Origin of the sequence: Xanthomonas sp. 3498, from assembly GCF_014199795.1 — a bacterium.
Classification (GTDB): domain Bacteria; phylum Pseudomonadota; class Gammaproteobacteria; order Xanthomonadales; family Xanthomonadaceae; genus Xanthomonas_A; species Xanthomonas_A rydalmerensis.
This window is the reverse complement of sequence record NZ_JACHOH010000006.1, coordinates 170745-227781: the sequence shown is the minus strand read 5'-3', so window position 1 is coordinate 227781 and position 57037 is coordinate 170745. Positions and strand designations below refer to the sequence as shown.

51 protein-coding genes (1 of these 51 running past the window's edge) are annotated in these 57037 nt (G+C 70.3%); 24 read left to right on the top strand and 27 right to left on the bottom strand.

All coding sequences use genetic code 11. The features are described from left to right. The 6 genes from GGR66_RS16970 to GGR66_RS16945 all read right to left on the bottom strand — a co-directional run. On the bottom strand, window positions 1-614 hold the 5' portion of the coding sequence (locus tag GGR66_RS16970; RefSeq protein WP_160968345.1) for a rhomboid family intramembrane serine protease. 43 nt of this gene lie to the left of the window's left edge; only the first 614 of its 657 coding nucleotides appear in the window; the start codon lies at window positions 612-614; the stop codon falls past the left edge of the window. Window positions 615-1064: 450 nt separating this feature from the next. Continuing rightward, a complete protein-coding gene (locus tag GGR66_RS16965; protein WP_184449269.1) occupies window positions 1065-1451 on the bottom strand; it encodes an MGMT family protein in 387 nt (128 codons plus the stop codon). Beyond that, complete coding sequence (locus tag GGR66_RS16960) at window positions 1448-2383, bottom strand: DMT family transporter (RefSeq protein ID WP_184449267.1); 936 nt, start codon at window positions 2381-2383, stop codon at window positions 1448-1450. Before GGR66_RS16960 ends, GGR66_RS16965 begins: the two co-directional genes overlap by 4 nt. A gap of 96 nt (window positions 2384-2479) precedes the next feature. Next, window positions 2480-3841, bottom strand: coding sequence for a glutathione-disulfide reductase (gorA, locus tag GGR66_RS16955; RefSeq protein ID WP_184449265.1), 1362 nt, complete (start codon window positions 3839-3841; stop codon window positions 2480-2482). A 154-nt stretch (window positions 3842-3995) separates the two neighbouring features. Continuing rightward, entirely contained in the window at window positions 3996-5216 is a 1221-nt protein-coding gene (locus GGR66_RS16950; protein ID WP_184449383.1) for a DUF418 domain-containing protein, read from the bottom strand. A gap of 157 nt (window positions 5217-5373) precedes the next feature. After that, complete coding sequence (locus tag GGR66_RS16945; protein ID WP_184449263.1) at window positions 5374-5853, bottom strand: peptidylprolyl isomerase; 480 nt, start codon at window positions 5851-5853, stop codon at window positions 5374-5376. Window positions 5854-5962: 109 nt separating this feature from the next. On the opposite strand from GGR66_RS16945, the gene GGR66_RS16940 reads away from it, so the two are divergent. The 4 genes from GGR66_RS16940 (at window position 5963) to GGR66_RS21265 (ending at window position 8465) form a co-directional block, all read left to right on the top strand. After that, window positions 5963-6505, top strand: a complete 543-nt coding sequence (locus GGR66_RS16940; protein ID WP_167087536.1) for a C40 family peptidase — start codon at window positions 5963-5965, stop codon at window positions 6503-6505. A gap of 284 nt (window positions 6506-6789) precedes the next feature. Then, window positions 6790-7443, top strand: a complete 654-nt coding sequence (locus tag GGR66_RS16935) for a C40 family peptidase (protein WP_326521048.1) — start codon at window positions 6790-6792, stop codon at window positions 7441-7443. A gap of 273 nt (window positions 7444-7716) precedes the next feature. Next, entirely contained in the window at window positions 7717-8016 is a 300-nt protein-coding gene (locus tag GGR66_RS21270) for a nucleotidyltransferase domain-containing protein (RefSeq protein WP_255421750.1), read from the top strand. Then, window positions 8013-8465, top strand: a complete 453-nt coding sequence (locus GGR66_RS21265; protein ID WP_255421749.1) for a hypothetical protein — start codon at window positions 8013-8015, stop codon at window positions 8463-8465. The genes GGR66_RS21270 and GGR66_RS21265 overlap by 4 nt, the downstream gene beginning before the upstream one ends. A 22-nt stretch (window positions 8466-8487) precedes the next feature. On the opposite strand, the gene GGR66_RS16925 is transcribed toward GGR66_RS21265, so the two are convergent. The 3 genes from GGR66_RS16925 to GGR66_RS16915 form a co-directional block, all read right to left on the bottom strand. Next, on the bottom strand, window positions 8488-8967 hold the full coding sequence (locus GGR66_RS16925) for an acyl-CoA thioesterase (protein ID WP_010341292.1): 480 nt from the start codon (window positions 8965-8967) through the stop codon (window positions 8488-8490). Between the two features lie 115 nt (window positions 8968-9082). Then, window positions 9083-9919 carry a class I SAM-dependent methyltransferase gene (locus tag GGR66_RS16920; RefSeq protein WP_184449259.1) on the bottom strand — a complete coding sequence of 279 codons (837 nt, stop codon included), beginning with the start codon at window positions 9917-9919 and terminating at the stop codon, window positions 9083-9085. A 7-nt stretch (window positions 9920-9926) separates the two neighbouring features. Beyond that, window positions 9927-11267, bottom strand: coding sequence for a dicarboxylate/amino acid:cation symporter (locus tag GGR66_RS16915; protein ID WP_184449257.1), 1341 nt, complete (start codon window positions 11265-11267; stop codon window positions 9927-9929). Window positions 11268-11418: 151 nt separating this feature from the next. On the opposite strand from GGR66_RS16915, the gene GGR66_RS16910 reads away from it, so the two are divergent. The 6 genes from GGR66_RS16910 (at window position 11419) to GGR66_RS16885 (ending at window position 18490) form a co-directional block, all read left to right on the top strand. Next, window positions 11419-13125 carry an alkaline phosphatase gene (locus GGR66_RS16910; protein WP_184449255.1) on the top strand — a complete coding sequence of 569 codons (1707 nt, stop codon included), beginning with the start codon at window positions 11419-11421 and terminating at the stop codon, window positions 13123-13125. Then, complete coding sequence (locus tag GGR66_RS16905; protein WP_255421747.1) at window positions 13122-13688, top strand: WG repeat-containing protein; 567 nt, start codon at window positions 13122-13124, stop codon at window positions 13686-13688. The genes GGR66_RS16910 and GGR66_RS16905 overlap by 4 nt, the downstream gene beginning before the upstream one ends. 462 nt (window positions 13689-14150) lie before the next feature. Then, complete coding sequence (gene tilS / locus GGR66_RS16900; RefSeq protein ID WP_255421746.1) at window positions 14151-15467, top strand: tRNA lysidine(34) synthetase TilS; 1317 nt, start codon at window positions 14151-14153, stop codon at window positions 15465-15467. Window positions 15468-15498: 31 nt separating this feature from the next. Continuing rightward, window positions 15499-15762: an exodeoxyribonuclease VII small subunit gene (locus GGR66_RS16895; RefSeq protein WP_160968322.1), complete on the top strand. Its 264-nt coding sequence runs from the start codon at window positions 15499-15501 to the stop codon at window positions 15760-15762. Continuing rightward, window positions 15752-16630 (top strand): polyprenyl synthetase family protein, encoded by an 879-nt coding sequence (locus GGR66_RS16890; RefSeq protein ID WP_184449251.1) that lies wholly within the window; start codon window positions 15752-15754, stop codon window positions 16628-16630. Before GGR66_RS16895 ends, GGR66_RS16890 begins: the two co-directional genes overlap by 11 nt. Before the next feature lie 765 nt (window positions 16631-17395). Continuing rightward, window positions 17396-18490, top strand: a complete 1095-nt coding sequence (locus GGR66_RS16885; RefSeq protein WP_184449249.1) for a M35 family metallo-endopeptidase — start codon at window positions 17396-17398, stop codon at window positions 18488-18490. An 80-nt stretch (window positions 18491-18570) separates the two neighbouring features. Here the strand turns inward: GGR66_RS16885 and GGR66_RS16880 are convergent, their stop codons facing one another. The 5 genes from GGR66_RS16880 to pmbA form a co-directional block, all read right to left on the bottom strand. After that, window positions 18571-19704, bottom strand: coding sequence for a DUF1501 domain-containing protein (locus GGR66_RS16880; protein WP_184449247.1), 1134 nt, complete (start codon window positions 19702-19704; stop codon window positions 18571-18573). 37 nt (window positions 19705-19741) lie between these two features. Beyond that, window positions 19742-21169 carry a DUF1800 domain-containing protein gene (locus GGR66_RS16875; RefSeq protein WP_184449245.1) on the bottom strand — a complete coding sequence of 476 codons (1428 nt, stop codon included), beginning with the start codon at window positions 21167-21169 and terminating at the stop codon, window positions 19742-19744. 171 nt (window positions 21170-21340) lie between these two features. Beyond that, the gene (locus tag GGR66_RS16870; RefSeq protein WP_019797965.1) at window positions 21341-21718 is read right to left on the bottom strand and encodes a DUF4870 domain-containing protein; all 378 of its coding nucleotides are present in this window, start codon (window positions 21716-21718) and stop codon (window positions 21341-21343) included. 175 nt (window positions 21719-21893) lie between these two features. Continuing rightward, window positions 21894-22292 (bottom strand): DUF4870 domain-containing protein, encoded by a 399-nt coding sequence (locus tag GGR66_RS16865; RefSeq protein ID WP_184449243.1) that lies wholly within the window; start codon window positions 22290-22292, stop codon window positions 21894-21896. A gap of 37 nt (window positions 22293-22329) precedes the next feature. Then, window positions 22330-23694, bottom strand: coding sequence for a metalloprotease PmbA (pmbA, locus tag GGR66_RS16860; protein ID WP_160968308.1), 1365 nt, complete (start codon window positions 23692-23694; stop codon window positions 22330-22332). Window positions 23695-23789: 95 nt separating this feature from the next. Between pmbA and yjgA the strand changes: the two genes are divergently transcribed. Beyond that, complete coding sequence (gene yjgA / locus GGR66_RS16855; RefSeq protein WP_184449241.1) at window positions 23790-24386, top strand: ribosome biogenesis factor YjgA; 597 nt, start codon at window positions 23790-23792, stop codon at window positions 24384-24386. Window positions 24387-24545: 159 nt separating this feature from the next. On the opposite strand, the gene tldD is transcribed toward yjgA, so the two are convergent. The 4 genes from tldD to GGR66_RS16835 form a co-directional block, all read right to left on the bottom strand. Next, complete coding sequence (gene tldD, locus GGR66_RS16850; protein ID WP_160968304.1) at window positions 24546-25988, bottom strand: metalloprotease TldD; 1443 nt, start codon at window positions 25986-25988, stop codon at window positions 24546-24548. 126 nt (window positions 25989-26114) lie between these two features. After that, entirely contained in the window at window positions 26115-30008 is a 3894-nt protein-coding gene (locus GGR66_RS16845; protein ID WP_184449239.1) for a YhdP family protein, read from the bottom strand. Window positions 30009-30165: 157 nt separating this feature from the next. Next, window positions 30166-31656, bottom strand: a complete 1491-nt coding sequence (gene rng, locus GGR66_RS16840) for a ribonuclease G (RefSeq protein ID WP_160968300.1) — start codon at window positions 31654-31656, stop codon at window positions 30166-30168. Further along, entirely contained in the window at window positions 31656-32222 is a 567-nt protein-coding gene (locus GGR66_RS16835; protein WP_184449237.1) for a Maf family nucleotide pyrophosphatase, read from the bottom strand. Before GGR66_RS16835 ends, rng begins: the two co-directional genes overlap by 1 nt. A 133-nt stretch (window positions 32223-32355) precedes the next feature. Here GGR66_RS16835 and GGR66_RS16830 point away from each other — a divergent pair, with 133 nt between their 5' ends. The 3 genes from GGR66_RS16830 (at window position 32356) to GGR66_RS16820 (ending at window position 37019) form a co-directional block, all read left to right on the top strand. Continuing rightward, complete coding sequence (locus GGR66_RS16830; RefSeq protein WP_184449235.1) at window positions 32356-33093, top strand: SIMPL domain-containing protein; 738 nt, start codon at window positions 32356-32358, stop codon at window positions 33091-33093. A 326-nt stretch (window positions 33094-33419) separates the two neighbouring features. Continuing rightward, window positions 33420-34091: an energy transducer TonB gene (locus GGR66_RS16825; RefSeq protein ID WP_184449232.1), complete on the top strand. Its 672-nt coding sequence runs from the start codon at window positions 33420-33422 to the stop codon at window positions 34089-34091. A gap of 162 nt (window positions 34092-34253) precedes the next feature. Next, entirely contained in the window at window positions 34254-37019 is a 2766-nt protein-coding gene (locus tag GGR66_RS16820; RefSeq protein WP_160968292.1) for a TonB-dependent receptor, read from the top strand. A 148-nt stretch (window positions 37020-37167) separates the two neighbouring features. Here the strand turns inward: GGR66_RS16820 and rlmH are convergent, their stop codons facing one another. From rlmH to GGR66_RS16780, 8 genes are all read right to left on the bottom strand, one after another. Next, window positions 37168-37638 carry a 23S rRNA (pseudouridine(1915)-N(3))-methyltransferase RlmH gene (gene rlmH / locus GGR66_RS16815; protein WP_010340439.1) on the bottom strand — a complete coding sequence of 157 codons (471 nt, stop codon included), beginning with the start codon at window positions 37636-37638 and terminating at the stop codon, window positions 37168-37170. 22 nt (window positions 37639-37660) lie between these two features. After that, window positions 37661-38824 (bottom strand): J domain-containing protein, encoded by a 1164-nt coding sequence (locus GGR66_RS16810; RefSeq protein ID WP_255421745.1) that lies wholly within the window; start codon window positions 38822-38824, stop codon window positions 37661-37663. Beyond that, window positions 38817-39233 carry a ribosome silencing factor gene (gene rsfS / locus GGR66_RS16805; RefSeq protein WP_184449230.1) on the bottom strand — a complete coding sequence of 139 codons (417 nt, stop codon included), beginning with the start codon at window positions 39231-39233 and terminating at the stop codon, window positions 38817-38819. Before rsfS ends, GGR66_RS16810 begins: the two co-directional genes overlap by 8 nt. A 56-nt stretch (window positions 39234-39289) precedes the next feature. Continuing rightward, complete coding sequence (nadD, locus tag GGR66_RS16800) at window positions 39290-40033, bottom strand: nicotinate-nucleotide adenylyltransferase (RefSeq protein WP_202394842.1); 744 nt, start codon at window positions 40031-40033, stop codon at window positions 39290-39292. A 23-nt stretch (window positions 40034-40056) separates the two neighbouring features. After that, entirely contained in the window at window positions 40057-41091 is a 1035-nt protein-coding gene (gene holA / locus GGR66_RS16795) for a DNA polymerase III subunit delta (RefSeq protein ID WP_160968288.1), read from the bottom strand. Between the two features lie 83 nt (window positions 41092-41174). Continuing rightward, window positions 41175-41774, bottom strand: a complete 600-nt coding sequence (gene lptE / locus GGR66_RS16790; RefSeq protein WP_160968286.1) for an LPS assembly lipoprotein LptE — start codon at window positions 41772-41774, stop codon at window positions 41175-41177. 124 nt (window positions 41775-41898) lie between these two features. Further along, window positions 41899-44541, bottom strand: a complete 2643-nt coding sequence (gene leuS, locus GGR66_RS16785; protein ID WP_184449229.1) for a leucine--tRNA ligase — start codon at window positions 44539-44541, stop codon at window positions 41899-41901. Between the two features lie 221 nt (window positions 44542-44762). Continuing rightward, window positions 44763-45386: a DUF998 domain-containing protein gene (locus tag GGR66_RS16780; protein WP_184449227.1), complete on the bottom strand. Its 624-nt coding sequence runs from the start codon at window positions 45384-45386 to the stop codon at window positions 44763-44765. A 154-nt stretch (window positions 45387-45540) separates the two neighbouring features. Here GGR66_RS16780 and trxA point away from each other — a divergent pair, with 154 nt between their 5' ends. From trxA to GGR66_RS16745, 7 genes are all read left to right on the top strand, one after another. Next, window positions 45541-46401 carry a thioredoxin gene (gene trxA / locus GGR66_RS16775; RefSeq protein ID WP_184449225.1) on the top strand — a complete coding sequence of 287 codons (861 nt, stop codon included), beginning with the start codon at window positions 45541-45543 and terminating at the stop codon, window positions 46399-46401. Between the two features lie 155 nt (window positions 46402-46556). Continuing rightward, the gene (locus GGR66_RS16770; RefSeq protein ID WP_326521045.1) at window positions 46557-48233 is read left to right on the top strand and encodes a FecR domain-containing protein; all 1677 of its coding nucleotides are present in this window, start codon (window positions 46557-46559) and stop codon (window positions 48231-48233) included. Next, on the top strand, window positions 48230-49900 hold the full coding sequence (locus GGR66_RS16765) for a CHASE2 domain-containing protein (RefSeq protein ID WP_184449223.1): 1671 nt from the start codon (window positions 48230-48232) through the stop codon (window positions 49898-49900). Before GGR66_RS16770 ends, GGR66_RS16765 begins: the two co-directional genes overlap by 4 nt. Further along, complete coding sequence (locus tag GGR66_RS16760; RefSeq protein WP_184449221.1) at window positions 49897-50346, top strand: DUF4442 domain-containing protein; 450 nt, start codon at window positions 49897-49899, stop codon at window positions 50344-50346. Before GGR66_RS16765 ends, GGR66_RS16760 begins: the two co-directional genes overlap by 4 nt. 212 nt (window positions 50347-50558) lie before the next feature. After that, window positions 50559-51236, top strand: coding sequence for a DUF502 domain-containing protein (locus GGR66_RS16755; protein ID WP_184449219.1), 678 nt, complete (start codon window positions 50559-50561; stop codon window positions 51234-51236). After that, window positions 51233-52015 (top strand): queuosine precursor transporter, encoded by a 783-nt coding sequence (locus tag GGR66_RS16750; RefSeq protein ID WP_184449375.1) that lies wholly within the window; start codon window positions 51233-51235, stop codon window positions 52013-52015. The genes GGR66_RS16755 and GGR66_RS16750 overlap by 4 nt, the downstream gene beginning before the upstream one ends. Window positions 52016-52215: 200 nt before the next feature. Further along, window positions 52216-54090 (top strand): DUF885 family protein, encoded by a 1875-nt coding sequence (locus tag GGR66_RS16745; RefSeq protein WP_184449217.1) that lies wholly within the window; start codon window positions 52216-52218, stop codon window positions 54088-54090. Between the two features lie 476 nt (window positions 54091-54566). Here GGR66_RS16745 and mmuM read toward each other — a convergent pair whose 3' ends face one another. Further along, complete coding sequence (gene mmuM, locus GGR66_RS16740) at window positions 54567-55505, bottom strand: homocysteine S-methyltransferase (RefSeq protein WP_184449215.1); 939 nt, start codon at window positions 55503-55505, stop codon at window positions 54567-54569. Between the two features lie 115 nt (window positions 55506-55620). On the opposite strand from mmuM, the gene GGR66_RS16735 reads away from it, so the two are divergent. From GGR66_RS16735 to GGR66_RS16725, 3 genes are all read left to right on the top strand, one after another. Beyond that, window positions 55621-55986 carry a VOC family protein gene (locus GGR66_RS16735; protein ID WP_184449213.1) on the top strand — a complete coding sequence of 122 codons (366 nt, stop codon included), beginning with the start codon at window positions 55621-55623 and terminating at the stop codon, window positions 55984-55986. Next, window positions 55983-56378 (top strand): VOC family protein, encoded by a 396-nt coding sequence (locus tag GGR66_RS16730; RefSeq protein ID WP_184449211.1) that lies wholly within the window; start codon window positions 55983-55985, stop codon window positions 56376-56378. The genes GGR66_RS16735 and GGR66_RS16730 overlap by 4 nt, the downstream gene beginning before the upstream one ends. Window positions 56379-56505: 127 nt before the next feature. Continuing rightward, a complete protein-coding gene (locus GGR66_RS16725) occupies window positions 56506-56958 on the top strand; it encodes a DUF2147 domain-containing protein (RefSeq protein ID WP_017910211.1) in 453 nt (150 codons plus the stop codon). The last annotated feature ends 79 nt before the right edge of the window (window positions 56959-57037 follow it).

The window sequence follows — 57037 nt, the reverse complement described above, 5'->3', positions numbered from 1 at the left end:
GGCGGCTGGCCGCGCCAATAGCGGATCATCAGCCAGCCGAACAGCATGCCGCCCAGATGCGCGAAATGCGCCACGCCCGGCTGCCAGCCGGTGAAGCCCAGCAGCAGTTCCAGCGCACCGAACACGATGACGAAGGTCCGTGCCTTCATCGGGATCGGCGGGAACAGCAGCACCACCCGCTGGTTCGGGAACAGCATGCCGAAGGCCAGCAGCAGGCCGAAGATGCCGCCGGAAGCGCCCAGGGTCGGATACGGCTCGCTGCCGTTGCTGAGCATCCACCAGCCGACCAGCAACTGGCACAGGCCGGCGCCGACCACGCAGACCAGGTAATAAGTCAGGAAGCGCTTGTTGCCCCAGGTCTGCTCCAGCGGCCCGCCGAACATGTACAGCGCCAGCATGTTGAACAGCAGGTGCGAGAAACTGCCATGCAGGAAGCCGTAGGTCAGCAACTGCCAGAGCTGGAAGTTCTCCCCCGGCGAGAACGCATCGAAGGCACCGATCGGCCACAGCATGAAGGGCGAGAACGTGTCCGTGCCGAGCAGCATCTGCAGCAGGAACACCACGACGTTGCCGATCAGCAGCGCTTGGGTGACGGGCGGAAGTCTGGGAAACATGGTCGGGTCCGTGGCAACTGTCCCCATCATAGCCGCTCGCCGGAGACTCCTTGCCGAAACATCGCCTGCGCTTCGCACCCCGACGCTCACCCCAACTCCTCGCCCGGAGGGAAAGGGGCTTGTACTCCCTTCTCCCGTAGGGAGAAGGTGCCCCGAAGGGGCGGATGAGGGTACGGGCGCAGCCTCGTGCAGTTGAAACACCGCATGCGCTTCGCGCCCGACCCTCACCCCAACCCCTCTCCCGCAGGGAGAGGGGCTTGTACGTCCCTTCTCCCTCCGGGAGAAGGTGCCCCGAAGGGGCGGATGAGGGTACGGGCGCAGCCTCGTGCAGTTGAAACACCGCATGCGCTTCGCGCTCCGATCCTCACCCCAACCCCTCTCCCGCAGGGAGAGGGACTTAGTGCTTCCTTTTCCCTTGGAGGCCGGCCGCCGCAGTTCTCCTGGATGTCGCTACCGCGGCCCCCACACCTCGGCATCGAGATCGCGCACCGGCGCCGGCGCACGCTTCACCCGTCCACTCTGCACCACCACGCCTTCGGCGCGCAGGCGCTGGCATTGTTCGCGGTAGCCAGGCGAGCCTTCCGGAAAGGCGATGCGGCCGTCGCTGCGCAGCACCCGGTGCCAGGGCAGCGTGGCGTCGGCGTTGCCGCCGAGCAGGCGTGCGACCAGGCGTGCGCGTCCCGGCAAGCCGGCCAGCATCGCCACTTCGCCATAGCCGCGCACTTGCCCCGGTGGAATCGCCCGGATCGTTACCAGGATCCGCGCATGCGCCTCGGCCGCCGTCATCGTCGCGACCGGCGCCGACGCATCCGCTGCGGGCAACCGCCGTGCACTCATGCCGGCTGCGCCCGCACGGGACGAGACACCAGCAGCACTCCGACCAGCACCAGCACGGTGCCGGCGATCTGCCACGGCCCCATCGCCTCGCCCAGCAGCAACACGCTGAGCACGATGGTCGAGACCGGGCCGAGCATGCCGATCTGCGACGCCAGCGCCGAGCCGATGCGCTGCACCGCCAGCATCGTCGCCAGCACCGGCACCGCCGTGCACAGCGTGCCGTTGAGCAGCGACAGCGCATAGACCGGCGCCGGCAAGGCCAGCGCGTGCAGCGGCCGCAGCAGCAGGAACTGGGCGATGCACAGCGCGCAGGCAACCAGGCTGGCATAGGCGGTCAGTCGCACCGCGCCGACCCGCGCCACCAGTTGGCCGCTGCCGACCAGATACGCCGCATCGGCCAGTGCGCTGCCGAACACCAGCAGGCTGCCCCAGGCGGTGCGCGCGCCGCCGATGCGCAGGTCGTGGCCGAACGCCAGCAGCACGCCCAGATAACTCAGCGCCAGCGCCCACAACTGGCGCCGGTGCGGCCGTCGCCGCCACAGCAGCACACCGATCAGCAGGACCAGGGTCGGAGTGAGGTACAGGATCAGCCGCTCCAGGGTCGCGGTGATGTAGGCCAGGCCGAGGAAGTCCAGGAAACTGGCCAGGTAATAGCCGAGCACGCCCAGCGCGACGATCCGCCAGCGATCACCCGGCTGCAGCGGTGGCGCACGCCGCGCCGCCCACAGCGCCATCGCCGCGAAGCACGGCAGCGCCACCAGCATGCGCAAGGCCAGCAGGGTTACCGCATCGACGCCGTAGCGGTAACCGAGCTTGACGATGATGGCCTTGCCGGAAAACGCGATCGCGCCGCCGGCGGCGAGCAACACGCCGCCCAGGCTGGCCTGCGTGGCGGTGGGGGCGACGGCAGTGGGCGCGCCGGGCGCGCTCATCGCGCAGCGCCACGGCAAGGAGAAGAGGACACGTGCATGCCGCCATTCTACGGCGCTGCGGTCGGCCAGCCGTCGGATCGCCGCGGCCTCAGCGCCTCAACGCATCAGCACCACTTCCTCGGCCGAGGTCGGATGGATCGCCACGGTGTCTTCCAGTTGCTGCTTGGTCACGCCCAGCTTCAACGCGACCGCGAAGCCCTGCAGGATCTCGTCGGCGCCATCGCCGAGCAGGTGGATGCCGACCACGCGCTCCTCCGCGCCGACGCACACCAGCTTGAACAGGCTGCGCTGCGGCGAGTCGGCCAGCGCCTGCAGCATCGGCCGGAAGTTGCTGCGGTACACGGTGACCGCGTCGGCGCCATAGCGCTCGCGCGCCTGCTCCTCGCCCAGCCCCACCTGGCCGAGCGGCGGGTGCGAGAACACCACGCTGGGCACGTTCTCGTAGTCCAGCCGCGCCTGCGGCCGGTCGCCGAACACGCGGTCCATCAGCTTGCGCCCGGCGGCGATCGCCACCGGGGTCAGGCCGACCTTGCCGGCCACGTCGCCGATCGCGTACAGCCCCGGCACGTCGGTGTTCTGGTACGCGTCCACCACGATCTCGTGCTTGTCGCCCAGACGCACACCCAGCGCTTCCAGACCGAGGTCGCGCGTGTTGGGACGGCGGCCGATCGCGAAGAACACACGATCGACGCGCTCACCTGGCTGTCCCTGCGCATCGACCACGCACAGGTCCTCGCCGTTGCGACGCAGGGCGCTGGCGCGGTAGCCGAAATGCAGGCGCACGCCCTGGTGGCGCAGATTGTCGGCGAGCTGCCGCGCCAGTTCCGCGTCGAACCGCTCCAGCAGACGCTCGCCCTGCACGTACAACTCCACGCGACTGCCCAGCGCCTGCAGCAGTCCGGCCAGTTCCACCGCAATGTAGCCACCACCGACGATGGCCACGCGCGGTGGTGCCTCGCACAGATTGAAGAAATCGTCGGAGATCAGGCCCAGTTCGGCGCCTTCGATATTCGGCCGCGCCGCATGCGCGCCCGTGGCGATCACCACGTGATTGGCGCTGACCCGCACGCCATCGTCGCATTCGACGGTGTGCGCATCGATCAGTCGCCCGCGCCGCGGGATCAGCACCACGCCATCGGCATCCAGGCGCCGCCGGTAGCTGGCGTGGATGTTGCCGATGTAGCCCTGGCGATGCGCCACCAGTTCCGCCCACGACAGCGTGGCCTCGGGAATGGCGAACCCGACCGCGCGCGCCAGGTCGATGCGTTCGACCAGGTCCGCCGCCAGCCACATCGCCTTCTTCGGCACGCAGCCGACGTTGACGCAGGTGCCGCCGAGCGCACTCGGCTCCAGGATCGCCACCCGCGCGCCATGGCTGGCGGCGCGGAACGCGGTGGCCAGGCCGCCGGAACCGCCGCCCAGCACCAGCAGGTCGTAATCGCGGATCGGCGCGCTCATGGCGCACGCTCGGCGCGCGGCGGGGTGGCATCGCTGGCGGGCATGCGTCCGCCTCTGACATCGTCCATCGGTGGTCCTGTCGCTCACATCGGTCGCCGCGGAGCATGCCATGGCCAGCCGCGCGGCAGATGTGAGGACGCCGCCGCGCCTGCGCTCAGACCGCGTGGCGGCGCATGGGCTGCCAGCGCAGATAGCTGGCCGAACGCCACAGCCACTCCACCGGACCGAAGCGGAACCGCTGCAGCCACCAGTGCGACAGCGCCACCTGCAGTGCGAACAGCACGACCGCGAACGGGATCTGCCAGGCACGCGGCAATTGCTCGAAATAGCCGAAGCCATAGCCGTAGAACAGCGTCGTGCACACCAGCGACTGCAGCAGATAGTTGCTCAGCGCCATGCGCCCGGCCGGCGCCAGCCATTGCAGCGCGGGCGCGGCGCGCACCAGCCAGGCCGCATAGCCCAGCGCCATCAGCCCACTGGCGATGCTGGCCAGGGCATAAGCGCAGGTCAGGCGCAGATCCAGCCGCGCCGGGTCCATCCACGGCTCCAGCCGGAAGCTCAGCAGCATCAGCGCCAGGCCCAGCGGCAGCACGCCCCAGCGCAGCACGGCGAGCAACCGCGGGAAGCGCTGCGGCTGCGCAGCCAGGCCGCTGCGCACGCACCAGGCGCCGAGCAGGAACATGCCGAAGATGGTCGGCGCATTGAACAGCAATGCACTCAGCGATTCGACCAGGTCGCGCGCGCGCTGCGCGGTGGCCTGGACATAGCTGCCGTGGCCGAACACCTCACGCTGCTGCGCCAGCGCCGCAGCGCTGTGCTGCGCCTGCTCGGCCATGTCGCGGTGCCACTGCGCCGCACCGTGCGGGTCGGCCTGCGCGGCCGTGGCGGCAGCGCCGATCAACAGCCACAGCGCCGGCGCGAACAGGTAGACCACCAGCGCCATGCCGGGCAGCCAGCGCGTGGGCGCCTCGCGGAACGCCAGCAGCATGAACGCCAGCAGCGCGTAGCTGACCAGGATGTCGCCGGACCACAGCAGCAGCGCATGCAGCAGGCCGATCAGCAACAGCCCCGCACTGCGGCGCAGGAAGAAACCGCCGAACGGCCGCCGCGCGGTCTCGGCGCGCTGCGCCATCACCGCGAAGCCCATGCCGAACAGCAGCGAGAACAAGGTGTAGAACTTGCCCTGCACCAGGATGTAGACCAGCGCGTCGGCGATGCGGTCGGCGCCGCGCAGCGCCGGATCCAGGCCGGTCATCGCCGCGTCCAGCGGACCGACGAAGCCCTCGATGTTCATCAGCAGGATGCCCAGCAGGGCGAAGCCGCGCAGCACGTCCAGGGTGGCGATGCGCTCGGCGGGCGCGACGGGCTGCAACACGGGGGCGGAAGTGGCCAAGGCGGCACCGGACGGAAGGCCGGCGATGTCCCTCGCCGCGATCAAGAGGGCCGCCGGCGTCCGCGGCGGCGCGACGGCACCGCTGCGCGCGGCGCCAGGGCCGACGGCACCGGCGCGACCGGTGCCGCGGCCAGGACCATCAGTGCTGGTGGCCGCCGTCGCCGTGCACGTGGCCGTGCTCGATCTCTTCGGCGCTGGCCTCGCGCACGTCGACGATCTCCACGTCGAAGTGCAGGTCCTTGCCGGCCATCGGATGGTTGAGGTCGACGTCGACCACGCTCATGCCGACCTTCTGCACGGTCACCGCGCGCGGGCCGAAGTTGGTCTGCAGCACCACCTGGCTCCCCGGCTGCAGCTTGGCCGCGCCGAAATGCTTCTTCGGCACGCGCTGGCTCAGGCCCTCGCGGTATTCGCCGTAGGCGTCCTTGGCGGCCACGTCGACGCCGAAGCTGTCGCCGGCCGCCTTGTCCATCATCGCGTTCTCCAGGCCCGGGATGATGTTGCCGTGGCCGACCAGGATCACCAGCGGATCGCGGTCCTTGGAGCTTTCGATCGGTTCTTGACCGACCCCCGAAACGGTGTAGTGGAAACGGACGACGCGGTCTTTTTCGATCTTCATGTGCACTCTGCGCTGTGGCTGCCGGGGGCAGACGGGATGGGCGGCTTGTCGGCCGCCGGGAGCGCCGCCATGATGGCGGCCTTCTGAGGTCGCGCATTATCCCGGCTCCATGCACAACACGCCAGTTTCACCGCGCGGCCGCCGCGCGTTTCCGTGGTGGCTTCCGCTGCTGTGCGCCGCCGCGCTGGCGGCCTGTGGACGCCACGAGGTCCGCCACACCCGGCCGGCGCCGGTGGCGGTGCGCGAGTGGCCGCAGGTGCAACCGGCCGACCCGGGCGCGGCAAACGCGGTGCTGATGCGCGCGCTGGGCCTGGTCGGCACCCCCTATCGCTACGGCGGCAATACCCCCGAGTCCGGATTCGACTGCAGCGGCCTGGTCGCCTACGTCTATCGCGACATGCTCGACCTGCGGCTGCCGCGCACCTCGCGCGAGCTGGCCGCGGTGCAGGGGCCGAAGATCGACCCGCAGCGCCTGAGCACCGGCGACCTGGTGTTCTTCGGCAGCGCAGGAAATGTGACGCACGTCGGAATTTATGTCGGCGAAGGCCGTTTCGTTCACGCCCCCAGCACGGGCGGGACGGTGCGCCTGGATTCGTTGGATGGCGCCTACTGGCGGGACCATTACACCGGCGCAAAGCGGGTTTTGCGCTGATGTGTGATTTCGCCCACATTCATAATTACGAAAATTTAACCTTATTTGAACTTCCTATTTCTGTCTACAAGGCATGATCCCCCATCGTTTTATTTTGTGATCCAAGCGTGACGACCGAAGCCCAGACCTCTCCAGGCAAGACCGCCGTTCCCCGCCGGACCGCTTTCCGCCTCTTTTGCACCGCCTCGCTCTGTTTCACGGCCCTCCCGGCCCTGGCCCAGTCCGCTCCCGCCGACACCGTCGTCCCGGAAGCGATCGCGACCGTCGCCCCTGCTCCCGCACCGGTGAGCACCGTGGCGAACACCGCTGCAGCGAGCACGCCGACCGCCACCGCCTCGGCCAAGCCGGCCGCCGCCGCACAGGCCCCTGCGCCGTCGCGCAGCAAGGCCGACGCCGCCGCCACCGCCACGCTGGCCGCCCTGCTGCCGCACCTGGCGGCCAACGACACCATTCCGCTGATGGACCGCTCGGCCATGTTCGCCGGCGACATCAGCCGCCTGCTGGCCAACTACGACGTGTCCCAGCCGGTCCCGCGCGAAGGCGTGGTGCCGGGCGGCGACAAGGTGCAGTCGGTGCTCAAGCGCGCCATGGCGCTGCTGGGCACCCCGTACCGCTGGGGCGGCGAGGACACCGAGGGCTTCGACTGCAGCGGCCTGGTCGGCTACGTGTTCCGCACCGCGCTGGGCATCGAGCTGCCGCGCGTGTCGCGCGAGATGGCCCGCGAGGCCAACGCCCAGCTGATCAAGGACCGCGACGCGCTGGCCCCGGGCGATCTGGTGTTCTTCGGCCGCAAGGGCCGCGTCGACCACGTCGGCCTGTACGTCGGCGAGGGGCGCTTCCTGCATGCTCCCAGCCGCGGCAAGGACGTGCGCGTGGACACGCTGACCTCCGGCTACTGGGGCGAGAAGTTCGTGCAGGCGCGCCGCGTGGCGATGTAAGCCACTTCGGCTGCAGGCACCAAGAAAGGCCGCTGGCGACAGCGGCCTTTTTTTATGCGGCCGAGTGTCGCCGCTGCCGCTGCGGTTCGCGCCGCCCGGCTGGAGCGTCATCGCGACCGTCCGCAGTGCCCGCCGGCACGCTACGCTGGCCCGCCTCGATCGCGTCACCGGGACTTCGATGACACCATGCCCCTCGCCTGCCCCGCGGTCCTGCCGTGCCGATGAGCACCGCGGCCGGGCCGCGTCCTGGCCGCGCCGACAGGTGCTGCGCTGATGCCGCCCGCGCCCACCCTGCCCACGCCCGCCCAGGCGCTGGCGATCGCGCGCTCGCTGCTGTCCACGCGCTACGCCGATGCCGCCTTCGGTTTCGCCGCCGGCTCGATCCTGCGCGGCGAAGGCACGCATCTGTCCGACATCGATCTGGTGGTGGTCTACGACAGCCTGCCGGCCGCACGCCGCGAATCGTTCCTGGCCGAGGGCGTGCCGGTCGAAGCCTTCGTGCACGATCCGGGCACGCTGGCCTGGTTCGTCGATGAAGATGCGGCCCGCGGCCGCCCAGCCTGCTGCACATGATCGCCGAGGGCACCCTCGTCGGCACCGCGACCGAGTCCGCACGCACCCTGCAAGGCCAGATCGCCGCGCAGCTGCATGCCGGGCCGCCGCCGCTGACGCAGGCGCAACGGGACGCGCTGCGCTACGAGATCACCGACCTGGTCGACGACCTGTGCGGCGAGCGCAGCGCCGCCGAGATCGTCGCGATCAGCGCCCTGCTGCATCCGCGCCTGGCGGAACTGGCGCTGCGCGGACGCGGCCACTGGTACGGCAGCGGCAAGTGGGTCCCGCGCCTGCTGGCACGCATGGACCCTGCCCTGGGCGGGCGCTTCGACCAGGCCTTCGCCGCACTGTTCGCCAGCGCCGACCGCGCGCCGGTGCTGGCGCTGGCACAACAGGAACTGGCCGTGCACGGCGGCCGCCTGTTCGACGGCGATTGCCGCACCGCGCCTGCGGACTGGCGCGCCTGAGCCAGCGCGCGGGCGCGCGCCCTCAGCCGTGGTAGTGGGCGATGGTGTCCTCGATGCCCTTGCTCAGCTCCATCACCTTCTGCGCGTACTCGGCCAGGCGATGGTCTTCCGGCGTGTCCGGATGCCAGGCCGGCACCGCGGTCGGGCGGCCTTCGACGCCGTCCAGGGCCACGAACACGATGATGCAATGGGTGCACAGGCGCGGTTCGCCGCCCATCGGGTCGCGGGCGCGCACTTCGATGGCGAAATGCATGCTGCTGGTGCCGGTGTGGACCAGCTTGGCGCTGACCGTGACCATGTCGCTGATGCGGATCGGCGAGACGAAGCGAATGCCGCCCACCGCCACGGTCACGCTGTAGTGGCCGCTCCAGCCCACCGCGGCGGCGTAGCCGACCTGGTCGATCCACTTCATCACCACGCCGCCGTGGACCTTGCCGCCGTAGTTGACGTCGATCGGCTCGGCCAGGAAGCGGAAGGTCAGTTCGCGTTGGGTGCCGCTCATCGGGAGTCCATGCAGGGGAAGGAGGCGGCAGTCTGCCATGCGCCGACGCCGCCAATCGCAACGGCGCCGCAATGGCCTGCCGCCACGGCCGCACTGGGGCGGCCGGCGGCGTCGGCTACGCCGCGGTCAGCGCCAGGTTGTCGCGCTTGCGGATGCACAGCCACGGGAAATGCGGCTGGCGCCAGCGCAACGCGCGCAGGCAGCGCGCGGACAGGCGGCGTGGGTCGAACAGCCGGCGCAGCACGATGCCGTCCAGCGCCGCGTCGGTGTGCTGGTGGTATTGCTGCGCCAGCTCGGCGCAACCCAGGTCGCTGAAGTAACGCAGGCTGCGCGCGGCGCTGGCCCGGGCCTGGTCGGCGTCGGCGTAGAACGGGCTGTCGAGGATGTGCAGTTCGCCATCGTGCTGCAGCAGCTCCAGCAGACGCGCGATCAGCGCACGCGGATCGGCGAAGTACTGGAGGCAGGCCGGCACCACCACCACATCGAACCGCTGCGCCGGCAGCGGCAGGCGCAGGATATCGCCGGCGACGAAGCTCAACCGCGGCGCGTCGGCGAACACCCGCGCCGCCTGCGCCAGTTCGGTGCGGTTGACGTCCACGCCGCAGACCTCGCGCTGCAGGCCGCTGGCCAGGCGATGCGACAGCCAACCGTTGCCGCAGCCCAGCTCCAGCAGCGGACCGTCGCCACCGCGCGCGCGCAGATGGCGCAACAGGCGCCGGCAGGATTCGGCGCGCACCCGCCATTCGTGGCTGGCGCCCAGCACACCGGGCGGCTGCGGCAGCGTGCGCACCTGCGCGTCGCTGTAGAGCCGGCCTTCGCGGCGGCGCACGTCCAGGTAGCGCTGCTCGAACGGGTCGTCCGGCAACGCGTCGTGCACCAGCACGCCCTCTTGGAGCGTCAGCCCGGGCAACCGCAACAACTGCGCGCGCAGGCTGTCGGCAGGCGTGCTCACGGGAGCATCAACGCACCTGGCCGGAACTATCGACCGGCGGATCTTCCAGGCCGACATTGCTCGGCGCCGCCTCGTACACGCTGCGGTCGAGCAGGCCGGTTTCCTTGGCCACCAGCACCGGCACCAGCATCTGCCCGGTCACGTTGGTCATGGTCCGCATCATGTCCAGCACGCGGTCGATGGCGTACAGGTAGCCGATCACCTCCAGCGGCAGGTTGGCCGCGCTCAGCACCACGGTGGCCATCACCACCGCGGTGCCGGGCACGCCGGCGGTGCCGAAACTGCCCAGCACCGAGGCGATCAACACCACGAAGTACTGATTGGCGGTCAGCGGCACGCCGGTGTATTGGGCGATGAACACCGCGCACAGCGCCGGGAAGATCGCGCCGCAGCCGTCCATCTTGATGCTGGCGCCCAGCGGCACCGCGAACGCGGCGTAGTCCTTGTTGACGCCGAGGTTGTGGGTGATCGAGCGCAGCGCCACCGGCATCGCGGCGAAGCTGGAGGAACTGACGAAGGCCACCTGCATGCCCGGCGCGGCACCGCGGAAGAACTTCCACGGGTTCAGCCCGTGCACCAGCAACAGGCCGCTGTACACCACCACGATGTGGATCGCGCAGGCCAGGTACAGCGCCAGCACGAAGTTGCCGAACGGCAGCAGCTTGCCGAAGCCGTAGCCGCCGACCAGCGCGGCGATCAGGCCAAAGGTGCCGAGCGGGGTCATTTCCAGCACGAAGCGGGTGACCTGGATCATGATCTCGCTCATCTGCGTGGTGAGCTTGCGCGCCTCGGCCACGCGCTCGCCGAGCTTGACCATGGCAAAGCCCAGCAGCGCGGCGAAGAAGATCACCGGCAGGATCGAACCGCGCCCGGCCGCCAGCACGGTCTCGCCGGCGGCATTGGTCTTGGTGCCGATGCCGGTGAGCGCATAGAACGGATTGGACGGCACCACGTCCAGCAGCACCTGCACCGGGCTGGGCACGTCGCGTGGGGTCCAGCCGCTGTCCACGCGCAGGCCCAGGTGGCCGGCGCCCGGCTGCAGCACGGTGCCCACGGCCAGGCCGACGCCGACCGCCAGCGCCGCGGTGACCACGAACCACAGGAACGTGCGCCCGCCCAGCTTGGCCACCGACTGTTGCCCGTGCAGCGACGAGATCGCGTTGATGACCGCGAAGAACACCAGCGGCACCGCGATCATCTTGATCAGGGTGACGTACAGGTCGCCCAGCGGCTTGAACCAGGTTTCCGCGGTCGGCCCCAGCGCCCAGCCGGCCAGCGCGCCCAGCACGAAGCCGGCGACCACGCGCTGCCAGAACGGAATGCGTAACCAGGCCGTCACCAGTTTCATCGACGCTGTCCAGAAATCTCGGGGGTTTCGCACGATAGCGCACCCCGGCGGCAACGACGACGCCATGGCTGGAAAGGCACGGTGTCATGGGCGTGCCTTGTCGTAGCCGGCATAATGCGGGGGACTTCGTTGTTCAGGACCCGTTCCGCATATGCGCCTTCCCGTTTCCGCGCTCGCCGCCGCCTCCACCCTGCTGCTGGCCGCCTGCGCCAGCACGCCGCACGCGCCGGCCGCCAGCGCCAACGTCGCGCCGATCGTCGTTCCCGCCGTGGCCCACCCGGCCGGCGAGACCCCGGCCTGGTGGTACCGCAGCGGCGCCGCCAAGGCCGCCAACAACGGCGCGATGCGCGGCAAGGCCAAGAACGTCATCCTGTTCCTGGGCGACGGCATGAGCCTGACCACGGTCGCCGCCGCACGCATCCTCGACGGCCAGCGCAAGGGCGCCTCCGGCGAGGAGAACCAGCTGTCTTGGGAGGCGTTCCCGGCCACCGCGCTGAGCAAGACCTACAACACCGATTCGCAGACGCCGGACTCGGCCGGCACCATGACCTCGATCACCACCGGAGTGAAGACGCACATGGGCGCGATCGGCGTGTCCGCCGGCAAGCGCGACGCCTGCGCCGACAGCCTCGGCAAGCAGTTGCTGAGCTGGCTGGAGCTGGCCGACAGCGCCGGCATGGGCACCGGCATCGTCACCACCACCCGGCTGACCCACGCCACCCCGGCCGCGACCTATGCGCACGTGCCGGAGCGCAACTGGGAGAGCGATGCCGACCTGCCGGAGAAGGCGGTGGCCGAGGGCTGCCGCGACATCGCCCAGCAGATGGTCGGCGCACGCTTCGGGCGCGGCCCGCAGGTGATGCTGGCCGGCGGCCGCGGCCAGTTCACCACCGTCGAGCAGCGCGACCCCGAGTACGACGACAAGGTGGGCCTGCGCCTGGACGGCCGCGACCTGGTCGGCGAATGGCGCCAGCGCCACCCGCAGGGCGCCTACGTGTGGACCCGCGGGCAACTGGAAGCGGCGCAGAACGCACCGGCGCTGCTGGGCCTGTTCGAGCCGGACCACATGCAGTTCGATCACGACCGCGACCGCAGCGCCAAGGGCGACCCGAGCCTGGCCGAGATGACCCGCGCCGCGATCCGCACCCTGTCGCAGGACAAGAACGGCTACGTGCTGATGGTCGAAGGCGGACGCATCGACCACGCGCACCACGCCGGCAACGCCTACCGCGCGCTGGACGAGACCATCGCCCTGTCGCAGGCGGTGCAGGCCGCGGCGGACGCGACCTCGGCCGAGGACACGCTGATCATCGTCACCGCCGACCACTCGCACACGCTGAACTTCGTCGGCTACCCGCAGCGCGGCAACCCGATCCTCGGCAAGGTGCGCGGCACCAGCGGCGAGGACGCCAACACCGGCGACCTGGCGCTGGACGGCAACGGCCAGCCCTATGCCACGCTCAGCTACGCCAACGGTCCCGGCTACACCGGCGCCAGCAACCAGCAGCCGGCGGGGGTCAAGACCTTCCCGCATGCGCCGAGCAACTTCGAGCCGGCCAACGGCCGTCCGGACCTGACCCACGTCGACACCGAAAGCCCGGACTTCATGCAGGAAGCGCTGGTGCCGACCAAGGCCGAGACCCATGGCGGCGACGACGTCGGCATTTGGGCGCGCGGCCCCGGCAGCAACGCCTTCCGCGGCAGCCTGGAAGAGAACGTGATCTACCACGTGATCGTGCAGGCCACGCCGACGCTGCGTGCGCGGCTGTGCCAGGCCGGTACCTGCAACGGCGACGGCGTGCCGGTGGAGCTGCCCAAGCCGGCGGCGTTCATGACCAGCGCCGCGACCGCGCAATGAGGCGGCTTCGGCCGCACGGCGGCCGCCTGCGCGCGGCCGTTGCACTATTCGCTGCGCTGGCCGCGCTCGGTACCGTGCCAGCGATCGCGGCGCAACCGGCCGCCGACGCCTGCCGGCTGGGCGACCCGAACACCGATCGGCCGGTGGTGCCGGGCTGCCGGCTCGGTGCCGACGAACGCCTGGTCCTGACGCCGCAGGCGCTGCGGCGCCTGCACTTCGATCGCGACGGCCTGGCGCTGCTGAGCGTCGGCGCACGGTTCTACTACGTGCGCGCCGATGGCCGCAGCCTGCCGGTGATCACCTGGGACAACGGCGCGGATGGTTTCACTGAAGGCCTGACCCGCGGCATCGTGCACGGCCGCATCGGCTTCTACGATCGGCAACTGCGCGAGGTGATCGCGCCGGTCCACGACTTCGCTTGGCCGTTCGAGCACGGCGTCTCCGAGGTCTGCGACGGCTGCAGCGCGGGTACGCCCGATGGCGACGGGCACACGCCGATGCAGGGCGGCCGCTGGTACTCCATCGATCGCCACAACCGCGAAGTGCCGGCGCCGAAGCGCTGAGCAGATGACCGTATGCGGCATGGCGGCGTTGCTACGGAGAACGCCGCCAAGGCCGGTCTTCTGCAACGCATTTCTTGCTGCAACGCCCGCGATGTCGGGGGAAGCGCATCGTCCGCGAGGTGAGAATCCCCGTGTCGGGACTGAAGTCCCTCCCACAGGGGGGCTAACCAACGTTTGCGCCGCCTAAGGCGCCGTAGCGCGCTGGCCGCAGGCCGGGCTTGGCGTGCCGGCGGCCGACACCGAACAGGCGCCCTGCTGAGCAGGCCATCGGAATAGTCCCAAGTGCCGAGAACTGCTCTTGTGGGAGGGACTTCAGTCCCGACGCATTGAACTGAAAGGTGTCGGAACTGCAGTCCTCCCACAACGCTGTTCGGACTCAAAGACGTCGCCATGCCACGCTTCGCGCTGACGTGCGCTTGCGTCTACAGTGACGCGATGCCGCCGCATGCCTCTCCGTCCCCGTTGTCCGCACTCGCCGTCGCACTGCCCGATCCGGCGCCGGCGCCGCTGTTGCTCGGCCTCAGCGGCGGTCTGGATTCGACCGTGTTGCTGCACCTGCTGGCGCAGCAGGCGTCGTACCGTCGCGCCGGCCTGCGTGCGCTGCACGTGCACCACGGCCTGCATCCCGACGCCGACGTCTGGGCCGCGCAGTGCGCGCAGCTGTGCGCGGCGCTGGCGGTGCCGCTGCAGGTGGTGCGGGTCCAGGTACCGCGCGACAGCGGCAATGGCCTTGAAGCAGCGGCGCGGCAGGCGCGGCGCCACGCCTTTGCGCAGGCGCTGCAGCCCGGCGAATGGCTTGCGCTGGCCCAACACCGTGACGACCAGGCCGAGACCTTCCTGCTGCGTGCGTTGCGCGCATCCGGCCCGGATGGCCTGGCGGCGATGCAGGCGCTGTCCGACTTCGCCGGCAGCCGCCTGTGGCGGCCGCTGCTGGCGCAACCACGCAGCGTGCTGCACGCCTATGCACAGCAGCACGGCCTGCAGTGGATCGACGACCCCAGCAATGCCGATCCCGGCTTCGATCGCAATTTCCTGCGCCTACAGGTGCTGCCGCTGCTGCGCCAGCGCTGGCCGCATGCCGACGCCGCCCTCGCCCGCAGCGCGCAACTGTGCGCCGACGCCGGCGCACTGCTGGACGCGGACGACCGCACGGCGCTCGACGCGCTGCAGGACGCCCCAGGCGCCCCGCTTCCGCTCGCCCCGCTCCGCGGCCTGCCCGCCGCGCGGCGCGCGCGCGTGCTGCGACGCTGGGTCGCGCAGGCCGGGCTGCCGCCATTGCCGGCGGCCGGCCTGGCCGCGATCGAACGCGATCTACTGAACGCGCGTGCCGATGCCGCGGCGCAGTTCGCATGGCATGGCGCCTGCGTGCGCAGTTGGCGCGACAGGCTCCATGCCGAGCGCGACCTCGCGCCATGGCCTGCGGACTGGCAGGCGCAGTGGGACGGCCGCGCACCGCTGACGCTGCCCGATGGCCGCCGCCTGCACCTGCTCGCCGAGACCACACTGGTCTTCGACACGCCGCTGCTGGTGCGCGCACGCCGCGGCGGCGAACGCCTGCGCCTGCCCGGGCGGACGCAGTCGCAGGCCCTGAAGCACCTGCTGCAGACGCAGGCGCTGCCGCCCTGGCAGCGCGCACGGCTGCCGCTGCTGTTCGACGCCACGCAGCTACTGGCCGCCGGTCCGGTCCTGCTGGCCGCGCCATTGCACAGCTGGCTGCAGGCGCACGCCGCACGCCTGGCGCTGGATCCGCTGCCAGCGCCGGCACGCGCGTCGCATTGACCCTGCTGCCGCCGCCGCGCACACTTTCGCCATGCCCAAGAAGTCCCAAGACGATACCTCCCCGGTCGCCCGCTTCGAGCAATCGCTCGAGGAGCTGGAAGTACTGGTGGAGAAGATGGAAGCCGGCGACCTGAGCCTGGAACAGTCGCTGAGCGCCTACGAGCGCGGCGTGGGCCTGTACCGGCAATGCCAGCAGGCGCTGGAGCAGGCCGAACTGCGCGTGCGCCTGCTCAGCGATCCCGAGCAGCCCGACAGCGCCGAACCCTTCGATCCCGTACCGCCCCATGGCGGCTGACGCGGCGTTCGCGCACTGGCGCGAACGGGTGGAAGCCGGCCTGCAGGCGCAGTTGCCGGCGGCGACGCTGGCGCCGCAACGCCTGCACGCGGCGATGCGCCACGCCACCCTGGGCGGCGGCAAGCGCATGCGCCCGCTGCTGGTCTACGCCAGCGGCGCGCTGTTCGGCGCCGACGATGCGCAGCTGGATGCACCGGCGCTGGCGGTGGAACTGATCCATGCGTATTCGCTGGTCCACGACGACCTGCCGGCGATGGACGACGACGCCCTGCGCCGCGGCCAGCCGACCGTGCACATCGCCTTCGACGAAGCCACCGCGATCCTCGCCGGCGACGCGCTGCAGAGCCTGGCGTTCGCGCTGCTGGCCAATGCCGAGGCGGCGGCGACGCTGCGCGTGCAGTGGCTGCAGACCCTGGCCGAAGCCGCCGGCGCGGCCGGCATGTGCGGCGGCCAGGCATTGGACATCGACGCCACCGGCCGCGTACAGGCGCTGCCCGACCTGCAACGCATGCATGCGCTCAAGACCGGTGCGCTGATCCGCGCCAGCGTGCGTCTGGGCGCGCTCGGCGGCGGCGCCGACGCCGACGCGCTCGCGCAGCTGGACACCTTCGCCACCGCGCTGGGCCTGGCCTTCCAGGTGCGCGACGACATCCTCGACGTGGAAGCCAGCTCCGAACAGCTCGGCAAGACCGCCGGCAAGGACGCGGCGCAGGCCAAATCCACCTACCCTGCCCTGCTGGGCATGGACGGCGCCAAGGCCAAGCTGGCCGAACTGGCGCAGGCGATGCAGGACAGCCTGCACGGCTACGGCACCGCCGCCGATGCGCTGGCGGCGCTGGCACGGCTCGCGGTCGATCGCGCGCACTGATCGCAGCGCTCAACGCATGCGATTGCCGCGACCCGGCCGCATGCGTCGTTGCCGCGCAGGCGATGCGCCGCATCCGCGAAACCAGGGATTGATGATGCCGCTGGCAGCATGCAGCCCTTGATGACCAGAAGCGCTGTCGTAGGAGCGGCTTCAGCCGCGACACACGTCATCGGTAGCGCCTGTCGCGGCTGAAGCCGCTCCTACAGGGGCTTGAGGTGAGGTGTCTGGGGGCAATGTGGGAGGGACTTCAGTCCCGACTGCTTTCACTGTCCGATCGTCCGCTACTCCGGTCGTCGCGGATGCATGACAGTTGACTCCCACACCAGGCAACCAGGCGCATCTCACGCCATGGCAACCCGCGTTGTCGCAAAAATCCCGAAGCCGCTCGCACCGCTGCAGATCGCGCTGATGCCAGCGGCAGCGAAAGGAAATCCCCGAAATCCTCATCACCTTCCGCAAACGTCGCCGCCAGCGCAATCTTCACGCACTGCACGTGCAGCGCGCAGCGCGCAGCGCGAGCGTCATTGCCGCATGGCCAATCGCAGCGCCGCCCTCGATCGAGCGCATACGACTGCAGCGATGCCGCTGCAGCGCGCCAGTCACGCGCCGTGATGTGCGATCGCAGTGCCCATACTGAGACCTGGCGCGCGCTTCGCTGGACGAAATCGGAGACAAACGCACCGGCGCCGCGCACACGCGCATCACCGGGCTAGTTTGCTTCGGCCCCTGTCCATGGGGCGCCCACTTTCGACGGAGAGAGACTGCATGAAACACGCATCCCGGATCTCGGCAGCGATCGGCTTCAGCCTGGTCGGCATCATCTCGGCGGCTACCGCGCAATCGCAACTCACGCGCGCACCTGCGTCACTGCAGGTCGAACTGACGCCGGTCGCCGACGCCGACGGCCAGCAGCGCGGCCAGATGGCGGTGACCGTCCGCAACACCGGCGAGCAGGTCGCGCGCGTGCCCAAGTGGGAACTGCCGCTGGGCGATCTCGACAACGCGCTGTTCCAGGTCCAGCGCGACGGCAAGCCGGTCGATTACGTCGGACGCCTGGTCAAGCGCGCCGCGCCGCGCGCCGAGGACATGGTGGTGCTGCAGCCGGGCGAAGTGAAGCAGGCGCAGATCGACTTGAGCCGCGCCTACGACCTGACCCGCAGCGGCAACTACAGCATCCGCCTCGACGCACCGCTGCAGGGCGCCGCGTTCGCCGATGGCGCGCGCATGTTGCGCGCCGACGGCGCGCCGCAGACCTTGTCCAGCGCGCCGCTGACGGTGTGGCTGGACGGCGGCCGCGGCCATGCGGTGCGCAACGATCTGCTGGTCGGCCCGCAGGCGGTGGTCAACGGCGTCAACTACGCCTCGTGCAGCACCAGCCAGATCAGCACCATCGGCAGCGCGGTGAACGCAGCGCGCACCTACTCGCAGAACGCCAAGACCTACCTCAACGGCGGCAGCACCGGCGCGCGCTACACCACCTGGTTCGGCGCCTACAACGCCAGCCGCTACAGCACGGCCACCTCCAACTTCGTCAACATCGATTCGGCGATCGACCAGAACAACGGGCAGATCACCATCAACTGCGGCTGCAGCGACAGCTCCTACGCCTACGTGTATCCGAATCAGCCGTACCAGATCTACGTCTGCAATGCGTTCTGGAGCGCGCCGCTGACCGGCACCGACTCCAAGGCCGGCACCCTGATCCACGAAATGAGCCACTTCAGCGTGGTCGCTGGCACCCAGGACACCGCGTACGGGCAGAGCGCGGCCAAGAGCCTGGCCCAGAGCGATCCGGCGCGCGCGGTGAAGAACGCCGACAGCCACGAGTACTTCGCCGAGAACAATCCGTCGCAGAACTGAGTCCGGCACGCCGGTGATGTCCCGGGCGCCGACCTGCCGTCGGCGCCCGGTTCGCGTGCGGCATGCCGCTCGCTTGTTTGCTAGGCCACCAATCCCTCCAACCTGGACAGCCCCGCACTGCCGGGAAACACCTGGGTTTCCAGCGCGCGCTCGGACACGCCCAGATGCGCGCCGAGCACATGCCGGAACAGGCTGCGCAGGTCGCTGGTGGCGCGCAGGTCGCGGCCCTCGTTCAAGGCACGCGGCGACAGGCCGGGCCAGTCCCCGGCAATGCGCCCGCCGCGCACTGCGCCGCCGGCCAGGAAGGCCACGCCGCCGGTGCCATGGTCGGTGCCGCCGGTGCCGTTCACCGCCGCGGTACGGCCGAACTCGGTCACCACCGCGACCACGCTGCGCGACCAGCAGGCCTGCGCACCATCGTGGAACGCGCGCAGCCCCGCATCCAGTTCGCCCAGCTTGCGCTGCAGCACCGCGGCCTGGTTGCCGTGGGTATCCCAGCCGGCATCCTCGACGAACCCGATCCGCGGCCCGTCGGGCTTGGCCATGAAGCTGGCCGCCGCGCTCATCGCCTGCGGCAGTTGCCCGCCCTTGACGCTGTCAACCTGCATGCCCTGCTCGCGCAACGCGCGCGCGAAGCCGCCGGCCAGTTGCGGATCGGCGGCGTACAGCGGCTGCAGGCGCTGCAGCAGGATCGGGTTGACCGCGCTCGGCAGCGGCGGCGACCAGCTGTTCACCGCGCCCGGGCCGCGCATGATCAGCGGCGTCACCGCGCTCACCGACACCGCCTCGGCGCCATGCAGGGCCAGCGCGCAGCGGTTGAGCCAGCCGCTGGAGGCGCCGCTGGGCCGCGCGGTGCCGTTCTCCAGGCAATCCTGCGCCTCGAAGTGCGAGCGCTGGCGGTACGGCGGCGCCACCGCCACCACCGGCAACCATTGCTTGCGCGCATACAGTTCGTGCGCGAACGCCAGCGCCGGATGCAACGCGAAGCCGCCATCCAGGGCCAGGGTCTGCGGCGGCGCCAGCGCGCCGCGCAGGCGCGCGTAGTCGGGGTCGGCGGTCGGCACCAGCGCGTGCAGTCCATCCAGCGCACCGCGCAGCAGCACCACCAGCAGGCGTGTGTCGGCACCCGGCGCAGCCAGGCCGCTGCTGGACCACAGGCTCAACACGGTGGCCGCACCGCTGGCGGCGAGGAAACGGCGGCGAGTCAGTTGCATCGGAGGTTCTCCCATTGCGGATCGGACCGCGCGCCGCTCAGACGCGCCATTGGAAGGCCGGACTGGCCAACAGCACCGCCACGCCTTCGCGCGGCGACTCGGCGCGGCGCACCGCGGTCAGCGTGTCCGCATCCGGCCCGTCGCCGAACGCGGACGCGGCCAGCGCCAGCGGATCGCCCGGTGCCAGCCCGGCCAGCGCCTCGGCGGCCTGCACGCGCTTCCACAGCGCGTCGGCGCCGTTCCATTCCGCCGCCACGTCGGCGTAGCCGGCCGGCGAGCGCGGAGTGAACGGCGGCTGCCCCATCCGCGCCAGCAGGGTCAGCACCGTCTTCTGCGACTGCGGCGCCGCCGGCCAGTCGCCGCCGGCGCGCAGCGCCGACACCACGAAATCCTGCGGCGGCTTGAACTTGCGCGCCTGCGCGTCCCACGCCTCCGGGCTGTCGATCAGGGCGCGATAGACGTGGCGCAGGTCGCCGTCGCTGCGCAACCAGGCGTCGGTCATGCGCTGCACCAGCGCCGGCGGCGGATCGTCGCGGACGAAATGGCGGGCCAGCTTCAGAGAGACGTGCTGTGCCGTGGCCGGGTGCCGCGCCAGCGCCGCCAGGATCGCCTCGCCCTGCGCCATGCCGTCCTCGGCATAGCGCCGGCCCAGCACCAGCCGGCTGCCGGCGGCGTGTGCCGGCGCGCGGAACACGAAGGCACGGTCGGGCGTGCCCTGCTCGAAATCGCGCGGCGCCGGCACGCCCCAGCCGGTGATCGCGCGCGCCAGTTCGGTGACGTCGGCCTGGGTGTAGCCGCCATCCACGCCCAACGTGTGCAGTTCCAGGATTTCGCGCGCCAGGTTCTCGTTGAGCCCCAGGCGGCGCGCAGGGCGCTCGGGATCCATGCGCATGGCCCGGCGCTGCGCGCGTTGCGCCAGCAGCGAGTCGGGGCCGACCGAGTTGGCGTTGTCCAGGTAGCGCAGCATCGCCGGGTGCCGCTCCACCGCCAGCAGCAGATCGGCGAAGCGGCCCATGCAGTGCGGGCGGATCGCCTCGCGCTCCATCGGCGCCGCGTACAGCGCGGCCGCGCGCTTGTCGACCGAGACCGCGAAATGATTGGACCAGAACTGCACCAGGCGCTCGGCGAACCCGGCCGGGCTGGCGACCGCGACTCGGTAGCGCGCCGCCAGCTCCTGCGCCTGTGCCTGCCGGTACAGCCCGCGCACGGCCTGCTGCGCCTGCTGGGCGGCCTGCTGCGGATCGCCGGCTGCCTGCCGCCGCGCCTGGCGGCGTTCGCGCTGGTAATCGGCCTCGCGACGCAGGTAGGCAAGGCTGTCGGGCAGGCCCTGCAACTCCGGCGCCAGCGGCGGCGACTGCAGTTGCGCGGCCAGCCAGGCGCGCGGCTCGCCCATGGCGGCCAGGTCGCCAGGACGGGCGCCCAGGCCGAAACGGTTGGCGGCGCTCAAGCTCTCGCGGCGGATCATGCGGCGCTCCGATGGTGGCGACAGCCTTGCAAACGCGCCGGTCGGGCCGCGGTTGACCGGCAAATGCCGGCGTCGCGCTTGGCCGTCATGCGGTCCCCCGCCGGCGCAGCGCGCGGGCACAAAAAAGGCCCGGCGCAGCGGCCGGGCCTTCGGGGATGCTCGCAGGTGCGCTTACTTGATCAGACGCAGCGCGAACGGGTAGCGGTAGGCGACGCCTTCGTTGGCCTTGATGCCGGCCAGGATGCAGAACACCAGGTTCACCACCCACACCACCGGCATCAGCAGGCCGCCGATGACGATCACGCTGAGCACCACGCAGATCACGTAGGCGATGGCGACGGTGATCTGGAAATTCAGCGCTTCCTTGGCCTGGTCGTTGAGGAAGGACTTGGCCGGATTGTCCTTGTTGATCAGCCAGATGATCAGCGGCACGATGAAACCGGCGATGATCCCGGACAGATGGGTGATCAGCGCGACCGTGCGGTCTTCCTGCGGCCCTGCCGAGGCCGGCGGCGGCGGCGGGGCGGTGACGTTGTCGAATTCGCTCATCGGTATTCCGTTCCTTTGGTGGTGAGGGGACAAGACGTTTGGCGCGTCACTCTCGGCGGCCGGCGCAGCGCTGTCAAGCGAGGCCGGGAAGACGGGAAGACGCCTCGACGGGCTCAGGGATCGCCCCCAGGCAACCGCGGCGCCAATCCGTCGCCCCATATGGCAGCGGATCGCGCTAGCGGCGACCGAGCATGGCCTTGGCCGCCGCGTGCAGGCTGACGCCCATCGCCACAAGCAGCATCAGGATCAGCAGCCACCCGAACACGAGCACGGCACCGAAGATCAGCACGGCCGGCGCCAGCAAGACCGCACTCAGCAGCGACAGGCCGAAGCCCATCCGCATGGCCTGGCGCGCGTGTTCGGCGGCAAACGGCTGCCTGTCCCGCATCGCCCACCATTGCGCGCCCGGCAACAGCCACAGCAACAGCAGCCACCACAGCGCGTAGCCCAGGTGCACATTGCAGGCGGCGAACAAGCCGATCCACATCGACAGATGCGCAAATGCCGCCAGCACGCGCTCCCACGCGGGCGCGGGGCCGTCGGTGATCGTGTTCTCGGTGTCGGTTACCTGCATGCCTGTGCGTCCTTGCGCGCTGCCTGCGTTGCGGCACTCAGTCGTTGCCCGCCACCGTCATCCGGCCGATCAGCACGGCGCCGATGTGCACGTGCGAGCGCACGTCGATGTCGGCGCCGACCGCCTCGATGTCCTGGAACATCTGCCGCAGGTTGCCGGCGATGGTGATCTCGTCCACCGGATAGGCGATTTCGCCGTTCTCGATCCAGAACCCGCCGGCGCCGCGCGAGTAGTCGCCGGTGACCGGATTGACGCCGTTGCCCATCAGGTCGGTGACCAGCAGGCCGCGCGGCATGCCCTTGAGAATGGCCTGCAGATCCTCTGCGTTGGCCGCCACCTGCAGGTTGTGCACCCCGCCAGCATTGGCGGTGGTCTGCAGGCCCAGCTTCCGCGCCGAGTAGCTGCCCAGCACGTAACGCTGCAACACGCCGTCGCGCACCAGCGGCGCGTCGCGGGTGGCCACGCCCTCGCCGTCGAAGGCGGCCGAGCGCAGGCCGCGGCGCAGATGCGGCAATTCGTCGATCGCGAACCAGTCGGGGAACAGGCGGGTGCCGGCGCTGTCGAGCAGGAAGCTGGTGCGGCGGTACAACGCGCCGCCGGACACCGCGCCGAGCAGATGCCCGACCAACGAGCGCGCCACCTCCGGCGCGAACAGCACCGGCACCTCGCCGGTCGGCAGCGAGCGCGGCTGCAGCCGCGCCACGGTGCGCTCGGCGGCGCGGCGGCCGATCGCCGACGCACGCTCCAGGTCCTCGCGCGCCAGCGCGCTGCTGTACCAGCCGTCGCGCTGCATGCCGTCGCCCTGCCCGGCGATCAGCGTGCAGGCGATCGAATGGTGGGTGCTGCGCTCGCAGCCGACGAAGCCGTGCGAATTGGCGTAGACCGACAGGCTCTCGCTGCTGCCGGCCGAGGCGCCGTCGGAATTGCTGATCCGCGCATCGGCGTCGCGACCGGCGGCTTCGCAGGCCAGCGCCAAGTCGATCGCCTCCTCTGCCTGCAGCGGCCACGGATGCCAACGGTCGTAATCCGGCTGCTCGCGTGCCATCAGCGCCGCCTCGGCCAAGCCGGCGGCCACATCGTCCTCGGTGTAGCGGGCGATGGCGCAGGCCTGGGCCACGGTGGCCTCCAGGCTGGACTCGTGCAGGTCGGCGGTGCTGGCGCTGCCCTTGCGCTGGCCGAAGTAGACGGTGACGCCGATGCCGCGGTCGCGGGTGGACTCCACGGTCTCCACCGCGCCCAGGCGCACGTTGACGTCCAGCCCGCGGTCTTCGCTGCAGCTGACCTCGGCCTGGCTGGCGCCGAGCGCGCGGGCGCGCGCCAGCAGCCGCTCGGCGATGTCGGACAGGCGCTCCAGGCGCTGCTGGCTGTCGTCGCGGTGCAAATCGGGGGTGATCGCGTTCAATGCTTTATCCTTGTTGTGCGAATCCCTTCGCCCCTGTCCGGCCGTCCTGGCCGGATGTGTTGATTTGATTTCCAGCCCGATCGAGTAGTACGAGCATGCGCGGACGCGACGAAGACACCGGTGAATTCCGCGGCGAAAGCCGCAGCCAGCAACGCCGCGAGGCGCTGGAAGTGCTGAGCCTGGGCGAGAAGCTGGTGGCGCTGACCCCGGCGCAGCTGGCCAAGCTGCCGGTGCCCGAGTCGCTGATCCCGCACATCGAGGAAGCCAAGCGCATCACCGCGCACATCGCGCACAAGCGGCAACTGGCGTTCCTGGCCAAGCAGATGCGGCGCGAGGACGAGGCGGTGCTGGAGGCGATCCGCGAGGCCATGGACGTCAACAGCGACAGCGCGCGCCGCGAAGTGGCGGCCATGCACCGGGTCGAGGACTGGCGCGAGCGGCTGCTTGCCGACGGCGACAGCGCGCTGACCGAACTGCTGAACGACCACCCCGACGCCGACCGCCAGCGCCTGCGCCAACTGATCCGCAACGCGAAGGAAGAACGGCTCAAGAACAAGCCGCCGCATGCCTATCGCGAGTTGTTCCGGGAACTGCGCGAGCTGATCCTGGGTGCCGCGTCGGCAATGGGAAATGGAGAATCGGGAGTCGAACAAGCCGATGACGACGAGGCGCTCGACGACACGCGCGACTGAGGCGCGGAAACGTCGGCTGCCGCGCACGGCCGCCGACACATTCCCGGCCCCGTAGCGGGTGCGGCGCGCGATGAACCCATCCGCCAGACCGGCAACGCCACAGCGCACCGCGGCGCCCGCTTTACCGAATCCCGATTCCCGAATCCCCACTCCCGGCTCCTAGGCCGTCCCGCCCACGGTCAGTCCGTCGATCAGCAGCGACGGCTGGCCCACGCCCACCGGCACGCTCTGCCCATCCTTGCCGCAGACGCCGACGCCTTCATCCAGCGCCAGGTCGTGGCCGATCATGCGCACCTTCTGCATGGTCTCCGGGCCGTTACCGATCAGGGTGGCGCCCTTCACCGGCGCGGTGACCTTGCCATCCTCGATCAGGTAGGCCTCGGTGGCCGAGAACACGTACTTGCCGCTGGTGATGTCGACCTGACCGCCGCCGAAGTTGACCGCGTACAGGCCCTTCTTCACCGAGCGGATCATCTCCTGCGGGTCGTGCTGGCCGGCGCGCATGTAGGTGTTGGTCATGCGCGGCATCGGCAGATGCGCGAACGATTCGCGGCGGCCGTTGCCGGTCGGCGCCACGCCCATCAGCCGCGCGTTGAGCGTGTCCTGCATGTAGCCGACCAGCACACCGTCCTCGATCAGGGTGGTGCAATTGGTCGCGGTCCCCTCGTCGTCAACGTTGAGCGAACCGCGGCGGCCGTCCAGGGTGCCGTCGTCGACGATGGTGACGCCGGGCGAGGCCACGCGCTGGCCGATGCGGCCGGCGTAGACGCTGGTGCCCTTGCGGTTGAAGTCGCCCTCCAGGCCATGGCCGACCGCCTCGTGCAGCAGCACGCCGGGCCAGCCCGGGCCGAGCACCACCTGCATCACCCCGGCCGGTGCCGGCACCGCCTCCAGGTTCACCAGCGCCTGGCGCAGCGCCTCGCGGGCGAAGGCTTCCGGGCGGCCGTCGGCGAACAGCGTGTCGTAGTCGTAGCGACCACCACCGCCGGCATAGCCGGACTCGCGGCGGCCCTGCTGTTCGACGATCACCTGCACGTTCAAGCGCACCAGCGGGCGCACGTCGGCGGCGAGCACGCCGTCGCTGCGCGCCACCAGCACGGTGTCCACCGCGCCGGACAGGCTCACCATCACCTGCTGCACGCGCGGATCGGCGGCGCGCAGGTACTGGTCCAGCCGCCGCAACAGCTCCACCTTGTGCGCGTTGTCCATCGCGTCCACCGGATCCAGCGCCGGGTACAGCGCACGGCCGCCGCCGCGCTGCAGCGCCTGCGCCGGCTGCGCGCCGCCGTCGCGGGAGATGGCCCGCGCCGACTGCGCGGCGGCCAGCAGCGCATCGCGGTGGATGTCGTCGGAATAGGCGAAGCCGGTCTTCTCGCCGGAGATCGCGCGCACCCCCACGCCCTGCTCGATGGAGTGGGCGCCGTCCTTGACGATGCCGTCCTCCACGCTCCAGCTCTCGCGCCGGGAATGCTGGAAATACAGGTCGCCGAAGTCGATGCCGGGGCCGAGCAGCGTGCCGAAGGCGCGCTCCAGGCTGGGGGCATCCAGGCCGGCGGGAAGCAACAGGCGGGTTTCGGCAAGACTCAGGGCGTGATCGTTCATGGGCTCAACATGGGGGACGAAGGCGCGCAGCGCAAGCGGCAGACTCCGCAGCACGCGCGACCGCCACCAATCCCCAATTCCGGGCTTTCAACAGCCGCAGGCTGGTCATCCCCGATCCCCGCCCGCTCAGGGCGTACCGGCCGGCGCCGGCTGGCGCGCGGATTCGCGCTCGATCACGTCCACCTTGGGATCCTTCCACGGCCCGGTGACCCGGTAGGTGCGTGCGCCGATGTTGCCCAGCGGCTTGCCCAGCACTGCGTTGGCGGCCGCGCCGACCGCCGCACCGACCGGTCCGCCCGCCACCGCGCCGACCACGGTCAGCAGGTTGCCGGACTTGGGATTGACGTCGATGGTCTGGTCGAACTGCTGGGCGCGCAGGTCGGCCTCGCCACGCACCTTGATCTCCGCGGCCGGGCCATCGATGACCATGCCCTCGCTGCGCGCCACGCCGTCGCCGAAGCGGATCTGGCCGTCGATGCGGTTGAAGGCGAAGCCCTTGGAGAAGAAATCGCGGAAATCGAACATCAGCCGCCGCGGCAACTGCGCCACGCTGAGCAGGCCGAGCACGCGCCCGGCCCCCGGATTCAGTTCCAGCAGCTGGCCGTTGCGCGCGGCGACGTCGAGCTGGCCCTGCACCGTGGCCAGTTGCAGGCCGGACGGCGTGCCCGGCCAGGCCGCGCTGAGCGTCAGCTGACCTTCGCCGCCACGCACCTGCCCGCCGAAGTCCAGGTTCTGCATCAGCTCGCCCAGGTCGCGGCTGTCGACGCTGGCGTTGAGTTGGGTACGGGCGGTGGCGCCCTTGCCGCGCCAGTCGCCGCTGATGTCGATCTTCTGCTTGTCCGAGCGCAGGTGCAGTTGGTCCACCTGCATGCCGTCGGCGAGCTTGCGCGTGCGCAGCGAGGCCGCACCGAGGGTCATCGCACCGAAGCGCAGGTCGTCCACGTCCAGCGCCAGCGCCGGGATCGCCGCCGGGTCCAGGCTGTCGGCGAACGGGCCGGCCGGGACCGGGCCGGCGCTGCCGGCGACCCCGCTGTCGGCAGGCGTGGCGACCACCGCCGTCGGCGTGCCGTCCGCCGTCGGCAACGTGGCCGTGGCCGAGCGCCAGTGCACCCGCGCCAGGCGCCCGCCGAGCACGCCGCCGTCCTTGGTCGGCACGCTGAGGTCGCCGGCCAGGGCCGGGCCGTCCAGGTGCACGTCGATACTGTCGGCCTGCGGCAGCAGGCGCAGGCGGGTGTTGTCGAACACCCCGCCGAGCAACAGCAGATGGTCGGCGAGGATCTCGATGCGACGCAGCGGCATCGGGTCTTCGCCGCCATTGGCCGCGGCGGCGTTCGGATCCGGGCGGCTGACCACGCCGATCCAGTCGATGGCGTTCAACGCGGCGGTGCGCCCGCTCACCACCAGGCCGCTGGCGGGCGGATCGTCGGCGACGTGGTCGCTGCCCATCACCACGCGCACGCCGGTCTTGCCGTCCTGGCTGCGCGCGGCCAGCGCCATCAACTTGCCGAAGGCCACCTCGATGCGGCCGCTGCCGACCGGCAGCGGCACGTTGACCGAAGTGGCCAGCGGTGTCGCCGGCGCCTTGTCCATCGGCGCCGGCATCAACAGCTCGGTGCCGACCAGGTCAGAGCGCAGTTGCAGCCGGGTCGGCGGCTGCGCGCCACCGTCGGGAGTCTTGGGCAGGCCGACGCCGATGTTCCAGCGCGAGCGGCCCTGCACGTAGGGCTTGAGCCAGGCCATTTCCGGCACCCGGTCGAGCAGTTCGTTCGCATCCAGCGTCGCGCTCAGCGCGGCCTCGAAGGCCTGTTGCGGATCCTGCACACCGTCGCCGGCGCGCAGCGCCAGTTCGCCCTGGTGGCCCTGGTAGGACACGCTCAGCTTCTGCGCGGCGAATCCGGTGTCGCTGTAGTTGGCGCTGCCGCGCATGTCGTCGAAGGCCAGGTCCCAGCGCTTGTCGGCGATGTGCGCGCCGAGCAGGTCGACCGTGCCGCGCAGGTGGTGGGTGCCGATGTCGGCACGCAGCGGCTGCAGCAGGTCGAAGGTGACGTCGGCCGGGCCCGAGGCGCTGAGCGCATCCAGGGTGTCGCCGTAACGGGCGCGCAGCGGGCTCTGCCGCAGCATCGCCAGCAGCTTGCCGGTCTCGGCGCGGGTGCTGGCCAGCACGCTGAGCTGGCCTTCCTTGTAGTCGGGCAGCGCCGCCGACAGTTGCTCCACCGGCACCCCGCCCATGCTGCCGCGGCCGTGCACCTCGAAGCCGTTGCCGATGAAGGCGACGCTGGCGTCCACGTTCTCCACCGCCGGCCAGTCGTGCTGGAAGCGCACCTTGGCGTCCTCCAGCCGCGCGGTCGCCTCGAAGCGCCCGTTGTGGTCGGCGAACGGCCAGTCGTCCAGATCGCCGGACACCAGCGCATGGCCGTCGCGCAGGCGCCCGCCCTGCAGCGCGGCGTCGAGCCAGTCGGTGGCGGCCTTGCTCATCTTGGAATGGACCCAGAACGTCTTCGCCGCCACCACCGGCGCGTCCTGCAGATCGGCGGCCAGGTCGATCCACGGCCGCGAGCCATCGCCCTGGAAGCGCAGCCCGCCGCGCACGTCGGCGCCGTAGTCGCTGCCCTGCACGCGCAGCCCCGGGGTCGCCACGCGCAGGCCGTCGCCGTCGCGGAACGCCACGATGCGCCCGGCCAGTTGCACCTGGTGAACCACGCCGAAGCCGCTGGGCCAGTCGACGCGCACCGGACTGCCGGCCTCCAGCGCCAGTTCGCCGGCCTGGGCATCGCCGTCGAAGCGGCCGCGCAGCCCACTCACCCCGGGCGCGCCCCCGGCCGGCGCGAACGCCAGCTCGGTCAGGCGGCCCTGGCCGTACAGCGCACCGCCGGGCACCCCGCTCACCGCCACCTGGGTCAGTTGCAGGCGCGGCCGCGCCACCGCCAACCAACTGCGCAAGCTTGGTGAGAGGCGGTCGCTGAGCCCGGCCACGGCGATCAGCGGCGCCACGTCGAGCTGGTCGCCATACAGGGCGAAGCGGCGCCCGCCGGCCACGGTCAGCCCGTCCAGGCGTTGCAGCGGCTGTCCGGCCTGGCCGAACTGCAGCTGCGGCGCATCCAGCCGCCAGCCGCCGTCGATCTGGCGCCAGCGCGCCTTCGCGCGGAAAGTGGTGAAGGCCAGTTGCGGCCGGGTACGGCCGTCGGCCAGCGGCGCGCCGCGCAGGCGCAGCTCGCGCAGCGTGGCATCCACGGTCACTCCGGCGACCCGGCGCTGCTGCAGATCCAGCCAGGCCTGGACTTCGCCGACACCGCCCTGCAGTTCGATGCCGGCCGCATGCAGCAGGCCGGCCCAGCCGGCCAGCTCCGCCGGGCGCACCGCCAGGTAGGCCTGGCCGTCGCCGCTGTGGCGGTCCAGGTCCAGCACCGCCGTCAGCGGCGCCTGTTGCAGATCGCTCCAGCCCTGCACGCCCACCTGCAGGCGCTCGCCGTTCACGCGCATCCGCAGGTCGATCTTCGGTACCTGCGCCTCCAGGCCCAGCGACGGGGCATGCACACGCAGGCGGCCATCGATAACCTGCAGTTCGCCCAACCCTTCCAGCGCATCCAGCGGATCGCCGCCCTGCCCCGAGGTCGGCAGGCCCTGCACGCTCCAGTTGCCGTCGTCGGCGCGCAGCAGGGTCAGCGCCAGGCCGCGCAGGCGCAGCTCGGTGAACGAGCGCCCCGGCAGCAGTCCCGCATACATCGACACCAGCACTTCGGCCTGGCCGATGCGCACGCCGTCGCCGGCACCGATGCGCAGGCCGTCCAGGCGCAGCAGCGGGCCGCGCCGGGTCCAGGCCGTCTCCAGCCGGTCGAAGCGGATCGGCCGCCCGGCACGCTCGCTCAGCCACGCCGCCACCTGCTGCGGATGCCGCTCGACGAACGGCAGCGCCTGGCTCAACGCGCCCACCGCCAGGGCCACGCACACCAGCCCGATCGCCACCGCGTAGAACGCGAAACGGCGAGCCAGGCGCAGGCGGCGGCGCAGGGGGGTGTGCATCAGGGGCGGGGATTGGGGATTCGGGATTGGGGATTCGCAACAGCAGATCGCGAACCGCCTACTACCACGTGAAATTCAGCCAGAAAATCCCAGGATGAGTCAGCGCCGACAGCGCGCTTTTCCACCAATCCCCAATCCCCAATCCCGACTCCCTGCCTCACAACAGCACCACGTCGAACTGCTCCTGCAGGTATTGTTCGTCGGCCTGGAAGCGGATGGTCTTGCCGAGGAACTCCTCCAGTTCGGCCACCGCTGCCGATTCCTCGTCGGTGATGCGTGCCACCACCTTGGTCGAGGCGATCACCAGCAGCCGCGCCGCGTCGAACTGGCGCACCGCGCGGGTGATCTCGCGGAAGATCTCGTAGGTCACGGTCTCGGCGGTCTTGATCGAGCCGCGGCCGCTGCATTCCGGGCACGGCTCGGACAACTGCCGCTCCAGGCTCTCCACGGTGCGCTTGCGGGTCATCTCCACCAGGCCCAGCGGCGAGAACTCGTACACCGTGGTCTTGGCGTGGTCGCGCGAGAGCGCCTTCTCCAGCGTGCGCAGCACCTGGCGGCGATGCTCGGCGTCGTCCATGTCGATGAAGTCGATGATGATGATGCCGCCGAGGTTGCGCAGCCGCAGTTGCCGCGCCACCGCCTGCGCCGCCTCCAGGTTGGTGCGGAACACCGTCTCCTCGAGGTTGCGCTGGCCCAGGAACGAGCCGGTGTTGACGTCGATGGTGGTCATCGCCTCGGTCTGGTCGATGACCAGGTAGCCGCCGGACTTCAGCGGCACCTGCTTGTCCAGCGCGCGCGCGATCTCGTCCTCGACCCCGTACAGGTCGAAGATCGGGCGGTCGCCGGTGTACAGCTCCAGACGCTCGGCCAGCACCGGCATGTACTTGGCGACGAAGGCCTGCAGCCGCTCGAAGGTCTCGTGCGAATCGACCTTGACCTTTTCCACGTCCTTGCGGATCAGGTCGCGCACCGCGCGCAGCGGCAGGCTCAGGTCCTCGTAGATGATGCTGGCCGGGGCGCCGTCGCGGCCGCGCCGCTCGACCACGTTCCAGACCCGCGACAGGTAGGCGATGTCCTCGGCCAGGGCCTCGGCCGGCTGGCCCTCGGCATTGGTGCGGATGATGTAGCCGAAGCCGCCGTGGCTGGCCGCCAGGTCGGCGACCAGGGTCTTCAGGCGCAGCCGTTCGGCCTCGTCCTCGATCCGCGCCGAGACCCCGATCACCCGCGACTGCGGCAGCAGCACCAGGTAGCGCGAGGGAATGCTGATCTGCGTGGTCAGCCGCGCGCCCTTGCTGCCGATCGGGTCCTTGACCACCTGCACCACGATGTCCTGGCCGTCGCGCAGCAGTTCCACGATCGGCACCGCGGCCGAGACCGGCAGCGGCGTCGCTTCCTCGGTGTCGCCGTTGCCGACCGGCGCCGGCCGCACCACGTCGTTGGCGTGCAGGAACGCGGCGCGCTCCAGCCCGACCTCGACGAAGGCCGCCTGCATGCCGGGCATCACCCGCTGCACCCGGCCCTTGTAGATGTTGCCGACCACCCCGCGACGCCAGCCGCGCTCGATGTGCAGCTCCTGCAGCATGCCGTTCTCGATGACCGCCACCCGGGTCTCGCGTGGTGTGACGTTGACCAGGATCTCTTGCGACATCACAGCACTCCGAAGGTGCGCAGCAGGTGGTGGGTCTGGTGCAGGGGCAGGCCCATCACCCCGGAATAACTGCCGTCGAGACGGCTGACGAAGCGTTCGGCCCCGCCCTGGATCGCATACGCGCCGGCCCGCCCCATCGGTTCGCCGCTGGCCACGTAGTCGGCGATGTCGCGCGCGGACACATCGGCGAAGGTCACCGCCGTGGGCACCAGCACCAGTTCCTCGCGGCCGGCGGCGACCAGCGCCACCGCGGTCATCGCCTGGTGGGTGCGCCCGGACAGGGCCGCCAGCATCGCTGCGGCGTCCTCGGCGTCGGTCGGCTTGCCGAACACGCGGTCGTCCAGCACCACTTCGGTGTCGGCGCCGAGCACCACCGCGTCGGCGGCGTCGGCCAGTTGCGCCAAGCCGGCGCGGGCCTTGTCCAGCGCCACGCGGCGCACATAGGCCTGCGCCGATTCATCCGCCGCGCGCACTTCCGGCACCTCGAGATCGAGGATCCGGAATTGCACGCCGAGGCGGGTCAGCAGTTCGTTTCTGCGAGGGGAACGGGACGCGAGATACAGCATGGCCGAAGGATAACCCGAGCGGACTGACTGAACGATCGCCAATGACGGGACGATCGCGTCGACCCCGAAGAAGATCACGACGCGTTCATCGTCGCGGCAACACCCTCGCCCAATCTTCACAAGGAGAACATCGATGCGCGCATTGTCCGTCCGCCCGCTGCTGCTGGCCCTGTCCCTCGCCCTAGGAGGCACGATGACCGCCCACGCCCAATCCGCCGCGCCCGGCTACGCCGTGCCCGCCGACGGCACCCTGCTCAACATCGCCGCGCAGGCCGAGGCCAAGCGCGCGCCCGACGTCGCCACCATCTCGGCCGGCGTGGTCACCCAGGCCACCGACAGCGCCGCGGCGATGCGCCAGAACGCCGAGCAGATGACCAAGGTGCTGGCCGCGATCCGCGCCGCCGGCATCGCCGACAAGGACGTGCAGACCAGCGGCGTCAGCCTCAACCCGCAGTACAAGTATGTCGAGAACCAGGCGCCGCAGATCACCGGCTACCAGGCCAACAACTCGGTGAACCTCAAGGTGCGCGACATCGCCAAGCTCGGCAAGGTGCTCGATGCGCTGGCCGCGCAGGGCGCCAACCAGATCAACGGCCCGACCTTCGAGATCGACGATCCGGAACCGCTGTACGACCAGGCCCGCGTCGATGCGCTGAAGAAGGCGCAGGCGCGCGCGCAGAGCTACGCCAAGGCGCTGGGCCTGCGTGTGCGGCGCATCGTCAGCATTTCCGAGGGCGGCGGCGGCGGGGTGCGTCCGCCCATGCCGATGATGCGCGCGATGGCGATGAAGGCCGAGGCCGACACGCCGGTCGCCCCGGGCGAGAGCAGCGTCTCGGTCAACCTGGACGTGGTATTCGAACTGGGCAAGTAAGCGACTGCCCGGACCACACCTCACGACGGCGCCTGCGGGCGCCGTCGTCGTCTCCGGATTCGGCAGCGCCGCCGCCCTCATTGCCGCACCCAGCGCCAGTCGCGGCCACCCTCTTGCCAAAGCGCCCACGACCGGCGCACTGTCGAAACGCGAACGGGCACGATGACCCCATCCGCCGCGCCCGTGCGTTCAGAGTGGCGAACGAACCGTCGCGAGCAACCGCCAGGCGGGTGCCGTCCGCGCCCGCCTGGCGGTTGCGCAGCAGGTTGGTTCGCCGCTCTTAGCCGTACCGCAGTCCACGACACTCCTATCGCAGAGGTGGATCCATGGTTCGCACGCAACTCCCCGCCCCGTCCTTCCGCATCGACCTGTCCCGGGTCCTGGCCTACAGCACCGCGCTCGCCTTGCACCTGCTGGCCGCCCTGTTGCTGCTGCTTCCGCTCTCGCACGTGACCGCGCCATCGGAACCGGCGCAGGTGCAGCCGCGCTGGCAGCAACCCGTGGTGGTCCCGGTCACTCCGCCGCCGACCATGCCGGTGACCGAGAAACAGACGCCGCCGCAACCGCGCACCCCGACCGCGGTGCCCGTGCCCGTGCCGGTGCCGACCCCGACGCCGGTCGACAGCAGCCCGGTCGCCCTGGACACCGCGCCCAGCGTCGACCCCGCGCCCAGCATCGCCGCGCCGAGCCTGCCGCCGGCCAGCGTGAGCGCGCCGGTGGAGGGCATGCAGTTGCAGTACCTGCGTGCACCGGCCCCGCCGTATCCACGCGACGGGCTGCGCGACCGTCTGCAGGGCAGCGTGCTGCTGCGGGTGCTGGTCGGCACGGACGGGCAACCGCTACAGGTCAGCGTCGAGAAGAGCAGCGGCCACCGGGTGCTGGACCAGGCGGCGCGCGATCAGGTGCTCAAGCGCTGGGCGTTCAAGCCGGCGCTGCAGAACGGCACGCCGGTGCAGGCGTATGGGTTAGTGCCGATCGATTTTTCGCTCGATCGCTGAGGCGCTGTAACACGACCGGCCGCCATCGCCGGCCGGTCGTGTTAATCCAAAATTCACGCATTATTCACGATAGATACACCTAGATGAGAGACAGCCGGCCACCAAGACGCCGGCACTTTCGTCAGAAAGTCACAACCTGCGTTTCCAGTTAGGAGAGAAACTGTGAACACCCCGACCCAACGGCGTGCAACCCGCCGTACCCTGCTGTGTGCCTCCGTCGCCGGCGTTCTCGCCACCCTCGCAGGCCCTGCCGCCTTCGCCCAGGAAGCGGCCACCAACCTCGACCGCATCACCGTCACCGGCTCCAACATCCCGCGCACCAATACCGAGACCCCGGCACCGGTGCAGGTGGTGAGCCGCCAGGAAATCGACCGCAGCGGCAAGACCTCGCTGGGCGAGTACCTGCAGACCCTGACCGCCAATGGCGCTGGTGCGGTTCCGAAGAGCTTCGGCCAAGGTTTCGCCGGCGGCGGCTCCGGCATTTCGCTGCGCGGCCTGGGTGCCGGTTCCACCCTGGTACTGCTGAACGGCCGACGCATGGCCACCTACGGCCTGGCCGACGACGGACAGAAGGTCTTCACCGACCTGAGCACGATCCCGCTGGACGCGGTCGAGCGGGTCGAAGTGCTGAAGGACGGTGCCTCGGCGATCTACGGCTCCGACGCCATCGCCGGTGTGGTCAACATCATCCTGCGCAGCGACTTCCAGGGCGCGATTCTGCGCGGCTCCTACGGCATCTCCGGCGATGGCGACGGCGATGCGCGCAAGGCGACCCTGACCGCCGGTACCGGCGACCTGTCCCGCGACGGCTGGAACGCATTCTTCAGCCTGGACGTGGGCAAGACCGACGCGATCAAGATCGGCGACCGCAAGGATCGCAAGTGGATCGGCACCGGCGACATCCGCCGCTGGGGCTACGCGGCGCAGGACGCGCAGTTTCTCGGCGGCGCCTACCGCAGCGGCGGCACCAACATCGGCAGCCTGAACGGCCCGAACGGCTCGGTGTTCGACACCAGCGGGCAACTGGTCGCGCTGCCCGGCTGCGCCGGCCTGACCACCATCCCGGGGCAGAACGAAGCTACCTCGCAGGCGCAGGGTTGCCTGTGGGATCCGGTGCAGCAGTTCCGCGACCTGTCACCCGAGGAGAAGTACGTCAACGTGTTCGGCCGCGCCAGCTTCGCCTTCGGCGAGGGCGGCGAGATCTACACCGAGATCGGCTACTCGAAGAAGAACACGGTCTTTTCCAATACCCCATCCAACGTGTCCGGCGGCTGGGGCTACCCGGGCGGCCCGGTCAACGCCAACAGCGGCCCCGGTGCCACCGTGCTCTACGCCGGCCATCCGGACAACCCGCTGCCCTACGACGCGCGCGTGCGCTACAGCGCCTGGGACGTGGGTCCGCGCGTCACCGACAACACCAACGAGTTCAACCGCTTCCTGGTCGGCGTGAAAGGCAACTGGGGCGACTGGAGCTACGACACCGGCTATTTGCACTCCGGCACCGTCCTGACCAGCACGCGCACCGGCTTCCTGCGCTATAGCGCGGTGCGTTGCGTGCTGGGCAATCCGGCCTGCCCGGCCGGCACCTGGCGCATCGGCGACAACGCCAACCTGAACTCGCAGGCGCTCTACGACTACATCTCGCCGACCATCAACGCGCGTGCCAAGTCTGGCCTGGACATGTTCAACTTCACCGTCTCGCGCAGCCTGGCCGACCTCAAGGGCGGACCGCTGGGCCTGGCGCTGGGCGCGGAATGGCGCAAGACCAGCAACAGTCTGACCCCGCAGACCTACACCGACATCGGCGACATCATCGGCCTGGGCTATTCGGCCTACGACGGCACCCAGAACGTTTATGCCGGCTACGTCGAATTGTCCGCACCAGTGCTGGAGCAACTGGAACTGTCGGCGGCACTGCGCTACGACAAGTACGACGGCGGCGACGGCAAGGCCACGCCGAAGCTTGGCGTGAAGTGGACCCCGGCCGAGTGGATCGCGCTGCGCGCCAGCTATGCGGAAGGCTTCCGGGCGCCGAACCCGGCCGAAAACGGCAACGGCGGCCTGGCCGCGTTTTCCAATGCGGCCGATCCGGTGCGCTGCGCGATCAGTGCCAGCGAGTGCGGGACGCGTTCGGTGGCGATCATCACCCGCCCCAACCCGGCGCTGAAGCCCGAGGAATCCAAGAGCTACTCGGTGGGCTTCGTGCTGCAGCCGACATCGACCACCTCGCTGACCGTGGACGGCTGGGAGATCAAACGCACCAACGAGATCGCCCCGAGCAGCACCCGCGATGCGATCCTTGCCGGCAACGTGCTGCGCGACAGCAACAACATCGGCGGCGTCCCCAACAGCGGCACCATCCTGGCAGTCAACACCGGTTACGTGAACGCGAACTCCTCGCGCGTGCGCGGCATCGACACCGACATCCGCCAGACCTTCGCGATCGGCCCGGGCCAGTTGGAGCTGGACGCGCAGTGGAGCCACCTGCTCAAGTTCGAGCGCACCGAAGGCGGCAGCACCGTCGACTACGTGGGCACGCACGGCAACTGCGACGTGACCAACTGCATCGGCACGCCGCAGGACCGCATCAACTTCGGCACCACCTGGAAGCAGGGCAGCTGGAGCGTGAGCGGCGTGGTGAACTACATCGACAGCATCGAGAACAAGGACAGCCGCGGCGGCGAGTACCAGGCGTTCTACGCCGACGGCACGCCGGTCAAGAAGATCGCCTCGTTCACCACCTTCGATCTGTCGGGCCGCTGGAACATCACCGAGGCGTTCGAACTGAGCGCGTCGGTGGAGAACGTGTTCGACCGGATCGCGCCGCTGGATCCGACCACCTACGGTGCGGTCAACTACAACCCGCTGCACGTCAGCGGTGCGATCGGCCGCTACTTCACGGTGGGCGCGAAGTACACGTTCAACTGATGGCCGAGGTCGCACTGCAGTAACGAAAAGCCCGGGCGAAAGCCCGGGCTTTTTTTCTGCATGAGCGGCTCACACGCATCGGTAGTCACGCGCACGGTGCCGCCGCGCGAACGCTCGCAGTCCGCGACCAGCGACCAATGATCAGCGATCAGGCGCGGTGATAGGGATGATTGGCCAGCATCGCCGCAGCGCGGTACAGCTGCTCGGCCACCACCAGCCGCACCAGCATGTGCGGCAGGGTCAGCGGCCCCAGCGACCAGGATTCGCTGGCAACCGCCAGCACTTCCGGCGAATGACCCTCGGGCCCGCCGATGAGGAAGGCCAGATCGCGCCCCTGCCCACGCCAGTGCTCCATGCGTTGCGCCAGTTGCTCGGAACTGTGCTGCTTGCCCGGTACGTCCAGCGCCACCACCAACGCGTTCTTCGGCAGCGCGGCCAGGACCCGACGGCCCTCGTCCTCGATCGCGCGTTGCGCATCGCGGCCCTTGCCGCGCAGGCCGGGCTCGATCTCGACCAGGTCCAGCGGCAGCCAGTGCGAGAGCCGCTTGCGATACTCGGCGAAGCCCTGCGCCACCCAGGCCGGAGCACGCTCGCCGGTGGCGATGAGGCGCGCCTTCATCGCCGCGCGCGCCGAGGGCGCATCACCAGCGCTGGTCCAGTAGCATGGCGTCGTACATCGCGTCGTCCAGTTCCTGCTCGGCCAGCCGCGCTCGCTCGCGCTCACGCTTCAACCATTGCTTGAGCGTATCGGCACTCCGCACGGCAGCGCGATCGTCGGCACAGGAGCGGATCTCCTCCTGCACTTGCCGCTTGATCTGCGCCAACAGCGCATCCAGACGCTGCGGTTGCGGGGCGCGACCGTCGTAAAGACCGTAACGCCCCATGAAGTCATCGACCAGCCCGGCCAATGTCTGCTCGACCTGCTGCAATTGCGTGGCGAACAGGCTGTTGTAATCGCGGATGCGCTCCTCCGCCATCGCCGCGATGCCGGCCTGGTCCAACTGACCGATCTCCAGTTGCAATTCCAGCAACGCCAGCAGATCGTCGTCCTGATAGGCCTGGTTGAGGCGCTGCATCAAGGCGGTCTTGCGCGCGCGCTGCTGCGGATCGGGTTCGCGGTCCGGATGCAGCGCAGCCACCAGGTTGCGATACAGCGCGCGCCGTGCCTGTTGCGGGTCGGCAGCGACCTGCGTGGCCTTGCCGGCACCGGCACGGCGGCGCCTGTCGCGCTGCTGGGCGCGCCCGGCCGCATGCGCCTGCTGTGCGTGCAGACGCTCCTGGACCTGCGCATACAACGCCTCGGGGGACTGGATGTGCGCCAGTTCCTCTTCGGTCAGCCCGAACTCCTCGCCGACCACCGACTTCAACAGCGCCTCGGATTCGGCCTGCCCCTGCTCGAAGCCGATCGGGCTATGGCGATCGTAGATGTCCTTCAGCGCGTCGTTGTCGCCGTCCTCGATCAACAGCGCGGCCAGTTCGCAGATGCACTCGGACAGATCGGCGCGATCGCGCTTGCTCAACTTGTAGGCCGCATGCGCCGCATCCAGTTCCCGCAGCAACTGCCCCTGCGCAGCGTCGCGCTCTCGCAGCAAGGGATCGACCTGCTCGTGGAAACGCTGCTCCCACCGCGGCAATGCGTCCTGCCACGCATGCAACTGGGCGCGGGCGCGCTCCAGACGCTTGACCAGGGAATCGAACCGCTTGCGCGCCGGCGTCGCGCGTGTCGATGCGGCGGCGCCGACGCGGCCACGGACCGGCAACGCATCGCCGGCCGTGGTGCACAAGCTGTCCTGCCGCTTAGGCATCGCGTGCCGTGTCGTCGTCGTCGTCGCCCGGCGGCTGGTCGCCGACCGTCCACAGCCGCTCCAGCGCATAGAACTCGCGCACTCGCGGCAGCATCACGTGCACCACCACGTCGCCGAGATCGACCAGCACCCACTCGGCCTCGCGCTCGCCTTCCACGCCCAGCGGCATCACGTCCAGGCGCTTGGCGAACTTGATCACTTCGTCGGCGATCGACTTGACGTGGCGGGTGGAGGTACCGGACACGATGACCAGGTAATCGGTGACGCTGGACTTGCCGCGCACGTCGATTTCCGCGATGTCCTTGGCCTTGAGTTCCTCGACCGCCTCGCGGACGTGGGCGAGCAGGACCGGCAGCGGCGGCGGCGGATTGGGGACTTGGGTCTTGATGACGTGGGCTTGACTGGACAAAGCGGCGAACTCGATGGAATGAGGCGAATTATAGGCGACCCCGGCAGGGCGCGTATTCAGCCAGCGGGGGCGGCGCCGGGCGCATACAGGCCATGGTCGCGGATGTAGGCCGCCACCGGCGCCGGCAGCAAGGCCGCCCAGTCCTCGCCGGCGGCGATGCGCGCGCGCACCAGGCTGGCCGATTCGCTGCGCAGCGGTTGCCGCAGGCACCACAGCCGCCCGCCCGGCGCGCGGGTCAGCGCCTGCGGCGTGTCGGCCCAGCGCCCGGCCACCGCCTGCGCCAGTTCCGCCGGCACCGCCCGCTCCCAGCCACTGCCGGCGCGGTCGGCGACGATCAGATGCGCGGCCTCGAGCAGCGCCCGCCATTCGCGCCAGCCGCTGAAGCCGACGAAGCTGTCGCTGCCGATCAGCAGCGCCAGCGGCGCGTCGGCACCGAGCTCGGCCCGCAGTTCGCGCACCGTGTCGATGCTGTAGGACGCCACGCCGGGCCGGGCCTGCGCGCGACGCAGCTCGTGCAGGTCCAGCAGCAGCCCGGGCGTGTCGGCGATCGCAAGCGCCAGCATCGCGCAGCGCTGCTGCGCATCGGCGCCGGGCGCCGGGCGATGCGGCGGATCGGCCGCCGGCATCAGCCGCACCGGCACCCCGAACGCATCCCGCGCCGCCCGCGCGATCGCCAGGTGGCCGTTGTGGATGGGATCGAAGGTGCCGCCGTAGACGAGGGTGAGAGGCCGGGATTCGGGATTCGGGATTCGGGATGAACCAGCCGCCTGCGCGGGATCGCCGCTGTTGCCAATCCCCAATCCCGACTCCCCAATCCCAGCCGTCATACCACCAACAACCGCACCGCCCGCGCCTCGGCGATCGCCAGCAGCAGGCGCTCCAGGGCGATCCAGGCGTCGCCGTCGGCGCGGCCCTTGGCGATGCGGTCGATGCGACCGGCCTCGGCGGCGAAGCGTTCCCAGCGGCGCGGTTCGGCGTGCCGCTGCAGGGCGCGCTTGAACGGCGCCTGCCGCGATTCCCAGATGCCCTGCCCTTTCATCTCCGCCGCCAGGTTGCCGCCGGCGGCCTGCACCTTGGCCAGGGCGGCGGTGCGCAGCAGTTCCTTGATCAGGATCGGCAGCAGCGCGGCCACTGCCTCGCCCTCGGCGCGCAGGCCTGCGAGCATGCGCCGCACCGCCGGCGCCTGGCCGCCGAGGGTGGCCTCGGCCAGGCGGAACACGTCGTAGCGCGCGGCATCGGCGACCAGCGACTCCATCGCCGCCACGTCCAGGCCCTGGCCGTCGGCCAGCAGGGCCAGCTTGTCGATCTCCTGCGCCGCCGCCAGCAGGTTGCCTTCCACCCGCTCGGCCAGGCGTTGCACCGCGCCGGCATCGGCGCGCAGGCCCTTGCTGCGCAGGCGCCGCTCGATCCAGTCGCCCAGTTCGTGCGGCTTGATCGCCCAGGCCACGGCGATGGTGCCGATGCGCCCGACCGCGTCGGCCCACTTGCCCTGGTGCGCCTTGCTCCACTCGTTGCAGGTGATCAGCAGCACCACATCCGGCGGCGGGTCGGCGCAGAACGCAGCGATGACCTCGCCGCCCTCCTTGCCGGGCTTGCCGCTGGGCAGGCGCAGCTCGATCAGGCGTTGCGCGCTGAACAGGCTGGGCGCATTGAAACTGGAATACAGCTGGCCCCAGTCGAAATCGCGGCCGTCGGCATCGAACACCTCGCGCTCACTGATGCCGGCAGCGCGCGCGCGCGCGCGCACCGCGTCGGCCGCCTCGAGCACGCGCAGGGTTTCCGGTCCGGCGATCAGGTAGACCGGCTGCAGCGGCTGCGATGCCGGCTGGGTGGCGAGTTGTTCGGGACGCAGTTCCATGGCGACAGCCTACGCTGCGGCGGCCGCATGCGGCGAGCGCCGCGCGCCCGCGCGGGGCGGCGACGATGGCAGCGGACGGACGCTCAAGGCTGCGGCGTGGTCGCCGGCTTGCCGTCGACCGGCTTCCCTTCGACCGGCGTGCCGTCGGTGGACGGCGGCGCGGCGTTGACGTCCTTGCCGTCGCGCACCTGCGCCCGCACCACGCTGTCGATCCGGCGCAGCATCGACGCCGACATCTCGCGGCGCAGTTCGTCGGCGAGGATCTCGCGCTCGGTGGAGGTACCGGTGGCGTCGGTCGGCGGCGACACGTAGTCGCGCGACAGTTCGATCACCTGCTGCGGCACCAGCACGCTGCCGTCGGCACGCAGGAACACGAAGATCGCCGCGTAGCGCAGGCTGTACTCCTGGGCACGGCCCTCGGCGTCGAGCGCGATCGGCAGGTCGCCCCAGCGCTCGGACAGCACTTCCAAGCGGGCCACGCCGGTATTGACGTCCTTGGGTGCGATCTCGGCGCCGGCCGCGCGCAGGCCGCGCTCGAGCAGCTTGGCCAGCTCGCTGTACGGTGCCGAGGACACCACCTTCACCGACGGCGTGTCGGCCGGCAGGGTCAGCTTGTTGCGCAGGTGGAAACCGCAGGCGGTCAGGGACGCCGCGAGGACGAAAGCGAGCAGGAGTCGGGTCATGGACACAGTCTGGAGGAGCCGGCTGGGCGCGGCAACAGGCGGCTAGCCTGCCGCACGCTGCGTGAACGCGGGTTGAGACCTGCCGCACCGCGCGGCCGCGGCGCGACCGGAGCGGCGCGCCGGCTCACGCCGCCACCAGGTTCACGATCTTGCCGGGCACGATGATGATCTTGCGGATGCTCAGCCCTTCCAGGAACTTGGCCGCATTCGGCTCGGCCTGGGCCAGCGCCTCGATCTGCTCGCGCGGGGTGTCGGCACCGACCTCGATGGTGCCGCGCAGCTTGCCGTTGACCTGCACCGCCAGGGTCACCGCGTCGCGCACCAGCGCGGCCGGGTCCGGCTGCGGGAACGGCACGTCCTCCAGCAGCGTCGGCGCATGGCCCAGGGCCTGCCACAGCGCGTGGCTGGCGTGCGGGGTGATCGGGTTGAGCAGCAGCACCGCCGCTTCCAGCGCTTCCTGGCGCACCGCGCGGCCCTGCGCGCTGGTGTCGTCGAACTTGGCCAGCGCGTTGGTCAGCTCCATCACCGCGGCGATCGCGGTGTTGAAGCTGTGGCGGCGGCCGTAGTCGTCGGCGACCTTGCCGATGGTCTCGTGGGTCTTGCGCCGCAGCGCCTTGTGCTCGGCGTCCAGCGCGGCCGGGTCCAGCGCCGGGGCGGCGCCGTCGGCGACATGCTTGTGCACCTGCGCCCACAACCGGCGCAGGAACCGCGCCATGCCGTCCACGCCGGCCTCGTTCCACTCCAGCGACTGCTCCGGCGGCGCGGCGAACATCGAGAACAGGCGCACCGTGTCGGCGCCGTACTTGCCGACCATCGCCTGCGGATCGACGCCGTTGTTCTTGGACTTGGACATCTTTTCGGTGCCGCCGATCAGCACCGGCTGGCCGTCGCCCTTGTGCACCGCGCCGATCACCCGCGCCTTGTCGTCGCGCTGCACGTCCACGTCGGCCGGGTTGATCCAGTCCTTGGAGCCGTCCGGGTTCTGCCGGTAGAAGGTCTCGGCGATCACCATGCCCTGGGTCAGCAGGTTGGTGGCCGGCTCGTCGCTGTCCACCAGGCGCGCGTCGCGCAGCAGTTTGTGGAAGAAGCGGAAGTACATCAGGTGCAGGATCGCGTGCTCGATGCCGCCGATGTACTGGTCCACCGGCAGCCAGTAGTTGCCGCGCTTGTCGACCATGTCCTTGGCGCCTGGCGAGGTATAGCGCGCGTAGTACCAGCTCGACTCCATGAAGGTGTCGAAGGTGTCGGTCTCGCGCTCGGCCGCCGCGCCGCACTGCGGGCAGGTGGTCTTGCGCCATTCCGGGTCGGTCTTCAGCGGCGAACCGGTGCCGCTCAGGGCCACGTTCTCCGGCAGCAGCACCGGCAACTGGTCTTCCGGCACCGGCACCGCGCCACAGCTTTGGCAGTAGATCACCGGGATCGGGCAGCCCCAGTAGCGCTGGCGGCTGACGCCCCAGTCGCGCAGGCGGTAGTTGACCCGGCGCTGGCCCTGGCCCTTGCGCTCGAAGCGCTCGGCCAGCGCCTCGAACGCGCCCTGGAAGTCCAGCCCGTCGAACTCGGCGGAATTGACCAGTTCCAGCTCGCGGGTCTTGTCGCCGTACCAGTCCTGCCAGCGGCTCGGGTCGTAATTGCGCTCGTCGTCGTTCTTCGGCGCCTTCAGCGCGATCACCTGGCGGATCGGCAGGGCGTACTTGCTGGCGAATTCGAAATCGCGCTGGTCGTGGCCGGGCACCGCCATCACCGCGCCGGTGCCGTAGCCCATCAGCACGAAGTTGGCGACCCACACCGGCACCTGCTCGCCGCTGATCGGGTGCACCGCGGTCAGGCCGGTCGCCATGCCGCGCTTTTCCTGGGTTTCCAGTTCGGCCTCGGAGACGCCGCCCTGCTTCAGCTCGGCCAGCAGCGCGGCCAGCTCAGGATTGGACTTGGCCGCATGCAGCGCCAGCGGATGCTCGCTGGCGATGGACACGAAGGTCACGCCCATCAGCGTGTCCGGGCGCGTGGTGAACACGCGCAGCGGGTCCAGCGCGCTGCCGTCGGCGTCGCGCACGTCGAACTGGATCTCCAGGCCCTCGGATCGGCCGATCCAGTTGCGCTGCATGGTCTTGACCGACTCCGGCCAGCCCGGCAGCTGATCCAGGCCGTCCAGCAGTTCCTGCGCGTAGTCGGTGATGCGCAGGAACCACTGCGGGATCTCGCGCTTTTCCACCAGCGCGCCGGAGCGCCAGCCGCGGCCGTCGATGACCTGCTCGTTGGCCAGCACGGTCTGGTCGATCGGGTCCCAGTTCACCACCGCGTTGCGGCGGTAGGCCAGGCCCTTGCGCATCAGCCGGGTGAACATGCGCTGCTCGTGCACGTAGTACTCGGGCCGGCAGGTGGCGAACTCGCGCGACCAGTCGATGGCGTAGCCCAGCGACTTGAGCTGGCTGCGCATGTGGTCGATGTTGGCGTAGGTCCACTTCGCCGGCGCGGTCTTGTTCTTGATCGCGGCGTTCTCCGCCGGCAGGCCGAACGCGTCCCAGCCCATCGGCTGCAGCACGTTCTTGCCGATCATGCGCTGGTAGCGGCTGATCACGTCGCCGATGGTGTAGTTGCGCACGTGGCCCATGTGCAGCGCCCCGGACGGGTACGGCAGCATCGACAGGCAGTAGAACTTGGGCTTGTCGGAGGTCTCGTCGACCTCGAAGGCGCGGGTGGCGTCCCAGAACTGCTGGGCGGACGATTCGACCTGCTGCGGGTCGTAGGCGGTGGGCTCGACGGCGGACATGGAAACGGGCAAGGGCCAGGCGGCAACAAAGCGGGCAAGGGTACCGCAGCGCAGCAGGCGGCTCCAATCGTGGCGACGGACGGCAGCGGCGCCGGATGCCCCGGCGTCCTCCGGCAGGCGCCGGAACCGTGGCTGCAGCGCGATGGGCGAGTCGGCCGCACAGGCCGGCAGCGGCCCTGCCGCAGCCTGCCTCCACGGCCGACTGCGCAAGTCCGACGGGGTCAGCCGCCGCGCGGCACGGCCTGCGGCCCCGGCGAGCAGGCCAGCAGTGCCAGCCAGCCCCACCACAGCAGGAACACCAGCCGCTGCGCCAGCGCCGGCGACAGCAGCCGGTCCAGCGCGAACGCACCCAGTGCGACCAGCAGCGCCACCATCAGCGCCAGCGCGGCCCAGCCGCGCGCGGCGGGATCGCGGCGCGCGCCCAGCCCCAGCAGGGCCGCCGCGGCCACCAGCGCCACCACCCACAGCAACCAGGCGCTGGCATGCAACTGGGTCGCGCGCGCCTCCAGGTCGGTCGGGTCCAGCGGCAGCAGGCCCATGCCGGCGAAGGCCAGACCGGCCAACAGCAGCAGTTGCCCGCCGACCCGCAGCGACCAGGGCGCGTGGCGGCCGGCACGACGCAGCAGCCGCAGCGCCAGCCCCATCGCCAGGCACCCGGGCAGTACGAACGCCAGCAGATTGAACGCCCAGGCATGCGGGATGCCGCGCGCGCCGAGCAAGGCCAGCGGATGCGACCACGGCAGATACCCGGGCAGGACCGCGCCGAAGCCCAGCATCGCCGCCACTGCGGCTATCGCCAGCAGCGGCCCGATCCAGCGCACCACCCGTTCGCTCACGTCGCCCATCCGCTACCGTCCTTTCGCGCCGCGATGGCGCCTACAGCCGGGCATTGTCGCCGCTGCGGCCGTCGCCGGCACGCATGGCGCGGTGCCGCCACCCTTGCATCGGCGCCGCGGCGCCTCCATACAGAGCGTCCTCTCGCCTGCGATGACGCCGCCCATGTCCGATACGCCCCACGTTTTCGACGCCAAGACCGAGACCTTCGAAGCCGAGGTGCTGCAACGCTCGCTGCAGACCCCCGTGCTGGTGGACTTCTGGGCGCCCTGGTGCGGCCCGTGCAAGACCCTGAGCCCGATCCTGGAAAAGCTGGCGGCCGAATACAACGGCGGCTTCGTGCTGGCCAAGGTCGACGTGGACCAGGAGCAACAGATCGCCGCGGCGTTCCAGATCCGCTCGGTGCCGACGGTGTTCCTGGTCCAGGGCGGGCAACTGGTCGACGGGTTCCCCGGCGCCCTGCCCGAAGGCCAGTTGCGCGAGTTCCTGACCCAGCACGGGATCACGCCGCTGGCGGCGCAGGAACCGGCCGAAGACGTGCCGGCGGCGCCGCTGGACCCGCACGCCGAGGTGCAGCGCCTGCGCGAAGCGGTGGCAGCCGAGCCGGACAAGGACGAACTGAAGCTCGACCTGGCCCTGGCCCTGGTCAAGATCGGCGCCGCCGCCGAGGCGGAGACCCTGATCGACGCGCTGCCGGCCAATCTGGCCACCGACGAGCGTGCGGTGCGCGCCCGGGCGCGACTGGGCTTCGTCGGCGCGCTGCAGGCCGCGCCGCCGCTGGAAACGCTGCAGGCCACGCTGGCGCAGGATCCGGCCGACCTGAAGGCACGCTACCTGCTGGGCGTGCGCCACCTGGTCGGCGGCGACGACGCGGCCGCGCTGGAGCAGTTCCTGGAGATGCTGCGCCAGGACCGCACGTTCGAGGACGGCCTGCCGAAGAAGGCGCTGATCGATGCGTTCCGGGTGATCGAGGACGAGGATCTGGTGGGGCAGTACCGCCGGAAGATGTCCGCCCTGTTGTTCTGAGATTACAATCTCAGGTCCAGCGGCTGACCACGGCGTCTCCAGCCACTGCGACGGACGGACGCGCCCCGGCCTGACCCCAGGATGCCGCGATCAGGGACGAACGCTGCCTGCCGCCCCGCAGGAGCGCCGGCCTGATCTTTTGCCGGATGTATGCCGTGAACCAGTTCGATCGCCGTATGGCCTTGCCCACCCGCACATCGTGGGCAGGCGCGCGCAGGCTGGGCGGCCTGCTGTGCTGGGTCGGCCTGCTGCTCGCCCCCACCGCGCTGGCGCAGGACTGGCACTACCGGGTGCGCCCCGGCGACACGCTCTGGGATCTCGGCAGGCTGTACCTGCGTCCGGGCATGGACTGGGCGCGGTTGGGCCAGCACAACCAGGTCGCCGATCCGCAGCGGCTGGTACCGGGATCGCGCCTGCGTTTTCCGATCGCCTGGTTGCGCGTGCAACCGGCGCCGGCGCGGCTGGTCGCCCTGCGTGGACAGATCAGCGTGCAGACCGCCGACCAGGCGACGCTATCGGCGCAGCAAGGCATGCCGCTGCCGATCGGCAGCGCCCTGCAGACCGGCGCCGATGCCAGCGCGACCGTGCAGTTCGCCGACGGCTCGCGCATGCAGGTGCGTGAGAACAGCCTGGTGCGCTTCGACCAGCTCGTCCGCTACGGCGCCACCGGCATGGTCGATACCCGGGTGCGGCTGGAGAAGGGCCGCACCAGCAACGACGTCATCCCCGCCACCGGCCCCGCCTCGCGCTACATCATCCAGACCCCGAGCAGCACCAGCAGCGTTCGCGGCACCCGCTTCCGGGTCGGCGCCGGCAGCGGCAGCGCGTTCGCCAGCACCGAGGTGCTGCAGGGCGCGGTGCGCGTCGCCGGCCACGGCGGCCAGCGCCTGCTGCAGCCAGGCGAGGCGGCGCGGGTCGCCACTGGGTCGGCGCCGCGGCAGGAAGCGCTGCTGCCGGCGCCGATCCTGGACCTGGCGCACAGCCGCCTGCAACGCCCGCCCTATCTGCTGGCCTGGGCGCCGCTGGCCGGCGCCAGCCGCTACCGCCTCGAGGCAGTGGACGCGCAGCAACGCGAGGTGCTGCGCCTCGCCCAGGAAACCGAGGCCACCGCACTGGCGCTGGACACGCTGCCGGCCGGCGACCTGCGACTGCTGCTGCGCGGCATCACCGCCACCGGCGTGGAAGGCTATGACGCCGAGCAGCCGCTACAGGTCTCGGCCACGCCGCTGCCGCCGCTAACCGTGCAGCCGCTGCACGAGCAGCAACTGCGCACCGCGCGGCCGCGCTTCGCCTGGACCCGCAACCCGGAGGCGCTCAGCAGTGTGCTGCAACTGGCGCGCGATGCGCAGTTCCAGGACCTGCTGCTGGAGCAGGAGACCGACGCCACGCATCTGCGCGCGCCGCAGCCACTGCCACCCGGCACCTACTTCTGGCGCCTCGCCTCGCGCGATGCGCAAGGCCGGCAAGGCCCGTTCGGGCAGGCGCTGACGCTGCATCTGAGCGATACGCCGGTCGATCCCGGCCTGGCGCCGGCGCAGGCCGAGCGCGGCACGCTGACCCTGCGCTGGCAGCCGGATCCGGACGCGCGCCATTACCGGGTGCAGTTGGCGCGCGATCCCGCGTTCCGCCGCGGCCTGCTCGAACGCACCGTGACGCAGCCACAGGTCGCGCTGCCGCGGCCGCGCCGCGGCACCTGGTACGTGCGCATCCAGACCCTGGACGCGGAGGGCGAGGCCGCGCCGTTCTCGACGCCGCAGACGCTGGACCTGCCCTGCCGCTACTGCAAGCTCGGCACGGCCGGCGGCGCGCTGCTGCTATGGCTGGCGTTGTGAACGCCGGGCCGCTGCGGGGCGTGCTGGTGGCGCTCGCCGCAGCCGCACTGGCCGCGGCACTGAGCCTGGGCGACGTCACCGGACGACTGGACAACGCGTTGTACGACGCGGCGATCGCGCAGGCGCCGCGTCCGGCCGATCCGCGCCTGCTGCTGATCGCGATCGACGACCGCAGCCTGCAGATGCTGGGCCAGTGGCCATGGCGGCGCGACCTGCACGCGCGCCTGCTCGACCGGCTCAGCGCAGCGGGCACCGAGCGGGTGGCGCTGGACCTGCTGTTCAGCGAACCCGACCAGCAACACCCGGACGACGATGCGCGCCTGGCCGCGGCACTGCGGCGCAACGGCCGCACCGTGCTGCCGGTGATCGGCAGCGCCAGCGACGCGGACATGCCGCAGGAGCTGCTGCCGATCCCCGCCATCGCCACCGCCGCGGCGGCGCTGGCGCACACCGACATCGCGATCGATGCCGACGGCGTCGCGCGCGGCGTCTACCTGCGCGCCGGGCTCGGCGGTGCGCACTGGCCGGCATTGGCCGCGGCCCTCACCGGCCGCGCGCTGCCGCCGGCGCCGGCCACCACCGACGCACCCTATGCCTGGCATCGCGCCGACTACGTCGGCCTGCGTTTCGCCGCGCCGTCGGCACCGTTCGCGCAGGTGTCCTATGTCGACGTCGTACAGGGCCGGATTCCGCTGCAGTCGCTGGGCGGACGCCTGGCGATCGTCGGCGTCACCGCCACCGGCCTGGGCCAGCGGGTGATGACGCCGATGTCCGATGCGCGCTGGATGAGCGCGCCCGAATACCAGGCCAACGTCGCGGCGATGCTGTTGCGCGGCGACCCGATCCTGCCGTCGTCGCGCACTGCCCAGGTGGCCGGGTCCGCGCTGCTGGTGCTGCTGGCCTGCCTGGGCACGCACTGCGCGGGCGGGCACCGATGGCGCTGGCTGGCACCCCTGGCGAGCATGGCGGTGGTCGCCGGCGGCAGCCTGCTGTGGCTGCTGCTCAGCAGCCGCTGGTTCGCGCCAGGAGCGGCCCTGCTCGCCCTGGCCGTCGTCGCGGCCGGCCAGTTGTGCCTGCACGCGGCGCACTGGCGCCGTCAGGCCCATCGCGATGCCCTGACAGGGCTGGTCAACCGCCACGGCTTCGAACATGCCTTCGCCCAGGCGCTGGACGAGGCGCGGCGCAGCGGGCGGCCGCTGACGCTGATCATCGTCGATGTGGATCATTTCAAGCGCTACAACGACACCCTGGGCCATCGCACCGGCGACCGCGCGCTGAAGCTGGTGGCCGCCGCGGTGGCGCGGCATGCGCGGCATCCGCGCGAGGTCGCCGTGCGCTTCGGCGGCGACGAGTTCGCCATGATCCTGCCCGCCACCGATGCCGCCGATGCCGGCCGCATCGCCGCGGCGCTGGTCGAGGAGATCCGCGGGCTGTCGCTGCGCGCGCCCAACGGCAGCCTCGCCATCACCGCCAGCCTCGGCGTGCACAGCGCCTGCGTCGCCGCGGACACCCGCGAGCGCGACTTCTTCGAGCTGGCCGACACCGCGCTGTACCGCGCCAAGCGCGCCGGACGCGACGGTTATGCGCTGAGCGACGACCCGGCGGAGCACCATACGCATGCGTCTGGTAACCTGCCGCCCACCGTTCCGCCCACCGCCGCACCATGAAGCCATCGCTGTTCCGCCTCGGCCTGAACCTGTGGCCGCCGTTCCTGTGCGCTGGCATCCATGTGACCGCGCTGAGCGCGGACTATCGCCACGCGCGGGTCGAACTGCGCATGCGCCCGTGGAACCGCAACTACGTGGGCACCCATTTCGGCGGCAGCCTGTTCGCCATGACCGATCCGTTCTGGATGCTGCTGACCATGCAGAACCTGGGCCGCGACTACTACGTCTGGGACAAGGCCGGCAGCATCGAGTTCGTGCGCCCGGGCCGCGGCACGGTCAGCGCCCAATTCGATCTGGACCAGGCGCTGCTGGACGACCTGCGCGCGGCCACCGCCGGCGGCGACAAGCACCTGCGCTGGTTCGAGACCGACGTCGTCGATGCGCAGGGCGAGGTGGTGGCGAGGACGCGCAAGCAGCTGTACGTCAAGCGCAAGCCGGCGCGGTAGCGCGCCCTGCAGCAAGCGGGGCTCGCCGAGGCCGGACCTGCATCTGCGCAGACGGACACCCACCGTGTGCCAATGCGAGCACGCCGTCAGCGTGCGCGGCGCGACGACTCGGGCAGCGTGCGCACACCCCGGCCCAATCGCAGCTGCATGGCCGCGCCGCGAGACCATGCGGCGCTGCACCAACGGTCATCGCCCTCCACTACACTACGCGGATGTCGCCCGATCTCTCCGCTCCCGCTCCGCGCCCGTCCTTGCAACGGCTGTTCTTCACCGGCCTGCTGACCCTGCTGCCGATCTGGCTGACCTGGGTCGTGGTCAAGTTCGTGTTCGTGCTGCTCTCGGGCATCAGCAGCCCCTGGGTGGTGCCGCTGTCGGTCCGCATCGCCGCCTCGTTCCCGCGCGAACTGGGCTGGGCCAACGCGCAATGGGTGCAGAACACCATCGCCCTGATCGCCACCCTGGCGGTGATCCTGCTGGTCGGCATCCTCAGCCGGCGCATGATCGGCCAGCGCCTGTTGCGCTGGTTCGAGGCGGTGATGCGCCGCATCCCGCTGGCCAGCGTGGTCTACGACAGCGTGCGCAAGCTGGTGGACATCCTGCAGACCCAGCCCGGCAGCACCCAGCGCGTGGTGCTGATCGACTTCCCGCACCGGGACATGAAGTCGGTGGGCCTGGTGACGCGGGTGATCAAGGAACACGGCACCGGCCGCGAGCTGGCCGCGGTCTACGTGCCGACCACGCCCAACCCCACCTCCGGCTACCTGGAGATCGTGCCGGTGGAGCTGCTCACGCCCACCGACTGGAGCGTGGACCAGGCCATGAGCTTCATCATCTCCGGCGGTGCGGTGTCGCCGGAGAGCGTGCCCTTCACCCGGACCGTGGACCGCTGACGCCGATGCGCCGCGGCACGCTCGACGATCGCGCGGTTCGCCTGTTCATCGCCCTGGCGGCGTTCTTCTGCGTCAACGCCGCGCTGGCCGAATTCATCGGGGTCAAGATCTTCGCCTTCGAAGACACCCTGGGCATCGCGCCGCTGAACTGGAACCTGTTCGGGCAGACCGGTTCGATGAACTTCACCGCCGGCACCCTGCTATGGCCGCTGGTGTTCATCCTCACCGACACCATCAACGAGTTCTTCGGCCGCCGCGGCGTGCGCTTCATCTCCTGGCTGGCGGTGGCGCTGATCGGCTATGGCTTTCTGTTCGCGTTCGCCGCGATCGCGCTGGCCCCGGCCGGCTTCTGGGTCACCGCGGCGCAGAACCAGGGCGTGCCCGACTACCAGGCCGCATTCGCCGCGGTGTTCGGCCAGGGCATGTGGACCATCGCCGGCTCGCTGGTCGCGTTCATGGCCGGCCAGCTGATCGACGTGGCGGTGTTCCACCGCATCCGCAGCGTGACCGGCGAAAAACACGTGTGGCTGCGCGCCACCGGCTCCACCGCGGTGTCGCAGCTGATCGACAGCTTCGTGGTGATCTACATCGCCTTCGTGCTCGGCCCGCAGCACTGGTCGATGCAGTTGTTCCTGGCGGTGAGCACGCTGAACTACATCTGCAAGATGCTGCTGGCCGTACTGCTGATCCCGCTGCTGTACCTGATGCGGCGGCTGATCACCGACTACCTGACCCCCGAGCGCGCCGAGCAATTGCGCGAGGAAGCCGCCGCCGACTGAACGCCGGCACACGCGTGAGCGCGCAGCACGGCGTTGCGCGTCGGCGTCGTGCAATGCCGCAGAGGCCGGCGCTGCCTGGCCCTCCCCTCCACGGCGCAGGCTGGCGGCAGGGGCAGCAGGAGCCCGCCGAGACCGGCCACGGGTGGCCTCCGCGGTGCGGATCGGGCAAGCTCCCCGCTCGCTTGTCGTTGGAGCCCGCAATGCCGCCCCGCTTTTCCCGCCTGCTGTCCCTCGCCATCGCTACCGCCCTGAGCCTGTCGCTGGCGGCCCCGGCGGACGCGGCCAAGAAGAAGACCACCAAGCAGACCACCGCGCAGACCCGAGCCAAGGCGAGCAAGGCCCGCAAGGCGCGGCCGGCACCGGCACCGGTGGTGCTGACCAAGGCGCAGCAGTTGAACCGGCTTTACGACGATTACTGGGAAGCCTCGCTCAAGCTCAATCCGCTGCAGGCCACCTTCCAGGGCGACAGCCGCTACAACGACCAGTTGCCGAACTTCCTCTCGGCCGCGTTCCGCCAGCAGTCGCACGACTTCACCGTGGAGTGGCTGGGCAAGGCCGAGGCGATCGGCAAGGACGGTCTCAGCGGCCAGGACCTGCTCAGCTACGAGATCTTCGTCGGCGACGCGCGCAATGCGCTGGAGGCGGAGAAGTACCCGAGCTGGATGCAGCCGGTGAACCAGTTCTACAACGTCGGCAGCATCATGGTGATGCTCGGTTCCGGCACCGGCGCGCAGCCGTTCCGCACGGTCAAGGACTACGACAACTGGTCGCGGCGCGCGCTCGGCATCCCGGCGCTATTCGACCAGGCCATCGCCAACATGCGCGAAGGCATGAAGGCCGGCGTGGTGCAGCCGCGCGCGCTGATGGAGAAGGTGCTGCCGCAGCTGGATGCGATCATCAAGCCGACCGCCGAGGAGAGCCTGTTCTGGGGTCCGGTGCGCAACCTGCCTGCCGACATTCCCGAGGCCGAGAAGCAGCGCATCACCGCCGAGTACAAGCGCCTGATCGAATACCGGATCATGCCCGCCTACCGCTCCCTGCGCGGCTTCATCGCCACCGAGTACCTGCCGGCCACGCGCACCACCGCCGGTGTTGGTGCCCTGCCCGGCGGCGATGCCTGGTACGCCTGGAACGTGCGCCAGAGCACCACCACCGACCTGACCCCGGCGCAGATCCACCAGATCGGCCTGGACGAGGTGGCGCGCATCCAGGGCCAGATCCAGGCGGTGATGAAGCAGGTGCGCTTCCGCGGCTCGATGCAGAAGTTCTTCAAGTTCATGCAGACCGACAAGCGCTTCGCCTTCAAGAGCGAAGACGAGCTGCTGACCTATTACCGCGGCCTGGAAGGCCGGGTCGACGCGGCGGTGCCGCGCATGTTCTCGCTCAAGCCCAAGGCCGCGTTCGAGATCCGCCCGGTCGAACCGTACCGCGCGCAGTCGGCCGCCAGCGGCTCGTACATGCGCTCCAGCGAGGACGGCCGCCCCGGCATCTTCTACGTCAACACCTACGACCTGCCCAGCCGCAAGACCTGGGATGCGGAAGACCTGTACCTGCACGAGGCCATTCCCGGCCACCACTTCCAGCTCGGCCTGCAGCAGGAGCTGACCAACCTGCCCAAGTTCCGCCGCTTCGGCGGCGAGACCGCCTTCATCGAAGGCTGGGGCCTGTATGCCGAATCGCTGGGCAAGGACCTGGGCCTGTACCAGGATCCGTACAACTATTTCGGCTACCTGCAGAACGAGCTGTGGCGCGCGATCCGCCTGGTGGTGGACACCGGCGTACACAGCAAGGGCTGGACCCGCGAGCAGGTGATCGATTACATGCTGCAGAACTCGGCCACCAGCCGCACCGACGCCGAAGCCGAGGCTGAGCGCTACATGGCCATCCCCGGCCAGGCGCTGTCCTACAAGATCGGCGAGATGAAGATCATGCAGCTGCGCGACTACGCCCGCGCGCAACTCGGCGACAAGTTCGACATCCGCGAATTCCATGCCGAAGTGCTGAAGGACGGCTCGGTGCCGCTGAACGTCCTGCAGGAAAAGATCGAGCGCTGGGTGGCGAGCAAGAAGGGGTGAGCGGGAGGCCGTTCCTCCCGCGGAACATGCGACCTGAAACGTCGCGGGATTTTTGTAGGAGCGGCTTCAGCCGCGACGGGGCACGCGGTCATGCCTGCTCGCGGTTGACCCACACAACACGCCAATTTCATCACACCGGCGACGGTGCATACCCCATTGCGGGAGGGGCTTCAGCCCCGACGACGTTGAGTACCACGCGTCGGGACTGAAGTCCCTTCCACAGTGCAATCCCCGGCATGCCGAGCCGCTGAAATCGCACCGCGACAGCGGCAGGAACTGCAACGACGTTCGTTTAGTGCTATCGCCCTCCCGTTGCTCCCATCCCACTCGGTGCGGACAGCACGCCAGTTCCATCAGGGCATTGGGCGCGCATGAACCCACTTGTGGGAAGCCGGAGGCGACTGACCAACCCCGACATCCGCTGAACCACCAGCGAAGACGTCGTGCGGTCAAGTACGAGATAAGCGGCCTCATCGCTATGCCGATGCCAAACCCCGCGCCAGCTGCGCGATATCCTCCGGCGTAGTGCGACAACAACCACCGATCAGGCGAGCGCCAGCCGCACGCCAGGCGGCGAGGTGGTCGGCCAGGGTGCCGGCATCGGCACTGTCTGTTTGCCAGCATTTACGCTCGGCGTCGTAGCGCTCGCCCGCGTTCGGATACACCACCAGCGGCAACCGCGTCAGCGTCGCCAGCTGGCGCAACGCTGCGGTGGCGAGCGATGGGGCAACGCAATTGACGCCGAGCGCGACCACCTGCGGGTGCCCGTCGAGCAACGCCACGACATCGCGCAAGGGCGTGCCATCGCTGAGATGCGCAGCATCGCGCAAGGTGCAGGCGAACCAGGCGACAACCTGTGGAAATTCTTCCAGCACCTGCAGCAACACCGCCATTTCCGATAGCGACGGTTGCGTTTCGCAGGCCAGCAGATCCACGCCGGCCGCGACCAGGGCGGCGATGCGCGGGCGGTGGAACTCACGCATCCGCGCCGGCGTCAGCACGTAGTCGCCACGATATTCGGCGCCGTCGGCCAGGAAGGCGCCATACGGACCGACCGAGCCGACGATCAGCAAGGTGCCCGTCTGCGGATGCCGCGCGAGATGCGCCTGCCGCGACTGCTGTGCCATTTCCACGCTGCGCGCGATCAGGCGCTGCGATTGCGCGAGGTCGATCCCGCGCGCGGCGAAGCCCTGCGGCGTGGCCTGGTAGCTGGCGGTGATCGCGCACTGCGCGCCGGCGGCGAAATAGTCCTGGTGCACCTGGCGGATCAGGTCCGGCTGTTCCAACAGGATCTTCGCCGACCACAGCGGATCGCGCAGATCGCAGCCGCGCCGTTCCAGTTCGGTGGCCAACGCGCCGTCGAGCACCAGGCACCGGTCCTCGGCCAGCAGCGCGGCGAGCGGGTTGTGCGGCATGGCGCGGCCTCGCAGCGACGGAATACGCAGTGTCGCAGACGGCAGCGATGTGGTCGCGACGCTGCGCTATCCTCCGCAGATGGATCGCTCGATTTCGCTCGCGCCGGCTCAAGCCATGACCTTCACTGCACTGACCCCGATGCTGCGCTGCGCCGACCTGGCCACGGCGTTGGCGTTCTACACCGACACGCTGGCGTTTCGCCTCGACGGTGGCGCGGTGGCGACGGGCTGGGTGTCGCTGCGGCACGGCCCGCTGGCACTGATGCTGGCCGCGCAACACACCGAGGCCGACACCACCGCTGCCAGCACTGCCTCCTCGCTGTACTTCCGCACCGACGAGGTCGATGCCTGGTGGCAGCGACTGCAGCCGCATGGGCGCATCGTCTATCCGCTGCAAGACTTCGCCTACGGCATGCGCGAGTTCGCGCTCCGCGATCCGGACGGCCATCTGCTGCAGTTTGGCCAGGCGCTGTGCCGATGAGCCTGACCCTGGACGGCCTGCACCACGTGGCGATCATCGCCTCCGACTACGCGCGCTCCAAGGACTTCTATAGCCGCATCCTGGGCCTGCCGGTGATCGCCGAGGTCTACCGCGACGCGCGCGACTCCTGGAAGCTGGACCTGGCCCTGCCCGACGGCAGCCAGCTCGAACTGTTCTCCTTCCCCACACCACCGCCGCGACCCAGCCGCCCGGAAGCCTGCGGGCTGCGCCACCTGGCGCTGCGCGTGCGCGACCTGGATGCAGCCGTCGCGCACCTGCACGCACACGGCGTGGAGGTCGAACCGATCCGCGTGGACGCGTACACCGGCCGCCGCTTCACCTTCTTCGCCGACCCCGACGACCTGCCACTGGAACTGTACGAGCACGGCTGAACGCCAGCGGCCGACCACGCTGAACCGCATGCCGCAGTGCGGATTCCCAGCACCATACGCTTGGGTATACAGTCGGATCAGGCTGGCTATCGCGCCGGCCGCACCGGACATCCCTCGGGAGGGGAACATGCGCACGACCTTCAAGACCCTGATGCTGGCCCTGCCGCTGAGCGCGGCGGCATTCATGGCGCACGCCGCCGACACCTCGCCGGTCGGCCGCTGGCAGACCATCGACGACGAAACCGGCAAGCCCAAGTCGATCGTGCAGATCGAACAGGCCGCCAACGGCACGCTGAGCGGCAAGGTGGTCGAGATCCTGCAATCCAACCACGGCCCCAACCCGATGTGCGACAAGTGCGACGGCGAGCGCAAGGGCAAGCCGATCAAGGGCATGACCATCCTGTGGGGCCTCAAGCCCGACGGCACGGCGGTGTGGGACGGCGGCTCGGTGCTGGACCCGGCCAAGGGCAAGACCTACAAGGCCAAGGTCACCCTCACCGACGGCGGCAAGAAGCTGCAGATGCGCGGCTACATCGGCATCGAGGCGCTGGGCCGGACGCAGACCTGGATCAGGGAGTGACAGAAGCCGGGATTCGGAAGTCGGGATTGGGGATTCGCAGAAGCGGTGCCGCTGCCTGATTTCCGTTCTGCAAGCACTC

Coding starts and splice junctions, on each gene's coding strand:
- GGR66_RS16890 (WP_184449251.1), top strand. CDS start 15,752: ATGGCGGCTGACGCGGCGTTCGCGCACTGGCGCGAACGGGTGGAAGCC.
- GGR66_RS16865 (WP_184449243.1), bottom strand. CDS start 22,292: ATGCAGGTAACCGACACCGAGAACACGATCACCGACGGCCCCGCGCCC.
- GGR66_RS16910 (WP_184449255.1), top strand. CDS start 11,419: ATGCGCCTTCCCGTTTCCGCGCTCGCCGCCGCCTCCACCCTGCTGCTG.
- GGR66_RS16895 (WP_160968322.1), top strand. CDS start 15,499: ATGCCCAAGAAGTCCCAAGACGATACCTCCCCGGTCGCCCGCTTCGAG.
- GGR66_RS16965 (WP_184449269.1), bottom strand. CDS start 1,451: ATGAGTGCACGGCGGTTGCCCGCAGCGGATGCGTCGGCGCCGGTCGCG.
- lptE (WP_160968286.1), bottom strand. CDS start 41,774: ATGACCCGACTCCTGCTCGCTTTCGTCCTCGCGGCGTCCCTGACCGCC.
- GGR66_RS16925 (WP_010341292.1), bottom strand. CDS start 8,967: ATGAGCGGCACCCAACGCGAACTGACCTTCCGCTTCCTGGCCGAGCCG.
- yjgA (WP_184449241.1), top strand. CDS start 23,790: ATGCGCGGACGCGACGAAGACACCGGTGAATTCCGCGGCGAAAGCCGC.
- GGR66_RS16780 (WP_184449227.1), bottom strand. CDS start 45,386: ATGGGCGACGTGAGCGAACGGGTGGTGCGCTGGATCGGGCCGCTGCTG.
- GGR66_RS16755 (WP_184449219.1), top strand. CDS start 50,559: ATGTCGCCCGATCTCTCCGCTCCCGCTCCGCGCCCGTCCTTGCAACGG.
- GGR66_RS16845 (WP_184449239.1), bottom strand. CDS start 30,008: ATGCACACCCCCCTGCGCCGCCGCCTGCGCCTGGCTCGCCGTTTCGCG.
- trxA (WP_184449225.1), top strand. CDS start 45,541: ATGTCCGATACGCCCCACGTTTTCGACGCCAAGACCGAGACCTTCGAA.
- GGR66_RS16880 (WP_184449247.1), bottom strand. CDS start 19,704: ATGCAACTGACTCGCCGCCGTTTCCTCGCCGCCAGCGGTGCGGCCACC.
- GGR66_RS16835 (WP_184449237.1), bottom strand. CDS start 32,222: ATGCTGTATCTCGCGTCCCGTTCCCCTCGCAGAAACGAACTGCTGACC.
- rng (WP_160968300.1), bottom strand. CDS start 31,656: ATGTCGCAAGAGATCCTGGTCAACGTCACACCACGCGAGACCCGGGTG.
- GGR66_RS16870 (WP_019797965.1), bottom strand. CDS start 21,718: ATGAGCGAATTCGACAACGTCACCGCCCCGCCGCCGCCGCCGGCCTCG.
- leuS (WP_184449229.1), bottom strand. CDS start 44,541: ATGTCCGCCGTCGAGCCCACCGCCTACGACCCGCAGCAGGTCGAATCG.
- gorA (WP_184449265.1), bottom strand. CDS start 3,841: ATGAGCGCGCCGATCCGCGATTACGACCTGCTGGTGCTGGGCGGCGGT.
- GGR66_RS16915 (WP_184449257.1), bottom strand. CDS start 11,267: ATGAAACTGGTGACGGCCTGGTTACGCATTCCGTTCTGGCAGCGCGTG.
- GGR66_RS16735 (WP_184449213.1), top strand. CDS start 55,621: ATGACCTTCACTGCACTGACCCCGATGCTGCGCTGCGCCGACCTGGCC.
- GGR66_RS16905 (WP_255421747.1), top strand. CDS start 13,122: ATGAGGCGGCTTCGGCCGCACGGCGGCCGCCTGCGCGCGGCCGTTGCA.
- GGR66_RS16885 (WP_184449249.1), top strand. CDS start 17,396: ATGAAACACGCATCCCGGATCTCGGCAGCGATCGGCTTCAGCCTGGTC.
- GGR66_RS16760 (WP_184449221.1), top strand. CDS start 49,897: ATGAAGCCATCGCTGTTCCGCCTCGGCCTGAACCTGTGGCCGCCGTTC.
- GGR66_RS16825 (WP_184449232.1), top strand. CDS start 33,420: ATGGTTCGCACGCAACTCCCCGCCCCGTCCTTCCGCATCGACCTGTCC.
- holA (WP_160968288.1), bottom strand. CDS start 41,091: ATGGAACTGCGTCCCGAACAACTCGCCACCCAGCCGGCATCGCAGCCG.
- GGR66_RS16945 (WP_184449263.1), bottom strand. CDS start 5,853: ATGAAGATCGAAAAAGACCGCGTCGTCCGTTTCCACTACACCGTTTCG.
- GGR66_RS21270 (WP_255421750.1), top strand. CDS start 7,717: ATGCCGCCCGCGCCCACCCTGCCCACGCCCGCCCAGGCGCTGGCGATC.
- GGR66_RS16730 (WP_184449211.1), top strand. CDS start 55,983: ATGAGCCTGACCCTGGACGGCCTGCACCACGTGGCGATCATCGCCTCC.
- GGR66_RS16940 (WP_167087536.1), top strand. CDS start 5,963: ATGCACAACACGCCAGTTTCACCGCGCGGCCGCCGCGCGTTTCCGTGG.
- GGR66_RS16745 (WP_184449217.1), top strand. CDS start 52,216: ATGCCGCCCCGCTTTTCCCGCCTGCTGTCCCTCGCCATCGCTACCGCC.
- GGR66_RS16875 (WP_184449245.1), bottom strand. CDS start 21,169: ATGATCCGCCGCGAGAGCTTGAGCGCCGCCAACCGTTTCGGCCTGGGC.
- tldD (WP_160968304.1), bottom strand. CDS start 25,988: ATGAACGATCACGCCCTGAGTCTTGCCGAAACCCGCCTGTTGCTTCCC.
- GGR66_RS16830 (WP_184449235.1), top strand. CDS start 32,356: ATGCGCGCATTGTCCGTCCGCCCGCTGCTGCTGGCCCTGTCCCTCGCC.
- rlmH (WP_010340439.1), bottom strand. CDS start 37,638: ATGAAGGCGCGCCTCATCGCCACCGGCGAGCGTGCTCCGGCCTGGGTG.
- GGR66_RS16960 (WP_184449267.1), bottom strand. CDS start 2,383: ATGAGCGCGCCCGGCGCGCCCACTGCCGTCGCCCCCACCGCCACGCAG.
- GGR66_RS21265 (WP_255421749.1), top strand. CDS start 8,013: ATGATCGCCGAGGGCACCCTCGTCGGCACCGCGACCGAGTCCGCACGC.
- GGR66_RS16725 (WP_017910211.1), top strand. CDS start 56,506: ATGCGCACGACCTTCAAGACCCTGATGCTGGCCCTGCCGCTGAGCGCG.
- GGR66_RS16810 (WP_255421745.1), bottom strand. CDS start 38,824: ATGCCTAAGCGGCAGGACAGCTTGTGCACCACGGCCGGCGATGCGTTG.
- mmuM (WP_184449215.1), bottom strand. CDS start 55,505: ATGCCGCACAACCCGCTCGCCGCGCTGCTGGCCGAGGACCGGTGCCTG.